Genomic DNA, 56213 nt, shown 5'->3' on the forward strand with positions numbered 1-56213 from the left:
ATCTGGCGGCTGATCGACCAGTCGTGGGTGTGGCCGGTGCCGCCGACTTGGTTGGTTGCGACGTTGATGGTGTCGAGCACTATGGCGTCGACGATGTTCACGTATTGCCTTGCTGTGGCGATTGATTGGGCGTCGATGACGTGAATTGCCTTGTAGGTCTTGATGTGTGGCAGGCGCTGCTTGATGAGTGTGGCCTTGGCCGGTGAGGTGTCGCCGTGGAGCTGGATGGTGGTGACGCCGATTGCCGTCGCGAGCGCGACGATATCGTCCGGCTCGACGAGGTGGGTCACCAGCACCGACGATGTCGCCGGCGGCAGTGCGCCGATGATTGCCGCCGCGTCGGCCGCGTCAAGGAAGTCGGGGGAGTGGTGCCTCTGGCCGACCAGGAATCCCAGCTCGTCGGCACCGTACTCGAGGGCTGCCAACGCATCGTCGAGCCGGCGGATGCCACAGATCTTGACGTGGATCATTGGGCACAACCTCCGATGGTGCGGTCGGTCAGCTTAGGGCGAACGCGGCGCTAGGGTGCACAAATCCTGGTTAGCGTGGACCATATGATCGCCACGCGCGAGGTCACCTACGACGTCGACGGACTGACGATGGTGGCCCACTTGGCACGGCCCGACGGCAACGGTCCCTGGCCGGCAGTGCTCATCGGACATGACGGAATCGGTCTCGAGGACTATCAGCGCGGCCGCGCCGACGACCTTGCCCGGCACGGCTACATCGCCCTCGCGATGGATTACCACGCTGGCCGGACGTTCTTCGGCGACCCGGACGCGATGCTGGCGCGGGTTATGCCCCTGATGGCTGACCCCACCCGCATGCACGCCATCGGCCGTGCTGCGCTCGATGTTCTCCTTGCTGTGCCCGGCGCGGACCGCGACCGGCTCGCAGCGCTCGGATACGGTGCCGGTGGCCGAATCCTGCTGGAACTTGCCAGCGCGAGAGTGCCATTCAAGGCGCTCGCCGCGATCCATCCGGGCTTGCCAGCCGCCCGCGCCGAAGATTGGAAGAACGTGGGGGGAGCCTACTTGCTATGCACAGGCTCCGAAGACCCACTCTGCACTCCCGATCAACTGTTCGCGTTCGCCAGCGCGCTTCAGGATGCCGGAGTTGATTGGCGCGTAAACGTTTACGGTGGAGCCAAGCACGCTTTTTGGGCCGCTCCGACGCATCCTGACGGCTCATTGACCGGTGGCACCACCCACGTCGTCGCCACCGTGCCCGGTGTGGGCCATCACGCTGTGCACGCGGCACGCGCGTGGCAGGCGGTGCTGGACCTGCTCGATGAGACAGTTGGAGCTTCGTCGGTTTCGATTCAGCAGCCGTGACGAGGGGCTTACTGCTCCGCGGGCCCACCACAAGATCACCGGCGCAACGCGTCGAAGATCTCCTGCCAATGCAGGTGCGCCATGAAGTGGCCACCGGGGCGGGTGTTGAGCGTGGCGCCCGGGATTCGGCGGGCGAGTTCGGCGGGCCAGCTCGGATCGAGGAACTTGTCGTCCGCGCCGCCCCAAACATCCACTGGCACAGCGAGATCCTCGGGTGCAAAACCCCACGGTTGCATCGCGGCGAGATAGTCCTCGACGTGGCCCACCGTCTGCCGAAGGGCTTCGGCAGATATTTGCGCGAAATTCGGGGATTCTTCCGCGCGGATGACGGCGCTATCGACCGGGGGAAGTTCCCGCGCGGCGATGCGGGTGAAGAGACCGGGCACGCGGCGCGCGGTGAAACCCATGACTCCCAGGCACTGTCCCGCCAGCCACGGCATGCGCCGTGACATGTGCATATAGGCCCGGTCTACTGGGGGCATCTGAGCGAATCGCCCCGGCTCGGTCAGCGGCAAACCCCCGGTGACGGCCGCCACTCGGGTCACTGAGGCGGGCAACGCGTAGCCGAGTGCGAGCGCGTACTGGCTACCCATGGACCACCCCATCGCCGCGAACGTATCGAGACTGCCGAGTTGGTCCCGCAGCTCGGCGACGTCCTCGGCCCAGTCTGCGACAGTGCGTCCCGGCTTCGGGTCGGACAGCCCGATTCCAGGGCGGTCGACGGAGATGAGTCGAATGCCGTTCTGCTGGGCGATCGTTGCGCCGGCTGCAACGTCCAGGCGGCACGAAAGGCCGCCGTGGGTGTAGACGACGGGCAAACCATCGGGCGCCCCGTATTCCGCATAACCGAGGGTGCGTCCATCGCGCAGGTGAATCGTCCGATCCTGATCGCCGTGCATGCGCGACTCCTTTTTGCGCATACAAGCACATAAGTGCCCCCGGCAGGATTCGAACCTGCGACACCGGCTTTAGGAGAGCCGTGCTCTATCCCCTGAGCTACGGGGGCGCACCGGCTGGCAGCTTACCGCCTGCCGCCCGCAACCCCGTGTGCCCAGGGCTTAGCGGTGCCCCGCCAGCAGTGCGCCCCACTCGAAGCGGGCCACCGCAGTGGCATTGCTGTCGGCTTCCGGGTTGATGTCCTGGGCCAACCGGACCAGCGCCTGGGCCACCCGCTCGCTGTCCAGGTGATGCCGCCGTGACGCCTGGGCGATCTCACCGGATGCCGCGTCCAGCGTGCACCTTTTCAATCCGACCAGCACGCCCTGTGCGCACTGCTGCATTCTCGTCTCTTCCACCATCGCTTATTCACCTCGTCGAACAAGCCATTGCCACACTGACCCGATCGCAAACCCGAGCCTCAGCGCAGTTCGGCGATGACCTTGGCGAAATACTCCGCGTGGTAGTCCTGCACGGTGAAGTAGGTGATCCCGTAGTCGTCCCGGCGCGCCCGCAGGGTGTCGGCGATATCGCGGGGGGTACCGGCCAGGACGGTGGGCAGCGCCAGCAGTTGTTCCTCGGTGGCGTCGGGGGCGTAGCCGCGGGTCAGCGCGAGATCCGGGATGCCCGAGGAATCGGTGGGCACTCCCGTTATTGCGATGTTGAGTTCCAGGTCGCCGAACCGCTCGCCGGCAGCCGTCCGAACGAAGTCGATGCGCTCGGCGAGCGGATCGTGACCCGGATAGTCGGGCACCCCACCGCCGGTGAGCCCGATGATGTCGGCGTACTGGGCCGCGATCCGCAGCACCCGATCGCCGTTGCCCGCGATCAGGATTGGAATCGACGGCGCGGTCTCCTTGAGGTACTTGGTCGTGTGCCGCAGGTGGTCGACCCGCTCCCCGGCGCTCGGATACGGCATCTCGGCCGCTTCGAACTCCTCGCGCACATACCCGGTGCCCAGCCCGAGATCGAGCCGGCCCTCGCTCAAGACGTCGACGGCAATGGCGTCGCGGGCCAGGATCGCGGGCTTGTAGAACGCCGCGTTGATGACGAAGGTGCCCACCCGCATGGTCTTGGAGTACTCGGCCGCGGCCACCATGGTGGGGAATGGCGCGGGGATCCCGAAGCGGCCGAGATGGTCCGGGACGTGCAGGACGTCGAAGCCCAAGTCTTCGAACCGTCGCACCGTATCGCGCAGCTTCTGTGCCGACTTGACTGATCGCACACCGATGCCGAAGCGAAAGTCTTTGCCCATCCCCGCATGCTAGGACCCAGCCCGGCGGGATCGACAGGGCCGGTCTCGGTATGTGGCACGGTTTGATACGTCGCCGGCGCGGGCATTCCGGTGAATCGTGAATCTCCCTAGCGTCGGTGTAGAAGAAGAATTCCTTCTCGTAGATCCCAGCACCGGGGAGCCGGTCGGCCGCAACGCCGAGGTCGCCAAGAACGCGGCGGCCCGCGGGGTTGACCTGCAACTGGAGCTGACCACGTGTCAGGTCGAGACGGCCACCGAGGTGGCGCAGACGAGTTCGCAACTGCGCCAACAGATCACCGAGTTGCGTCACGTCGTGGCCGAGTCCGCCGAGAAGGCAGGCGCGCGACTGCTGGCCGTCGGCCTGCCGCCCACTGTGCCGCACAGCTTCCCGATCACCGACAACCAGCGCTACCGCGACATCGCCAAGCAGTTCGGCATGATCGCCCACGAGCAGGGCATCAGCGGATGCCACGTCCACGTCGAGGTACCCGACCGCGATGCGGCCATTGCCGTCAGCAATCGGCTGCGGCCGTGGCTGCCGCTGCTGCTCGCGCTGACCGCGAACTCGGCGATCTATCGCAGCGCCGACAGCGGCCACGCCAGTTGGCGCAGCGTGCTGTGGGGCCGCTGGCCCAGCGCGGGACCGCCGCCGCATTTCGAGTCGGCCGAGCACTACGACGCGATCGTGGCGATGCAGCTCGCCACCGGGGTAATGCTCGACGATGGGATGGTCTATTGGGATGTCCGTCCGTCCAAGAAGTTCCCCACCGTGGAGGTCAGGGTCGCCGACATCCCGGCCACCGCTGCCGAGACCGTCCTGCACGCCACGCTGACCCGCGCCGCGGTGATGACGGCGCTGGCCGCCGAGCAGGCCGGAGCACCGGCGCCCCGGATTGACGACCACGTCCTGAGAGCCGCCTATTGGAAGGCCGCCCACGACGGTTTGGACGGTCAGGCCATTGATGTCACCGAAGGATGGACGACCGCGCCCACCTCGGCGGTGCTGGGCAAGTGGCTAGAGCTCTTGCAGCCGGCGCTGAAAGAACTCGGCGACGACGAATGGGTCCACTCGGAAGTGGACCGCCTGCTGTCCGACGGCAACGGGGCCATGCGGCAGCGGGCGGCGTGGCGGGAACGCCACGAGATCGCCGACGTTATCGCCGTCGTGGCGGAGGCGACGCTCAGCTGAGGGTGGTAAACCCCTTGGTGCGCATCAGGAAATCGGCCAGGAAGCCGTCGTGCGGCAGGCCGGTCGCCGTGTAGTAGGTCGGCACTGGGCCGCGGTACACGTTCGCGATCGTGGGCTCGTCGAGCAGGTCGCCGACCAGAGTGTCATCCTCGGTGAATACGTTGACGACCAGCGAATTACGCAGCGGCGCAATGTCATCCGCCCGCCGCCAGGGGGCGATCCACACGCACGGAAATGCCAGCTCGGTGTTGAGGGTCTCAGTGTCCAGACCGGTCAGCAGATGCACGGCCGGGCGCAGCGCCGCGCGGCCGTCGCCCAGATCGGCGCCAATCTGATCGGCGCCCAGCAGCGCGGTGGCGCCTGCGGCGCGGGCGGCGACGAAGGCGGCTAGGGCCCGCGCGGATTCGATGGGCTGGGTGGGCAGGACCGCGCGTTCGTCCTCGGGTGGCAGCGCCTCGATGGTGCGCAGCCGCTCGGCGATCGCCGAAGCCAGGGCCGCCGCATCACCTTCGATGAGCACGGCGGTGGTGTTGACGCAGGCCATGCCGCCAAGGCGGGCAATCGAATCGACGATCACGTCGAGGTGATCGCGCCAGTCCTGTTCGGCGGTCAGCAGGATCTTGGTGCGCCCTGGACCGTTGACGAATACCGCCGGGTCGCCGCCGTACTTGGCCACGACGTCGCTGCCGCCGTACACCAGAGCCAGATCGGCCGACGCGATGATCTCGTCCGCCCCGGCGTGGTCGGTAGGCAGGTACGTCACGTCCTCACCGCGAAAACCGGCCTCCTGTAACGCCGAAACCAGTCGGTGCGCGGTGAACGGTTCGCGCCGCGACGGCCGGACCGCCACCCGGTAACCCATGGCCAGCGCCTGCGGCCACAGCCCGTGCACGCCCGGTGCGTTGCCGGAGGCGTGCACACCGAACAGATCACCGCGCCGTGACCAGATCGCGGTCGCCTGTCCGGGTTGCACGGTCTGCCAATCCGGCACCGCCCCGACCGGCCGAGCCGGTTGTATCGCGTCGAACGCGGCGACGACAGCCTCGCTCACCTCCCTGGCCTGGACCCGGGTGACACCGATCGGCAATCCCGAAACCCGGCTCGCCACGCGAACATACGACTCGAAATCCAAGCCGGCGGCCGTCGACGTGGCGAACACGGCCCCGGCCTTGTGCAGCGCGGCGCGGCGCTGATCGGCGGGAAGCGGCTTGGTCTTGCGCTGCGCGGCCATGGCCCTGGCGATGTAGAGCGGCGGGGCGATGCTCAGCTCGGCCACCGGGGTGCCCGCGGAGTCGGTGATGACTTCGCGTTTGCGGGAACGATGTTCACCGTTGGGGCCTAGACCGGGGAGGTCGATCACGATCAGTACACGCCCTCGATCACCGGCTCGCCGTCGAGGATGGCGACGGGAGCGACCTCGGCCACCGAGTCGCCGATCTGGCCGTCGGGTCCGGGAAGGCGGATCGCACTGTCGCGTTCGAGGTTGTTGGGAATGAACATGCCCTTGCTGATGTGGTTCATCACCACCTGTCCGCGTTCGCCGTAACCGACCTGCTCGCCGGTGTCCGGGTCGACCACCCAGAAGACGACGTAGGGGCTACGCGGATCGAAGACGAATGTCTCACCGGCGGTTCGGGTCTGGGCCTGCGACAGGATCATTGTGCTGCCGAACACCATCGCGATGCTCGCGGCCGGAAACACGTCGCGCAGCACGTCGAGGGTGTCGGGGTCCACATGTGCGCCACTGAGCAGAATGAACCGGACCTTGTCGCCGACCAACTGCGCGAGCGTGTCGTTCCGCGCGATCGCGTCCAACAGCGGGGGAGTGGTGTGCAGGTTGACGATGTCCTGGCTGCGCAGAACGTATTCGGCCTGTTCGAGGATGTGGCTCAGATAGCCCGACATCTCGGCCGCGGCGCCGCGCGCGACGAGCTTCTTGACCCACCGGGGATCGAGGTCGACCAGATGGCAGATCGAACCCAGCCGGGCCGACACCACGCGGGAGAAGTGGCCGACACCGTGCGGGCCGCTGGGCATCAGGCACAGGAAGCCGCGCCCGCCGACGAACCCGGCCCGACGGAAGTCGTCGCTCTGCCAGTCGGCGACCTGGGCCACCCAGTCGGGCAGCTGCGCCGTCCGCTTGGGTGCGCCCGTCGTGCCACCGGACTCGAAGATCAGCGGGATCGGCGCCGGTGATCCGTAGCCGCGGGGAATCAGGTCCTCGGCCGGGGCGTCGCGCAATGCGTTGACCAGATTCGGGAACCGGCGAAGGTCGGCGAAGGTGTGGATGTCGGCCAGCGGATCGAAGTCGAGCGTCTTGGCCGTGCGCAGCCAGTACGCCGAGCCGGTGTCGGCGCCGAAGTGCCATGCCATCGCTGCACGCAGGTACGCGTGCGGGTCCGGTGGCGTCTCGCGCGGCAGATCAAGCAGGGAGAAGTCGACGTCGGCCACACGTCAGATCCTCCAGCAGCTAGCCCCGACGCGACACCAGACGGGGCTGTCGTTAACCGATTCGTCTGCAGGAGTTTGCATCCCAGACCGGTCAGACCCAGGAATCAGCCGCCGCGACCAGACCCTGCACCAGTGCGGCGGTGGCGGGCGAGAGTCCGTCGGCATTCGGCGGCTGGCTGCGTGGGCTGATGCCGCGCACCCGGGTCGGCAATTCCAGCTGCGCCCCACCGCCGCGCACCCGGTTGACCGGGTTGTCGGCGTGCAGGCCGCGCAGTTCGGCGGGGATGGCGGCGAGATCGGTGATCACCTGGTAGCCGGGCAGATCGATGGTCGCGGCCAAGTGGCGGGCCAGCGTCCGGTTGCCACCGCCGGCCAGTAGTTCGGTGCTGCGCCCGATGCGTCCGTAGCCGTGCACCGACACCGCGACGTCGACGTGGTCCAGAAATGCGGCGAGGCGGTCGGATTCGGTGGCCAGGTAGCGCGCCGACGGCAGGTGGTGCGGATAGTGCTCCGGGTGGCGCAGCAGATACAGCGACGCGCCCGCGGCGTCGGCGGCGCGTTCGGCGATGACGTCGGTCATCTGCTCGAGGCCGCCGCCGTGAATGGCGAGGAACCCGAACCGCGACCTGAGCCGGCTCACCTCGACGATCGCAGGGTCGGCAAGGAGTTCGGAAAGTGATTGTGGCCCAGAGGAGTTCGACGCCAGCGGCCGCGGCCAGTGCGCCGGGTCCCAGCGCCGCAGGAAGTCGACCCAACGCTGCGGCAGGCCGTGGTGCTGCGCGCCGTCGATGATTCGCTCCAGATAACCGGGCCGCGGCGGCCCCGGTTCGGTGCGGTGGTCGATGTAGACCCAGGCCGGCGCAGGCCCGTCAGCGGTGTGCACCGTCATCCGGTCGCGCCGATAGCGCACCGGCACCCCTTCGGCGCTGTCCAGGACGGCCAGGTCGTGGTCGGACAGCGACCACAACACGCCGTGGACGGTGCTGCCCGCGAAGGGTTCGAGAGTGGCCACCCCACGCTCGTTGATCAGCCAGTCATGGTCAGCCAGCGTCGCGGGCCGCGGGTCCGCGGCCTCGGGACAACGCCGGGCCATCTGTTGCACGCAGAGATTGGACCCGTAGGCGAAATACGGATGCCGCATCGTCAGTGCGCGAGAGTCAGGTAAATCAACACCACGTTCAGCAGCGTAATGATCACGGCAACCGTCCACCCCAGGGCGGTGGTCAGCCGGCTGTTGGCGTCCGCACCCATCAGGGCCGGATTGCTGGTCATCCGCACCAACGGCACGAGCGCGAAGGGGATGCCGAACGACAACACCACCTGGGAGATGACCAGCGCGCGGCTGGGATCGACGCCGATGGCGAGCACCACGAGCGCGGGGATCAGTGTGATCAGCCGGCGCACCAGCAGCGGGACGCGCTTGTGCAACAAACCCTGCATGATCATCGCGCCGGCGTACGACCCGACCGATGTCGACGCCAGGCCGGAGGCCAGCAGGCCGATCGCGAACAGCAGCGCCACGGTGGGGCCGAGTGTGTCGCGCACGGCGGCGTGTGCGCCTTCGATCGAGTCGGTGTCGCTGCGGCCCTGCAGGTTGGTCGCCGCGATCAGCAGCATGGCCAGGTTGACCGCACCGGCCACCAGCATGGCGATGCCGACATCCCACCGGGTGATGCGCAGCAGCCGGGTGCGCGCCACACCGGCCTCGGGGTGACCGTGGCGGTCGCGGGCGAGGCCCGAATGCAGGTAGACCGCGTGCGGCATCACGGTCGCGCCGAGCATGGCCGTGGCCAGCAGGACGCTTTCCGGGCCGTCGAATCGGGGGATCAGGCCCGCCACCACGTCCGCGGCCGGCGGCGTCCTGACGAACAGGCTGGAGAGAAATCCGATGGCAATGACCAGCAGCAGCCCGGTGATCACCCGCTCGAACACCCGCTGACCGCGCCGGTCCTGCACGACCAGCAGCAGGAGCGACACCACACCGGTGATGACGCCGCCGAGCAGCAGCGGCAGGCCGAACAGCAGCCGCAGTGCGATCGCGCCGCCCACCACCTCGGCGAGGTCGGTGGCGATCGCCACCAGCTCGGCCTGCAGCCAGTACCCGATGCGGCTGGGAGTGCGGGTGTTGTCGCGGACGGCCTCGGGCAGGGTGCGACCGGTGACCAGGCCCAGCTTGGCCGACAGGTATTGCACCAGCCCGGCCATCACGTTGGCGGTGACGATCACCCACACCAGCAGGAAGCCGAACTGTGCGCCGGCACTGATGTTGGCCGCGACGTTGCCGGGGTCGACGTAGGCGATGGACGCGACGAAGGCCGGGCCGAGTAGATACCAGCCCGCCCTGGGGGCGCGCGTCACCTCTGCCAATCGACGAGCCTTCTATCCGGACACTCAAACAAGAAAGTGAGGGTACCCGAAACTAGCCCGCCCGCGTCATATGCCGATGAAGACTCCGCCGAGACCGATGCCCCAGCCGCCGAATCCCCAGCCGGCCAGCGGATTCTGCAAGGCCGGGTTGGGCGACGTGACGATCGCCGCGTGCCCGGGGGTTTCGCAGATCGTGGTGCTGGGTCCGACGTCGGTGCATTGCGCCGGCCGTGCTGTCGCCGGGGCAGCCAGTACGACGGTCGCAACCGCGATCAGCAGTGGAGCCCCAAGAACAATCTTGGTAACCATGTTGGCCTCCTTTGTGGCCGCGATCTCGAACTCAGCGGCCTCCGCCGCCGTGGCCTCCGCCGCCACCGCCACCGGCGCGGCCGGGGTCACCGAAAATCAGTGCGGGACCGTAGAACTCGTCGCCCCATGGATAGGCAAAATCCTCGGGGACTTCTGGGGTTGCGTTGAGCTGCACATTGCCGGGGGTGGCGCATTCGGTGGTCTGGCCACCGATGACGGTGCTGCCCCCGGTGTTGACGCAGCTGGGAACTGTCGGGGTGATCAACGTCGTGTCGGCGCTTGCGGCGGGGGCAAACCCAGCCGCGGCAGCGCCGACGGCGATGACGATCGGAAACACATAGCGGAGCCTGTGCCGCATCGGCATTTCCTTCCTGGCAGATCCCTTAACCAGCAGCGTACAGCCCTTTGCCAGTTACCAGGGGTAGGTCGATCGCCGTGCAGATTCCGGCGGGCGCGGCCACCACCGACGGGATGGCGTTGACGAGACGCATCGCGGTGGCGACCAGTCCGGCGTGGTTGTGGTCGCCGTTGGGCGAGCCCAGACACACGTCCACAGCGTAGGAGGGTTCGCCGGTGATCTCGATGCGATAATTGCCGCCCTCCTGGGCGGGCTGCGGCCAATCCGGGCACAGGTCTTCACGCAGTCGGGTGACGTGTTCGAGGACGACGACGGGCGCGCCGCCGACCAATCCGATCACCTCGAACCGCAGTGCGGCGGCGGTGCCCTTGGCGATCGGGCCTGCGTCGATCTCAAAGTCCTCGGGCGCGGGTTCGCGCACGTACATCTCTTCGATGCCGTCGAGTTCGAGGCCGAGGCCGGCCGCGATCTGGCGCACGACCGAACCCCAGGCGATGCTCAGCACGCCAGGTTGTAGCAGCATCGGGAGGTCGTCGAGCGGCTTGCCGAAGCCCATCACGTCGAACATCACCGTGGCACTGTTGTAGGTGGCGTAGTCGACGATCTCCATGCAACGCACCTGCTGAACGCTCTGGCAGGTGCCGGCCAGCGCCAGCGGCAGCAGATCATTGGCGAAGCCGGGATCGATACCGTTGACGAACACGCTCGAATTACCTTGCTGGGCAGCATCTTCCAACGGCTTGATCATCTCGTCGGGGATCACCTGCCACGGCCACTGCAGGAACACCGGACCGCTGCCGACGACGTTGACCCCGGCGGCAAGGATGCGCCGGTAATCCTCGAGCGCCTCGGCCAACCGATGGTCGGCCAACGCGTTGTAGACGACGCAGTCCGGCTTGGTCGCCAGCACCTCGTCGAGATCGGTGGTGGCGAGGACGCCGGTGGCGCCGGCAAGCCCCGCCAGCTCCGCGGCGTCCTTGCCGGCCTTGGAATCCGAAGAGACCCAGACACCGGTGAGCTCGTAGTCGGGGTTGGTGATCAGCGCGGTCAACGCATGGACACCGACGTTGCCGGTGCCGATCTGTGCGACGCGGATTGCCATGGCGCTCCTTACAGGTCGGGGCTTACAGATCCGGGCTTACAGATCTGGGATGGGGAGGTCGAGGTTCGGCATGATCAGGCCGCCGTCGACCTCGATGATCTTGCCGGTGAGAAAGCTGGCGGCCGGCGACGCGAGATAAACGGCCGCTGCGGCGATGTCGAGCGGATCGCCGAGTCGCTTCATCGGCGTCGCCTTCTCCATCGGATCGCGCAGCGCGTCGTTGGAGGCCACGATCTCCAGCGCCGAGGTCAGGATGGAGCCCGGCGCGATGGCGTTCACCCGGATCTTCGGGGACAGGTCCAGCGAGGTGAGCCGGGTGTAGTGAGCCAGAGCGGCTTTGGCGGTGCTGTAGGCGGCGAATCCGCGACCGGCCAGCTTGCCCATCGTCGAGGTGATGTTGATGATGTTGCCGCCGCCGGAGTGCTCGAGCATCAGCGGCACGGCTGCCAGCGTCAGGGCATGCGCGGTGAGGACGTTGAAGGTGAACGCATCCTTCATGTCCTTGACGCTGGTGTTCAGCAGCGCGTTGGGCATCGTGCCGCCGACGTTGTTCACGACGATGTCCAGCTTGCCGAACGCCTCGACCGCCTTGCCTGCGAGTTCGGCCGTCGTGTCCGGGTGCGCGAGGTCGCCGACGACGATGTGCGCACGCCGTCCCACCGCCTCGATCTGCTTGGCGACCGACTCCAACTCGGACTGGGTGCGCGAGGCGATGACGACGTCGGCGCCGACTTCGGCGAATGCGACGGCGATCGCCGCACCGAGGCCGCGGCCGGCGCCGGTGACTACTGCAACTTGACCATCAAGTCTGAACTTGTCGAGGATCACGTGTCTCTCTTCCCTTGTCGGCGAACACCGTAACAAGATCGCTGCGGTTGATGACGCTGAATTTGGAACGTAACTGAAACACGTTCTACTTTGGTGCCGAGTTCGAAGATTGGGTGAAAATCACCCAAGAGTTCACGCCTTCTTGGCGGGTGCTTTCTTCGCGGCAGCCTTCTTGGCCGGGGCTTTCTTGGCGGCTTTCTTCGCGGGAGCCTTCTTCGGCGCCTCGTCGTCGCCACCACCGGACTCGCCGCGGCGACGTTTGACGCTGGCCTCGAGCTTGGCGAGCAGGTCGGAGACGTCCTCGGTCTCGTCCAGTTCGGCCGGCTGTTCCTCGGTGGTGAACGCCTCGCCACCTTCGAGCTTGGCCTGGACGAGTTCGAGGAGCTGTTCCTGGTAGGTGTCGCGGAACTGGTCGGGGTGGAAGTCGTCGGCCATCGACTCGACGACCTGGCTGGCCATCTTCAGCTCAGCGGGCTTGATCTCCACCTCCTTGTCGAGGATCGGGAAATCGGGGTCGCGGATCTCGTCGGGCCACAGCAGGGTGTGCACGATCATCACGTCACGTTTGGAGAAGTCCTTGACCCGAAGCGCGGCCAGCCGGGTCTTGCTGCGCAACGCAAAATGCACGATCGCCACCCGATCGGTCTCGGCGAGCGTCTTGGCCAGCAGCACATAGGACTTCGACGACTTGCCGTCCGGCTCAAGGAAGTAACTGCGGTCGTACATCAGCGGGTCGATTTCGCTGGCGGGAACGAACTGAACCACTTCGATCTCGTGGCTGCGCTCCTCGGGCAGGGTCGCGATGTCGTCGTCGGTGATGATCACGGTCTGGCCGTCGTCGGATTCGTAGGCCTTGGCGATGTCGCGGTATTCGACCACCTCACCGCACACTTCGCAGACACGCTTGTAGCGGATGCGGCCGTTGTCCTTGGCGTGCACCTGATGGAACTTCAGATCGTGGTCCTCGGTGGCGCTGTAGACCTTGACAGGCACATTCACCAGACCGAATGCGATCGAGCCTTTCCAGATGGAACGCATACGTCCAGTATGCAGGGCTTACCGGCGTTGCTGGGTCAGATGGCGGGCTGGACGCCCGGATTCACCCCGACGGGTAGATCAGGATTCGCGCCGGGCGCGCTGCCGTCGCTGGTTTCTTGATAGGGCGCAGTCCGGCAGTTGTTGTCCGTCGGGTTTTGGCCGGCCGAGCAATACGGGACGTGGTCTTCCGGCTCGGCGGCGGCCTGCGGAACGCCGATCAACGCAGGCAGCACCAGCAGGGCGGCTGCCAGCATTCTGGTCATAGTCCACGGTAGCAGCGGGTAATACCGTTGGGTGGTGAATGACGTGTGGCCGCCGGACGCGACGAAAGGACCGCGCGTCGCGCTGACCAATGCCGACAAGGTGCTCTACCCGGCCACCGGCACCACCAAGGCCGACGTGTTCGAGTACTACACCTCGATCGCCGAGGTGATGCTGCCGCACATTTCGGGCCGCCCGGTCACCCGGAAACGCTGGCCCAACGGTGTCGACGAGTCGGCCTTCTTCGAAAAGCAGCTCGCCAGTTCGGCACCGGATTGGCTCGACCGGGCGACGATCGTGCACCGCTCGGGCAGCACCACCTATCCGATCATCGAGAGCTCGACGGGCCTGGCGTGGATCGCCCAGCAGGCGTCATTGGAAGTCCATGTGCCGCAATGGCGTTTCACGTCGGGCGGAAAGCCCGGTCCGGCAACGCGATTGGTATTCGACCTCGACCCTGGCGAAGGCGTGACGATGCCGCAGCTGTGCGAGGTCGCCAACGCCGTGCGTGAGCTGATGGACGACATCGGGTTGACGGTGTATCCGCTCACCAGTGGCAGCAAGGGGCTGCACCTATATGCCCCGTTGGCCGAACCGGTCAGCAGCAGCGGGGCGGTGGTGCTAGCCCGCCGGGTGGCCCAGCAGCTTGAGCAGAGCATGCCCAAACTCGTCACCGCCACGATGACCAAGAGCCTGCGGGCGGGCAAGGTCTTTCTGGACTGGAGTCAGAACAGCGGGTCGAAGACCACGATCGCGCCGTATTCGCTGCGTGGGCGGGAGACCCCGACGGTGGCCGCGCCGCGGACGTGGGAGGAGATTGGCGATCCCAAACTGCGGCACCTGGAGTACCGCGAGGTGCTGGACCGGGTCGCCGAGCAGGGCGACCTGCTCGCCGATTTGGACGCCGACGTGCCCCGGGAAGACCGGCTGACCACCTATCGCAGCATGCGGGATTCGGCCAAGACGCCCGAGCCGGTGCCGCGCGCGCAGCCAGCTGTTGGCAACAACAACACCTTCGTCATCCAGGAGCACCACGCGACCGCACTGCACTACGACTTCCGGCTGGAACGCGACGGGGTGTTGGTGTCGTGGGCGGTCCCGAAGAACCTGCCGGATTCCCCGTCGGTCAACCGGCTGGCCGTGCACACCGAGGATCACCCGCTGGAGTACGGGACCTTCGAGGGCTCGATCCCCAAGGGCGAATACGGCGGCGGCAAGGTGATCATCTGGGACTCAGGCACCTACGAAACCGAGAAATTCCGGGACAACTCACCCGATGGTCCGGACAAGGGCGGGGAGGTGATCGTCACCCTGCACGGGTCGAAGATCTCCGGCCGCTACGCGCTGATTCAGACCGACGGCAAGAACTGGTTGGCGCACCGCACCAAAGAGCAACCGGAACCGACGTCGACCGATCTGGCACCGATGCTGGCCACCCACGGGTCGATCGCCAAATACACTGCCGCCCAATGGGCCTTCGAAGGAAAGTGGGATGGGTACCGGCTGCTGGTCGACGCTGACCACGGCGCCATCGCCTTGCGGACGCGCAGCGGACGCGATGTCACCGGCGAGTACCCGCAGCTGAAGTCGGTGGCCGCCGATCTTGCCGAGCATCATGTGCTGCTCGACGGCGAGGTGGTGGCACTAAACGAGGCGGGGGTGCCGAGCTTTGGGGAGATGCAGAACCGGGCGCGCTCCACCCGCGTCGAGTTCTGGGCGTTCGACCTGCTGTCCCTCGACGGGCGTTCGCTGCTGAAGGTGAAGTACCGTGACCGCCGTAAGCTCCTCGAAACTCTTTCTGAGGGAACAAATCTCATCGTCCCGCCGCTGCTTCCTGGTGACGGTGCCGAGGCGCTGGAGTTGTCTCAGTCCCGCCATTGGGAAGGCGTGGTGGCCAAGAAATGGGACTCCACCTATCAGCCCGGTCGGCGGTCGGCGTCGTGGATCAAGGACAAGAACTGGAACACCCAGGAGATCGTGATCGGGGGCTGGCGCAAGGGTGAAGGCGGCCGTTCCAGTGGTATCGGTGCGCTGTTGATGGGCATTCCTGGCGAGGGGGGGTTGGATTTCGTCGGGCGGGTCGGAACCGGCTTCACCGAAAAGGAACTCACCAAACTTAAGGATCTGCTCGCACCGCTGCACACCAAGGAATCACCGTTCAACACACGGCTTTCTGGAGTCGACGCCAGAGGGGTGACCTACGTGCGGCCCGAGTTGGTTGGCGAAGTCCGGTTCAGTGAATGGACTGGTGACGGCCGGCTACGGCAGCCGAGTTGGCGTGGCTTGCGGCCGGACAAGTCACCGGACGAGGTGGTGCGGGAGTAGGGACGTCAGCAGAAGCTCGAACGCGCGATCGTCCAGCGGTGCCGAGGCCCCCTGTGCTTCATGGTGCTTCTGAGTCAAGCGGGCGAGAAGTACCGACCCCCGAACAAGTTCTGACACCGCCGAGTACGTGTCGTGAGCTGTCTGCTCGTCGAGACCGGAGCCGATCATGGCGGCGATCGCCTTTTGCGTCTCCTGTTCGCCGAGCCGTTGTGCCATGGGGCCCAGTGCGCCTCGGATGAGGATCAGATCCGTCAACACCGGGTCGCCGAGGAACGTCTGGCGCACTCCGCGGGCGTGCGCCATCAGCGACGCACGCCAATCGTCTGACTCCGCGAAGGCCGGTAATCCGCTGCGGCGCAGTGCGCGATCGGTCATGGCGTCAAGAAGCTCTGACTTATTGCGAACGTGCCAGTAGATGCTGGTTACGCCTACGTCGAGCGATCTGGCGACCAGTGGAATGCTCAACGCCTCGATTGAGGAGTCGGCTGCTATTGCGAAGGCCGCCTCCACGATCGCGTCTTCGGTCAGCGAGCCTCGCGCGCGTCGCGTCATCTCAGCGACGCGTCTGACGCGTGACGACTGACGGGCCGGCCAGTGGCACGTCGATGAGTCCAGGCGGAGCGTCGATGACCGCCGGGATGGCGTTGACGGCCGCCATCGCGGTCGCCGCGACCCCGGGGTTGGTGGCGTCGTCCGGTGAGGGGTCCAGGCTGAGCGCGAGGGTCATGTTCGGGTTTCCCTCGATGCGGAACACCATGCCGCCCTGGCCGGGTTGTGCTGGGCGCGGCCAGCTCTCGGGCCACGGCGTGGAGGTCACCGCTGCGAAGTATTGGACCGAGACGACGGGGCGATCGTCGTGCATGGCGGCGAGCTGCCAGCGGTGGCCGCAGATGGTGTCCTTCGGGATCACCCCGAGTGCGGTGTCGAGGTCGTGTGGCGCGAGGATCGTCTCCCAATCCAGTGCCACCCGCTCGACGTCGACGCCGAGCGTATCGGCGATATAGCGCACGACGGGTTCCCAGTCGTTGTTGACCTTGCCGACTGCGATGCGAATGGGCACGTGGCCGTTGGGTTTTCCGAACCCCATCGACTCGTGCAGGACTTCCCAGATCGGATAGGACAGGTCGAGGTCAAGGGCGTACTCGTCCATGCGATAGGTGTCGATCTTCCCGGCGCCGGCCAGCAACGCGGTGGGCAGGTTCAGGCTCACGAAGCCGGGTTCGCAGCCCGTCGCGTAGAAGGTCGCGCTGCCCTTCTGTGCCGCTTGTTGGATCGGATCGCGCCAATTCGCCGGAGCCGCTTTGGGATACACCATGGGGATTGCGGAGATGGTGACGACGTTGATGCCGGCTTCCAGGTAGCCGACGATATCGGCGATGACCTCGTCTTCACGTCGGACGGCGGTCGCGCAGTAGGCGACGCAGTCCGGCTTGGCGGCCAGGATTGCCGCCACGTCGTCAGTCGCCGCGATACCCACATCGGGGCGGCCGCAGAGTTGACCGGCGTCGGTGCCCACCTTCGTCGACGAGGACACCTTGAGCCCGATCAGTTCCAGTGCGGGGTCGTCGATGATCGCGCGCAGGGCCACGCTGCCGGTCATGCCGGTGCCGACGTGAACTACGCGACGCTGCGCGGCGTCAGGAGATGAAGTCACACCTTACTGTACGTCAGACTAGTATGGGTGACCAGTGGTCCGCACGTGGTCGATCTCGCGCAGCAGTGGTTTCGCGGCAGCCCGGATCTCCCGAATCGTCATGGCGCGCAGAGGATGTATGGCGAGAACGAGCGCAATGCGATCGTCGGCGTCGAGTACCGGTGCGGAAATGGTGGCGACTGGATGCGCGCCGCGACTGCTGTCGTTCGGCAGCGGGTCGGCGGAAGCGAATTCCACCCGCAATTGGTCGATGACCGAACGCAGGTTCTGCGGGATCGCGTCGCCGGACAGCGTGCCTATCGCTTGGGCCGCCTGGCTCAACGCGGGTGTCATCCAGTCGACGTCGTAGCCGCGCTCGCGGGTGCGGGTCAGCACGGTGCGCAGCCGCTGGTGCAGACCGGCATCGTTGGCAGCGCCGCGTCGGATCCAGGCTTCTTGCTCGTCCGCGCTGTCCCATGCCGCGAAGGCGATGCCGAATGGCGGCGAGTAGGGGATGCGCTCGTTGGGCTGAACCACCGCGGACAGGTCGGCGGGATTCTCGAAGTCGGTGATCACCAGATAGTCGCCGGCTCGCTCCAGGACGGACGCAGCCATCCCCGTCGTATCGACCAGTCGCCGAATCGAGGCGCGGCCGAGATCGGCAAGCGGACGGCCGATATCGAGGCCGGACGCGACGAGTGTCAGCGCAGGGCCGAGCGTGAATGCCTTGGTCGCCGGGTTGCGAACAACCCAGCCGCGATCGGAGAGCGTCTTGAGGATCGCGTGCGCGGTGCCCTGAGAGAGGTCGAGTTCGCGCACGACATCCGAGAATCGAATCTCGCCACTGCCCGGCCGGCTGAGCAACTCGACGATGTCGAGCACTCGTTCGGTGGGTGCCGAACTGGTTCCACGCACCCTTGACTCCCTCCGATCGGCATCTTACGGTCAGTTCGGAAGCTAGAGAACTACTTCTCGAATAATAGAGAAGCATACGGCAGGGATGTGAATCTGGTGCGTGCAGTCGTTTTGCGAGGCGGCGAGTTGACCGTTCGAGAAACTGCCGATCCTGTTCCGGGGCAGGGCGATCTGCTGCTCAAAACGTTGAGCACGGCGATCTGCGCGTCGGATGTGCACTTCATGGACAACCCCGAGGTGGGGATCGACGATCCGACGGGGCGGTCGTTGTACGACGCCGACCGCGACATCGTCATGGGTCACGAGTTCGTCGGCGAGGTCATCGGCCACGGGCCCGGGTGCAGCGACGCCTTCCCGATCGGTACGCGGGTGACGTCGATGCCGATCCGATTGGTCGACGGTGGTGCCGGTGGCTTGCGGATCATCGGACAGCATCCAGAGGCGCAAGGGAGTTTCGGTGAGCTGCTGGTCGTCCCCGAGGCGACGGCGAAGGCCGTGGCGGGCGACGTATCCAGCGACGCCATCGCGGTCGTCGACTGCTTCGCGGTCGGCGAGTTCTATGTGCGTGCGGCCAACGTGCAGCCCGGTGAGGTACCGATCGTCATTGGGGCAGGGGCTGTCGGCTTGTCCGCTGTCGCCGCATTGTCCAGCCGTGGCATCGCGCCGATCATCGTGTCCGACTTCAATGCTGACCGACGCGAGCTGGCACGCAGCGCGTTCGGTGCGCACGTGTTGGTTGATCCGGCGCTTCAGTCGGTCTTCGACGTCTTTCGCGAAGTCCGTGCCGAACACAAGCGCGGCGGCTCGGCCGTGGTGTTCGAATGCGTTGGCGCGCCGGGGCTTATCGACCGACTCGTGGCCGAGGCAGAGTTCATGTCCCGGATCTACTGCGCGGGCGGCTGGTACACCGGCGACACGCTGAGCATCACCGAAGCAACCCGCAACGGGTTGACACTGCAGTTCGGTGGCGGCCCGTTGCCGCAGGACTGGTACGGCGTGCTCGACGCCGTCGTCGAGGGGCGGCTCGATCCGATGCCGAGTGTCGGCCGGATCATCAGCCTCGACGAGGTGCCCGATGCGATCGAGCAGGCGCGGAGAGCCGAGGGGCCGCCCCGCGTCGTTGTCCACCCGAACGGAGACGTCGCATGACAGACAGAGAAGAGATCGTCGAACTGACGGTGCGCTATGCGACCGCCATCGACAGTCTCCAATACTCGCTGTTGACACAGGTTTTCACAGATGATGCCCAGGTGGACTACGGCGTAATCGGCCAGTGGACCGGCGGCAACGAGGTAGCCGAATTCATGGCGGCGGCTCATGTGGGTGCGCAACACACCATGCACCGGATGAGCAACCAGGCCGTGAAGATCGACGGAGACACGGCGACGGTCCGCACCTACGTCGATGCGCTGATCCTGTTCGACGGCGGGGGAGCCAACCCCGTCGGCTACTACGACGATCACGCCGTACGCACCAATGACGGGTGGCGAGTCTCGCGCCGCACGTACACCTCGGTACGACTGGTAGCGGTGGCCGGTTGATGACCGCCGACGTCGCGACCAAGTACGGGCCGTGGGCGATCGTCGTCGGCGCGTCTGACGGCGTCGGGTCGCTGTTCGCCGAGCGACTCGCGAATGAAGGGGTGAACGTCGTCCTCGTCGCCCGCCGCCAACATGTGCTCGACGAAGTGGCACAAGGCATTCGCGAGCGCACCGATGCCCAGACGCGGACACTGTGCGTCGACCTGACGGATGCCGACGCATCGCAGACCATCATCGACGCCGCCGAGGACATAGAGGTCGGCATGCTGGTCTACTGCGCGGGCGGTGACCCGAATTACCAACCCTTCCTCAACAACCCGATATCAGCGGCGGAGGCCCTGCTGCAACGCAACTGCCTGGTCTTGATGCGGCTGTGCCACCACTTCGCCGGCCTCATGGTCGAACGGGGCAGGGGTGGCATCGTGAACTTCACGTCGGGGGCCGCGCTGGCCGGTGGACGCAACATGGCCACCTACGGCGGTACCAAGGCGTTCGACATGGTGTTCACCGAAGGCCTGTGGGTGGAGTTGCAGGACAAGGGCGTGGACGTGCTCGGCCTGGTACTCGGAATGACCGACACACCGGCGTTGCGGCAGTTGGAGTTCGAACGTGGGCGTCTCGCCTCGCTGGATGATGTCCCCGAGGGTGCGGTCACCGCGGCGAGTGTGGTGGATGAGGCGTTCGCCAACCTTGGCGGCGGACCGACCATCGCCACGGGCGATGACGTCCGCATGGGTCTCGAACTCTTCAAGTCCATGTCGCGCAACGAGGTGGTTCGGCTGATCATGCAAGTCAGTGCCGAGGTCATGGGTACCGACTCGCGGCAGGGGAGTTAGACCCTAGATGTTCACTCTCCGATTCGACATGCGCTCGCAGTCACCGGGACTCGCTACATCGGAGCTGTATGCCGCGGCAACGGAGATGTCGGAGTGGGCCGACACCCGTGGCTGCCTCGCGGTGGTGCTGTGCGAACACCACTGTGCCGACGACGGCTATCTCCCGTCGCCACTGATGCTCGCCGCGGCGATCGCCGCACGCACCAAGCAGGCGATGCTGAACCTGACGATTCTGCTGCCCTTCTACGACGTGGCCCGGCTCGCGGAGGACATTTCCGTGCTGGACCACATCAGCGCGGGCAGGGCCGCCTATATCTTCGGGATCGGCTACCGCGCTGAGGAATTCGACCACTTCGGGCTGTCCTTGTCCGATCGGGGCCGCATTGCCGACGAGAAGCTCCCGCTGTTGCGCCGTCTGTTGGCCGGCGAAGAGGTCGAACACGACGGCAGGCGAATGAAGGTGACGCCGCGGCCACGGACGCCGGCGGGTCCGATGCTGAATTGGGGCGGCGCCAGCCTCGCCGCGGCGCGGCGTGCGGGACGCAATGGCCTCGGCCTGCTCGCCAACGGCGGGGTGCCGGGCATGCAGGAGGCCTACGAAAAGGCCAGCCGGGACAATGGTTTCGAGCCCGGCTTCGCACTCATACCCGAACGCGACGTGGTGGCCAACCTTTTCGTGGCAGACGATGTCGACGCCGCCTGGGACCAGATCGGCCAGTACCTGCTGCACGACGCGATGGCCTACTCGGAATGGAACCCCGACAACCAGGTGTCGGCCAACATGAGCACCGCCAAGACCGTCGACGAACTTCGCCGCACGTCGTCGTCCCACGTAATCCTGTCGGTCGAGGAGGCGCGGCAGCGCGTAGCCGCCGGCGAGATGTTCAATCTCTCGCCGTTGTGTGGCGGGATTCCCCCTGACATCGCGTGGCCGTACCTCAAGAGATGCGCCGAGCTGAACTAGTGGAAAGGAGATCGATGTGACCCAAGTTCGCGTCGCACTACACGAGAAGATTGCCTTCGAAAAGTGGGAGGGCTATGCAAAGCCCATTGAACGCGGCCGCCGCGTAAATTTTGGAGAAAACTACATCATGGCACCTCCCGACGGTTGCGTGACTGATCTTCTTGCGCCTCTTAGCAACGCCCCGTTCGTATCGCGCTCTCATTGGTAGCGGTACTCACCGAGGGTCGAGAAGGTCTGATCCGTCAGTTCTCCGCGGCCCGTGTGAAGATCCTGGACGTAGCAGGTGCTGGTTGCCGTCGTCTGGGTGCTGTCGACCAAGACGTTGCCGATGAGGTGCTGGGTGGGCCGCAGTGGTCGAGGAACGAGCGCGTCGTAGCGAGACGAATCGCCTTTTGTAGCAAGACTTTCCAAGCTAGACGCCAAGGGCGTGACCTACGTGCGATCCGAACTGGTGGGTGAAGCCCGGTTCAGCGAATGGACGTCCGACAGCCGGCTACGGCAGCCAAGCTGGCGCGGCCTACGGCCCGACAAGGAGCCCGCTGACGTGGTGGTCGAGTAGTCAAGAACCAATGACGTCAGCGATCCCCGGGTAGCGCCCTGGCGCTCGTCAGGCCTGTTCTGGGTTTCCCGGGTGGGCTCCCTTGCCGCCCGTGCCGCCCTCGCCACCGAGCTTTCCGTTGGCCGGGCTGCCCGGCAGACCGCCATCGCCCAACTGGTGCCCGCCGCGACCCGTTCCGCCGGTGCCGCCCTTCCCGCCGGCACCACCCGACCCGGACGTGCTGCTTCCGCCCTTGCCGCCGTGGCCGCCATCACCACCGGCGGTCCCGCCCGCGCCGCCCTGGCCACCGTCGCCGCCCCTCCCGCCGTTGCCAGCGGTGGAGCCACCACCATTGCCGCCGGCGCCGCCGGCGCCGCCGGCGCCACCGGTGATTCCGCCCTGGCCGCCCTGGCCACCGCTGCCGGCTTGCGCGCCGTTGCCTGTGGTGGAGCCACCGCCGTCACCTCCGGCGCCGCCAGCACCACCATTACCCAGGCGGCCGCCGTCGCCCCCGTTTCCGCCCGCGACGCCTCCGCTGCCCGACCCGCTGCTGCCCGCATTGCCGCCGGAACCACCGTCGTGGAACAGCCCGCCGTTCCCGCCGTCCCCGCCCTGCCCTCCAAAGCCTTGATTGTTGCCGGTCTTGCCGACGCCCCGACCTCCGTTACCGCCGCTGCCACCGTTGCCACCGAAGACGCCGGCGTCTCCGCCGCGACCGCCGTGATTGGCTGCGTCGTCTGGCGATCCGTCGCCCCCGGTGCCACCGTTGCCACCGTTGCCTCCGAAGAGACCTCCGTTTCCGGCGCTTCCGCCGGAACCCGCGCCGGAGCTACCGACCGCGTTGCTTCCGTTCCCGCCGTTGCCACCGCTACCGATCAGCACCCCGCCGTGTCCACCGGCACCTCCTTGGACGTGGACGCCGTCCCCCTTGCCGCCGTTGCCGCCGTTTCCGAACAGTCCGGCGTTGCCTCCGTCGCTGCCATTGGCGCCGTTGCCGCCGCTACCGGAGAACCACCCGCCGTTGCCGCCCGCGCAGTGCGTGCCGCACGTCGCCGGGTCCGGGCTGTAGCCGTTGCCGATGAGCAGTCCGCCATTGGGATGCTCGGCGGTGCCGTTGCCGATGAACACACCGAGTAAGGGGTTGCCCCCCAGGGGGTTACCCGCAGCGGGGGGAACGGCGAGTCGGTAATGGCGCTCCGCTGCGATGGCAGACCCCAGCCCGCCGGGCGCAGCGAGGCACGTCGGTGCCCCCGACGTGCATGCGGTTGAAGCGCTGTCGGGTGCGGCGAACGCTGCTGGCGAGTTGACCGCCGCCAGTAGGTAGCCGGTTCCGATGATCGCCGCGCCGGCAATTCCGCCCCTCAAATATGGGAGGTGCGACGACGGCTTCCGGTGGGTGGCCATGGGTGACTTCTCCTTCATCGAGTGGTTGAACCGCCGAATTCGCCACTGGGGACCCGGTCGAACGCAGTGTCCGCTCGCCCCGGAGAAGGTGACGTGACGAGTTGGTTAGGGGTGCCGGAGCGGGTGCTGATTTGGCGCGCAACAGTTTCGGGCGGGGCTCATCGAGGTGGCCGCCCAATGACCAGCGGATGCACGATCGCCCAGCCAGAGAAACGGGTCATACAGCACGGCCATGCTCGATGACCACACCGCTTTCGTGGCCGCGGCTCGCCGTTCGGTGCCGCTGGGTGCATAGCGGTGGATCTCGGTCACCCGAAGAACTTATGAGCACCGGGGAGAGCAGCGCATCGCTCAACCCGGCCATCTTCTGCCGATGGCCGGGTTCGGCCACTCACGTCACCCGTCAAGGATTTCGCGTTCCCGAGGCAACAGCAGGACCAGGCTCGGCTGGTCCGCGTCCGCCGGCGACGGCTGATGCGGTGTCAGCGCTTGACGGCGCGCACGGACGACGGAATCGATGTCACCGTGCACCGAGAAGTCCGAGGTTCCTTGCAGCGGAACGAATGTTGCACCGGGAATCGCGGGCGCGACCTCACGCCCGGACCGATACGGGATGGATATCCAGATGTCTTCAAAGTCACCTTGGCGTTAGTGCATCGACTCCGTGGGTGACGGTCTCAGTCGTAGTGGTGGACCGCTAGTCCGCCATCTTCTGATATTGCACCTTCGCCAGTGGTTCAGGAGTATTGCAGCATGCGTGTCTTCGTCACCGGCGGCACCGGGGCTATCGGGATCTACGCGGTCCCGGCCCTCATCGCTGCCGGACATTCCGTATCGGCATTGGCCCGTAGCGAATCCAAGGCCCGTGACCTCGAGAAACATGGCGCCACAGCGGCTTTGGTGTCACTCTTCGATCGTGACGGCCTGACCGCCGCATTCGCCGGTCATGACGCCGTGGTCAACCTCGCGTCCGCATTGCCCCCGACCACGTCCTTCCTGCGACGGTCAGCCTGGGAATCGTGCGAGCGGGTGCGGATTGACGGATCGGCCGCCGTTGTCGATGCGGCCCAAGCAGCCGGCGTGCCCCGGCTGGTCCAGGAGTCAGTCGTGATGCTTTACGCCGACGGGGCCGGCGAGTGGATCGATGAGGACCATTCCGTCGATCACTACCCGATCACCACTGGCAACCACGGCGCCGAAGCCAACGCTCGCCGTTTCGCCGAAAGTGGTGGTACGGCGACTGTTCTGCGGTTCGGTGTGTTCTACGGTCGCGGTGCCGCCCATAGTGAACTCATCCTCAATCTCGCGCGGCGCCACATCGGTTTCGCGCCCGGTCGGGCGGACTCCTTCATCTCGTCGATCTATATGTGCGACGCTGCGACCGCTGTCGTCGCGGCGCTGAATGGACCCGGTGGCGTATTCAACATCGTCGACGACGTGCCCGTCACCAAACGCGATTACAAGCACGCCTGTTCCGACGCAACCGGAGCGCGGGCATGGATCAGCGGGCCCGGACGATTGGGGCTTCTGCTCGGCGATCGGCTCACCTCGCTGACCCGGTCACTCCGGGTCAGCAACGCGCGGTTCAAGGCCGCAACCGGCTGGCAGCCCCAATTTCCCAGCGTCCGCGAGGGATACCTCGCGATGGCGAAGAGGAGTTAGGCCGCGCCTGCATCGTCGGCCGGTGGATCGCTGTCGTTCTCCAACAACCGCTCTGGGTGGTGGTAGTCGTTGACGCCGCCCTTGAGCATGGGCAGGCCTGGTGGTGGGATCCATTCGGTTTGGCCGTTGGGCAAGATGCGGGTGTCCCAACCGCCGGTTTCGACGAGCTGGTTATCGGGAGGGCAGGCCAGGGCGAGGTCGTTGATGTCGGTGTTGCCGCCAGCTTTCCAATCTTTGGCGGCGTGGTGGACCACGCTGTGGTAGCCGGGTGCGTCACAGCCGGGTCTGGTGCAGCCACGGTCCCTGGCGTGCAGGATGATTCGCTGGTCGGCGGTGGCGATACGTTTGGTGCGGCCCAGCCACAACGCCCGCCCGTTCACGCCGTCGAAGAGGGCCAAATGGTGGTAGGCGTGGGCGCCCACGCGGATGACGTCCGAGATCGGCATCACCACTCCGCTGGCGGTGACGCCGTAGCCGGTTTTGTTCTGGAGGTCTTGCAGGGTGGCCGTCACGATCACGGTCACCGGTAATCCGTTGTGTTGACCGAACTTTGGGTCCCCGAGTTGTCCGCGCACCAGAGCCTTGATCGCATCATGCTGACGCTGGCCACAGCTGCGCAGATCCCGCTCAGCCACCTCGTCGGAGGGGTTGACGGTCGGGTTTTCGTCGGCCGGGTTGCACATGCCCGGGGCGGCGAATTTGGCCATCCAGGCGTCGAGCTCTGAGCGCAACTCGGGGTCGGCGATCAGCTTCCCGACGCTCATGCCATCGACCTGTTGGCCGCCACACCAGACGAATCCCCGCTTGCGGGCGCGGTCTTCATCGGAGAACGTCCCATCGGGATTGAGGTGCAGTGCCAATCGGTAGGCGACCTTCGCCAACTGATCCGGACGCAGATTCACCGCATGCCCCGCCAGCGAGCGTTCGGCCTTCTCGACCTCGGCTGGGGGCACGTGGTCGGGCAGGTCGTGGAAGAACTTCTGGATCACCCGCAGGTGCTCGCCATCAAGGTCGCCGCGGTGCCAGGCCGCCGACGTCTCGGGCAGCACCGGCGGCAGCGGTTCACCGGTCAGCGTGGTCCGCGGTGCCAAGTGTTCGGCGTCGCGGATCCGGCGTCGTGCTTCGGGCGGGCTGATCCGCAACACATCGGCCAACGCAATCCCGACAGGTGGGCAGCCCTCGAATTGCTCCAACCGGGAAACCAGAGCGTGGGACACCGCTGTCTGGCGACGCTGGGCTGTTTCCAGCCGCTCCAAGACCGCGAACCGCTTCGGCGGCTCCAGCGTCAAGAGATCGATCGCGGCTAGCTCCCCGACGGCATCGTCGAGAGCATCTAACACAGAGTCGATCGAACTCATGTTCGAAAGACTACGCCGGCCCCCCGACAGAAATCGCAACCGCTTCCTCTAGACCGCGCGTCGCCAACTGGTCGGCCAGTTCGTTGTCGGCGACACCCGAATGGCCCTTCACCCAGAACCACTCGACTTCGTGTTGCGCGCACGCGGCCTGCAGTCGCTGCCATAGGTCGACATTTTTCACCGGCTGCTTCGCGGACGTCAGCCAGCCATTGCGTTCCCAACCGAGGACCCACTTGGTGATCCCATTGCGGACGTAGGTGCTGTCGGTATAGAGGTGCACCACGACAGGCCGGGTGAGCGCCTCCAACGCCATGATCGGAGCGGTCAGCTCCATCCGATTGTTGCTCGTCTCGCTCGGCTCGCCGCCGCACATCTCACGGATGTGATGGCGCATGCGCAGCACCGCTCCCCAGCCGCCAGGCCCCGGGTTGGGTCGGCAGCCGCCGTCGGTGTGGATGACGACGACATCGGCGGCGGGCTCGATCATCCGCCGAGAATATGCGGCGAGATCATCGCCGTCCGGACCGACATGCCCAGATCGCGATGCCGCAGCGTGGTGATCCGGCGCCCGGGCTGCACGGCGTCCTTGACCGGCAACGTGCGCTCGCCGAAAAATGACGCCGTGGCGCCGATGTCGGCAACGACGTACGTGATGCCCCACAACGAAGACGGGCCGTCGCCGGCCACGTCAGGGGCACCGACGACCTCGAGGATCACCGAGCCCAGCCGGAAGAAGATCTGCCGCATCGGCTGGCCGCCGAGTTCGGCGTCGCGTTCCCGGCGCGGCTGCAACTCGACAGCGGCCAGCGACTCGACCGTCCGGTTCAGGTTGGGGGACAGCAGCACGACATGGTCGATCGACGTCACGCCGTTCGCGTGCGTGGCAGGCGCCGCGGGATCGGTGTCGGACCGGATGGTCGGGATGCCGTCGACTGCACTGTCGCACGACAGACCCCGCAGCGACCAGCCGAGAATGCCAGTGCCGCGTGAGCGTCCGAGCAGCCGCACTCGAACGTCGCCGATGCGGCAGATATCGTCGGCGTCCACGCTGAAACCCGCTGCCCGCCAGGCGTCGGCAGGGTCAGCGATCTGAAATTCGTCGACCGTGACGGTCATGGCCGAAGTATCGGCCGCAGCGTGTCCAACACCGCCGGGTCCTCGATGGTCGACGGCATCGGCTCATCCTTGCCGTGCGCGATACCGCGCATGGTCTTGCGCAGGATTTTGCCGGAACGGGTCTTGGGCAGGGCCGGCACCACATCGACCAGGCGGAAGGAGGCAAGCGCGCCGATCTCGTCACGCACCGCGGCCACCAGTTCCTCGGCGAGGCGGTCGGCCGAGGCTCCGGCCTTGAGCACCACGAAGCCGCGCGGCACCTGGCCCTTGATCTCGTCGGCCACGCCGATCACCGCACACTCGGCTACGGCCGGATGGGCGGCCAGCACCGCCTCGATCGATCCCGTCGACAACCGGTGTCCCGCAACGTTGATCACGTCGTCGATCCGGCCCATCACGAACAGATAGCCGTCCTCGTCGAGGTAACCACCGTCGCCGGTCAGGTAAAAGCCGGGATGCTCGCGCAGATACGACGCCTCGTACCGGGCGTCGTCGCCCCACAGGGTCGGCAGCGTTCCCGGCGGCAGCGGCAGGCTGATGCAGATGTCGCCCTCCTCGCCCGGTGCGCACGGCGAGCCGTCGACCCGCAAGATCTGCACGTCGTAGCCCGGCATCGGCACGGTGGGGGAGCCGGGTTTCAGCGGAAGGTGTTGCACGCCCATCGGATTGGCCGCGATCGCCCACCCGGTCTCGGTCTGCCACCAGTGGTCGACGACCGGGACGCCGAGCTTCGCCGTAGCCCAAGCGTAGGTATCCGGGTCCAGCCGCTCGCCCGCCTGGAACAGATACTTCAGGCACGACAAGTCGTAGCGGTCGAGGTGTGAGGCGTCCGGATCCTCCTTGCGGATCGCCCGGATGGCCGTCGGCGCGGTGAACAACGCCTTCACGCCGTGTTCGGCGACCACCCGCCAGAACGCGCCGGGATCCGGTGTGCCGATGGGCTTTCCCTCGTAGAGCACCGTCGTGGCCCCGGCCAGCAGCGGCCCGTAAACGATGTAGGAGTGGCCCACCACCCACCCGACGTCGGAGGCCGCCCAGAACACGTCGCCGGGGTCGATGTCATAGATGTGGCGCATGCTCCACAGCAGAGCCACCGCGTGGCCGCCGTTGTCGCGGACGATGCCCTTGGGCTTACCCGTCGTCCCGGATGTGTAGAGCACGTACAACGGATCGGTCGCGGCCACCGGCACCGGGTCGACGGCCGTTGCCGTGGCCATCGCGTCGGCCCAGTCCACATCGCGACCGTCGACCAGATCGCAGCCGTGCCGGTCACGCTGGACCATCACGCACGCCGCCGGCTGGTGGGTGGCCAGCTCCAGTGCGCGGTCGAGCATCGGCTTGTACTCGATCACCCGGGTCGGCTCAATGCCGCAGGACGCCGAGACGATCACCACCGGCTGTGCGTCGTCGATGCGGGTGGCCAGCTCGTGGGCAGCGAACCCGCCGAACACCACCGAGTGCACCGCGCCCAGCCTGGCGCAGGCCAGCATCGCGATCACCGCCTCGGGGATCATCGGCATGTACAGCACCACGCGGTCGCCCTTGCCCACACCCAATTCGCGTAGCACGCCAGCGAAACGTGCTGTCTCGTGCAGCAATTCGCGGTACGTCAAACTCCGTTTGGTCCCGGTGACGGGGGAGTCGTAGATCAGCGCGACCTGGTCGCCACGTTCATCGATATGCCGGTCCAGCGCGTTGGCGCAGGTATTCAGCTCGGCGTCGGGGAACCACCGGTAGAACGGCGGGTTGGTGTCGTCGAGGATCCGCCGCGGAGGGCGCGTCCACGACACCGCACGCGCGGCCTGCGCCCAGAACCCCGCTGCGTCGGCGACGCTGGCGTCGAACAGCTCGCGGTATCCGCCCATCCGAGCACGGTAGCGCGGTGAAGTGATCTAGACGTCACCTATCAAGCCAGCGCAGCCAGCTTCGTCACGGATTTGCGAACATCGGACTCGAGGACGCGCGCGACCAATCGGCCGATCGGACCGTTGAGGACGCCTCCGGACAGATCGGCGATCAGGTGAAAGCTCGTCTGTTCATGCTCATCGACGACCTTCATGGTGATGGATATCTTGATGGCGGGCCAGCCGGTGCCGGTCAGCTCGATGGAGTGCGGCTCGTCATAACCGGTCACCCGCCAGCGGATGGTGTTGCGGAACCCCTTGACCTTGATCAACGACGAAACCTCGGTGCCCTCGGAGATCGTCTCCGGCACGGGTCCGCGCCAGCCGGCGAAGATCGTCATCCACTCGCCGAAGCGGCTCAGATCCGACGCCAGCTTCCAGGCTTGCTGTGGCGACACATCGGAGGGCACGGTTACGTCAACAGTAGCCATGGGCGGCCTATACCCGATGCCGGCGCAACGCTAACGTGCAGCGCATGGCTGCTGTGGAATTCGAAGAGCTCGAAGACGGGATCGCCGGTATCACCCTGAACCGGCCGGAGTTGCTCAACGCGATCGACGGAAACCTGATCGACGGCCTCGACGCCGTGTTCGACGAGCTGAGCTCGTGGAAGTACCGGGTCGCGGTCCTCACCGGAGCGGGACGGGGGTTCTGCGCGGGCGCTGATCTCAGCGGCACCGGCAAGGCGTGGACCGAACCGGCGAGTGCGCCGTTCAAGACCATGTACGACAGCCAGATCCGGCTGGCCGACCAGCTGACCCGGCTCTACGAACTGCCCATCCCGGTGGTCGCGGCGGTCAACGGGGTGGCCGTCGGGGGCGGCCTCGCTTACGCACTGCACTGCGACATCCGGATCGCATCGGAGACCGCGCGCTTCGGATCGGTGTTCATCAAGGCAGGCTTCTCCTCGCTCGACATGGGGACGAGTTACCTGCTGCCCAAGATCGTCGGTGCGGGCGCCGCACGGGAAATGATGCTGACCGGGCGGATCATCGACGCCGACGAGGCCTACCGGATCGGGCTGGTGCACGAGGTGGTGCCCGCGGACAAACTCGCCGATGCCGCGCTCGGGATGGCGCGCAGCATCGCCGCCAACAATGCCTTCGGCGTCTGGCAGACCAAGACCGGGCTGAACGCCGCCCTGGACGCACCAAGCCTGCGGCACGCCAAGGAGATCGAGAACCGGACACAGATCCTGACCGGGTTCACCAACAACCCGCGCGAGGCCGCGATGGCCCACCGCGAGAAGCGAGCCGCCAAGTGGGATCCGCTGTAAGGGTTAAACCTTGGCGATGACGTTCTCCGCGAACCATTCCAGGTTGCGGATCTTGGCGTCCAGCGGCTCGGTGTCGGGGCCCTTGACGTAGGGAACCCGGAAGCCGACGATCACGTCGGTGACGCCCTTGTCCTCGAGGCGCTTGACCCCGTCGACGGTGAACGCGTCGAGTGAGATGACATGGATTTGAAAAGGCCGAGCAGTCGTCCCTTCCTCCTCCCGGAAGCGGTTCAGCTTGGCCAGCAGCTCGTCGAGATCCTCGGTGCCCCCGCCATGCATCCAGCCGTCGTTGCGTGCGGCCCGGCGCAGCGCGGCATCGGCGTGTCCGCCGATCAGGATCGGGATGGGTTCGGACGGCGCGGGCGTCATCTTCGTCTTGGGAAAGTCGTAGAACTCGCCGTGGAACTCGAAGTAGTCACCGCTCGTCAGACCCTTGATGATCGCGATGCACTCGTCCATTCGCTTGCCGCGCCTGGCGAAAGGCACGCCCATCACCTCGTAGTCCTCCGGCCACGGGCTGGTGCCGACGCCGAGGCCGAGGCGGTTGCCGATCAGTGCCGCCAGAGATCCGGCCTGCTTGGCCACCAGGGCGGGCGGCCGGATCGGCAGCTTGAGGACGAACAGGTTGAAGTGCAGTGTCGTGGTGACCGCACCCAACGCACCCATCAACACGAATGATTCGATAAATGCCTTGCCGTCCAAGAACTCCCGGTTGCCGTCCGGCGTGTAGGGGTACGTGGAGTCCGACTCGAACGGGTAGGCGACGCTGTCCGGAATCGTCATCGCGTGATAGCCGGCGGCCTCGACGGCCTGAGCGAGCGGGATATAGAACGACGGGTCGGTCATGGCCTCGGCGTAGGTGAATCGCATGCCGCGATGCTAGGTAGTTTTCGCCTTTGCTGGTGGCAGCTGTCGCATCAGGTGGGATTGGCGCGTCAGGTGGGATTGGCCGCGATCTGGCCCCAGGTGGCCTTCGCGCCGGAGTCGCCGATGCGGTACACCTGCACGATTGTCGCGACGCCCGCCACCACCACGAAGACGGCGACGATGATCGACAGAGCCGACGGCAGCGATTGTCCGCGGCCGCCGAGTTGGTGCACGACTGCCAGCAGCACCGCCGCGACGAGCAACGCCAGTGAGAAATAGAGCATCGTGTCACCGAGCTCGGTGTGCGCCTGCATTAGCGGCGAACGCCCCACCCGGTCCTCGAGCCACTCGCCGGCCTCGGTGGTCAACGGTGTCAGCACCGCAACGACCAACGACAGTGCCAGCACCAGCCACACCAGGCGCTGGCGGGCGGCGGGCCACACCGCACACAGGATCGCCAGGACGGCCGTCAACGGTGCGAGGACCACGATGAAGTGAACCAACAGAACATGGGCGGGTAGTCCGTTGAAGGTTGACACTGAGCGAATGCTACCGAGGCGGTGAAAGATAGTTGGCACAAATGGCTTCTTGGCTGACCCGCAACGTGCGGGTGCTCGCCGCGGTGTCGTTCTTTCAGGACGCGGCCAGCGAACTGCTGTATCCGCTGCTGCCCATCTATCTCACCGCCGTGCTGGGAGCGCCGCCCGCAGTGGTCGGCGCCATCGAAGGCGCCGCCGAGGGAGCGGCATCACTGACCAAGCTCGCCGTCGGCCCACTGGGTGACCGCTTCGCCAAACGTCCTTTGATCGCAACGGGATACGGGATGGCCGCACTGGGCAAGGTCATCGTCGCCATTGCGGTGGGCTGGCCCGGTGTGCTGGCGGGCCGTGTGGTCGACCGGCTCGGCAAGGGCATTCGGGGCGCGCCACGCGACGCGCTACTTGTTGAAGGAATCGATAAATCGATGCGCGGCAAGGTGTTCGGATTCCACCGCGCGATGGATACTCTGGGGGCCGTGGTCGGTCCACTGCTCGGGCTGGCCGGCTACGAACTGCTGGATCACCAGATACCCCCGCTGCTGTACATCGCGATCATCCCCGCGGTGCTGTCGGTGCTACTCGTCGTGCTGGTCCGTGAGCCACGGACGGCGGGACCGCGGGGTCGCGAACGGCAGCCGATATTTCGCGGTCTCCGCGAACTGCCGCGGCGATACTGGCAAGTGACCGCGGTGCTGGTCGCCTTTGGTGTTGTCAATTTTCCTGATGCGTTACTGCTGTTGCGGCTTAACGAGATCGGCTTCGGCGTCGTCGAGGTGATCCTCGCCTACGTCGGTTACAACCTGGTGTATGCGCTGGCGAGTTTTCCGGCCGGGGTGCTGGCCGACAAGCTACCCCGCCCAGCGGTGTTCGGGTTCGGGCTGGTCTTCTTCGCCGTCTGCTACCTCGGGCTCGGGTTGACCACCGATCCCGTTGCGGCGTGGGTGTTGATCGCGGCCTACGGGATGTTCACCGCGTGCACCGACGGTGTCGGGAAGGCGTGGATTTCCACACTCGCCGGCGCCGACCAACAGGCGAGCGCGCAGGGAGTGTTCCAGGGCGCCAGTGGTTTCGCGGTGCTGGCCGCCGGCCTGTGGGCCGGGCTGCTGTGGGGGAGCGACGGGCGGCTCCCGCTGCTGATCTCCGGCGTGGTCGGGGCGTGCTTCGCGGTCGCGCTCCTGGTGCCGATGGCCTTCCGGCGCTTTCGTTAGGCTCTCGGGGTGCGCACCATCCACGTCATCGGCATCGGGGCCGGCGATCCCGACTACGTGACCTCGCAGGCGATCCGTGCGCTCAACGACACCGACGTGTTCTTCGCGATGGACAAGGGAGAGGCCAAGAGCGACCTCGTCGCGTTGCGCCGGGAGATTTGCCAGCGGTTCATCACCGAGCCGCGCTACCGCTTCGTCGAACTGCCCGATCCGAAACGCGCGGCCGACGGCGACTACACGCAGGCCGTCGCCGACTGGCACCTGGCTCGCGCCCGGCTGTGGGCTCAGGCCATCGAGACCGAGCTCGGGCCCGACGGCGTCGGAGCCTTTCTGGCCTGGGGCGATCCGTCGCTGTACGACAGCACCCTGCGAATCCTCGACGAGGTCGCCCGCCACGTCGACTTCGACTACGACGTCATCCCCGGGATCACCGCGGTGCAGGCGCTGACGGCGCGCCATCGCATCCCGCTCAACGACGTCGGCGAACCCGTACTGATCACCACCGGGCGGCAGCTGCGCAACACCGGCCTGGCCGGCTCGGCGGCCGTGATGCTCGACGGGGACTGCTCATTTCTGAGTTGTCCACCGCAGACCCGGATTTGGTGGGGCGCCTACCTCGGCACGCCCGACGAGGTGCTGATGTCGGGCACCGTCGGCGAGATCGGCGAGCGTATTGCGGCCCTTCGAGCCGACGCCCGTGCCCGACACGGCTGGATCATGGACATCTATCTCTTACGGACGTAGCCGCCGCTCCTTCTGAGAAGATCACCGCATGGGACAGTTTCTCCTTCGCGCCGCAGTCACCGGACTGGCGCTATGGGTCGTCGCACTGGTCGTGCCCGGCATCAGTTTCGTCGGCGGCGACACCGGCCTCCAGCGGATCGGCATCGTCCTGGTGGTCGCGGTGATCTTCGGCCTGGTGAACGCGATCATCAAACCGCTCGTGCAGTTCTTGTCGATACCGCTGTACATCCTGACGCTCGGGCTGGTTCACGTCGTCATCAACGCGCTGATGTTGTGGATCACCGCGGGGATCACCGAACACACCACCCATTGGGGATTGCAGATCAACCAGTTCTGGTGGACCGCGGTCTGGGCCGCGATCGTGTTGTCGATTGTCAGCTGGCTGTTCTCGTTGCCGTTCAAAGACGCAGAACGGCACTAGGGCTCCTGACAATGCCCGCCCCCGAGGTCGACAGCGAACCAACCGCCAAGGCCAACGCAACGTCTCGGGCGATGCTGTGGGTCGTCTTCGTGCTGTTGTTCGTGTTCTCCTACAGCGAGGAGATCATCGGTCTGCTCTTCGATCTCGCAGGCTTCGGAAAGCACAACGACTGGCGGACCCATGTCGGCTGGCGGCTGGGACTTCTCGCGGTCGAAATCGTGGCGTTGGCCGTTGTCGGTCTGAAGAAACGCAGCATCGAACGGGTGGACGGCGATGGGCCGCGCCTGTGGCGACTGTGGTGGTCCGGGGCCGCGGTCCTGATCGTGGTGGACGCCGTGCTCTCCGAATTACCGTTCCGGCCGTCCGTCTGGCTCCTGGTCGTGGCAGCGGTCGTCATCGCCGCCGCCATGGGTGTGCTCATGACCACCTCCCTCAACGCGGATCCGCGCACGTTGATGAGCGCCGCGCGCCGGGCGGCGCAACCGACCGACTGGCAGCGCACCCGGGCGGTGGTTCCGCTGATGGTGGGCACGTTCGCGACCTACATCGCGGCGATCGCCTACACCAGGCTCATCGACACCGATACCGTGCGCACCCTGCCCGCCGACATCGCTGAACAGGCCGCGGCCCTGCCACTGGCAGAACGCCTCTCGGTGCTGCAGCAAGTCTGCGAGAACGCGATCAGTCCGGTGTATTTCCAGCATGTCGTCGAGGTCATTCCACTGCTGCTGCTCACGCTGGGGCTCGAATTCAACTACTTCCGAAGGAATCTGCGGGATCCCGCGCATCGGGTGACCACCGCGGCGACCGTGGCCTTGATGTCGGCGGCCTTGGTGTTCGCGATGTCCACGCTGCCGTACGACGGCGTCGGCTGCTACGACGTTCTCACCGACTGGCATGAGTACTTGGCCTTCGTCATCAGTGTGCAGGGCATTTTCGTCGGATTGGCAACCCTGGTGTGGCTGCTGGTGGCCAGCACACCCGACGACGGGTGAGCTGGAGACCGCTAGCCTGGATCCATGCCTGAACTGCCCGAAGTCGAGGCCCTGGCTGATCATCTGCGCCGGCACGCGGTCGGCAAGACGATAGTGCGCGTCGACGTCGCGGCTCTGTCGGTGCTGAAGACCTTCGACCCACCGCCGACAGCGCTGCACGGGCGAACGGTGACGGGCGCGGCGCGCTGGGCCAAGTACCTCGGTCTGCAGGTTGGGGATCTGTGGCTGATCACTCACCTCTCGCGGGCTGGGTGGCTGAAGTGGAGCGACAAGCTCGCCGCGACGCCGCTCAAACCGGGCAAGGGCCCGATCGCGCTGCGGGTGCACCTCGATGACAGCGTGGGATTCGACCTCACCGAGGCGGGCACCCAGAAGCGGCTGGCCGTCTGGATCGTCGACGACCCCGCCAAGGTCCCCGGCATTGCGGGGCTGGGTCCCGACGCGCTGGAGATCAGCCCCGAACAGCTCGCCGAGATCCTCAAACCCCATGGCGGCCGGATCAAGACGGTGATCACCGACCAGAAGGTCATCGCCGGGATCGGCAACGCCTACAGCGACGAGATCCTGCATGTCGCGAAGCTTTCGCCGTTCGCGACGGCCAACAAGCTCACCGCCGCGCAACTCGGCGCGCTGCACGACGCGATGATCTCGGTGCTGACCGACGCGGTGCAACGCTCGGTCGGCCAGCAGGCGGCAACCCTGAAGGGGGAGAAGCGATCTGGGCTCCGTGTGCACGCCCGCACCGGACTGCCGTGCCCGGTGTGCGGTGACACCGTTCGCGAGGTCTCCTTCGTCGACAAGTCGTTCCAGTACTGTCCGACCTGCCAAACCGGGGGCAAGGTCCTGGCCGACCGACGGATGTCGAAGCTGCTGAAGTAGCGTCCCACCCGTGACCCGCCAGAAGATCCTCATCACCGGTGCCAGCTCCGGTCTCGGGGCCGGCATGGCCCGCGCCTTCGCCGCCAAGGGCCGCGATCTGGCCCTGTGCGCGCGACGCGTCGACCGCCTCGAGGAACTGAAGGCCGAACTGAGCCAGCGCCACCCGAGCATCGCCGTCGCCGTCGCCGCCCTTGACGTCAACGACCACGACCGGGTGCCAGAAGTGTTCACCGAACTCTCCGACCAGCTCGGCGGCATCGACCGGATCATCGTCAACGCCGGCATCGGCAAGGGCGCCCCGCTCGGGTCGGGCAAGCTGTGGGCCAACAAGGCCACCATCGAGACCAACCTCGTCGCGGCGCTGGTGCAGACCGAAACGGCGCTGGCGATGTTCAAGACGGCCGGCTCGGGACACCTGGTGCTGATCTCGAGTGTGCTTGGCAACAAGGGTGTTCCCGGCGTCAAGGCCGCCTACGCCGCGAGCAAGGCCGGGGTCACCTCGCTGGGCGAGTCGCTGCGCGCCGAATATGCCTCCGGCCCAATCAAAGTCACGGTCATCGAGCCCGGCTACATCGAGTCGGAGATGACCGGCAAGTCGAACACCACCATGCTGATGGTGGACAACGACACCGGCGTGCGCCACATGGTCAACGCCATCGAACGCGAGAGCGGCCGCGCGATTGTGCCCGGCTGGCCATGGATTCCGCTGGTGGCCCTGCTGCGGATCCTGCCGCCGCGGTTCACCAAGCCGTTCGCCTAGCGAGTTCGGCCGCGCTCCTCGCGGTAGCGGCGCACCAGCTCGTCGGTCGAGCTGTCGGTCTGCTTGGCCGGTGAGCCGTCGCTGGTGATCACTCCGAGCAGTGCCTTGGCCTGAGTCTTACCCAGCTCGACACCCCACTGGTCGAACGAGTCGATGCCCCAGATCACGCCCTCGGTGAAGACCTGATGCTCATACAGCGCGATCAGCTGGCCCACCACCGACGGGGTCAGCCGATTCGCCAGGATCGAGGTACTCGGCCGGTTACCCGGCATCACCTTGTGCGGCACCACGTTCGCCGGTGTGCCCTCCGCGGCGATCTCGGCCGCGGTCTTACCGAAGGCCAGCACCTGGGTCTGGGCGAAGAAATTGCTCATCAGCAAGTCGTGCATGCTGCCCGACCCGTCGGCAGTGGGTAGGTCGTCGGTGGGCTCGCTGAAGCCGATGAAGTCGGCGGGTACCAGCCGGGTGCCCTGGTGCAGCAATTGATAGAACGCATGCTGCCCATTGGTTCCCGGTTCGCCCCAGAAGATTTCGCCGGTCTCGGTTGTTACAGCGGTCCCATCCGATTTGACCGACTTGCCGTTGGACTCCATCGTCAGCTGCTGCAGATAGGCAGCGAAACGGGACAGGTCGTTGGAGTACGGCAGCACGGCACGGGTCTCGGCGCCGAAGAAGCCGGAGTACCACAGCCCGATCAGGCCCAGTAGCGCCGGCGCATTGGATTCCAGTGGCGCAGTGGCGAAGTGTCGGTCCACGAGGTGGAATCCGGACAGGAAATCGGCGAATGCCTCGCGGCCGATCACCGCCATCACCGAAAGCCCGATCGCCGAGTCCACCGAATAGCGGCCGCCCACCCAGTCCCAGAAGCCGAACATGTTGTCGGTGTTGATGCCGAACTCGTCGACGAGTTTCTTGTTCGTCGACACGGCCACGAAGTGCTTCGACACCGCGGCATCGCCAAGGGTGTCGGTGAGCCAGCGCCGCGCAGCGGTTGCGTTGGTCAGCGTCTCCAGCGTCGAGAACGTCTTGGACGCGATGATGAAAAGCGTTGTGGCAGGCTCAAGTCCGTCCAGCTTGGCCACCAGATCGGCCGGGTCGACGTTGGAGACGAACCGTGCCGAGATGCCGGCGTCGGCGTAGTGGCGCAGCGCCTGGTACACCATGACCGGGCCGAGATCCGAGCCGCCGATGCCGATGTTGACGACGGTCTTGATCCGCTCGCCGGTGGCGCCGAGCCAGTCACCGTTGCGCAGCCGGTCGGTGAAGTCGCCCATCGCGTCGAGCACCTCGTGCACGTCGGCGACCACATTCTGACCGTCAACGACCAGCTCGGCGTCCCGTGGCAGCCGCAGCGCGGTGTGCAGCACCGCGCGGTCCTCAGAGGTGTTGATGTGCTCGCCGGCGAGCATCGCGTCGCGACGTTGTTCGAGGTGCGCGGCACGGGCGAGGTCGACCAACAGCGACAGCGTTTCCCGCGTGACGCGGTGCTTGCTGTAGTCGATGTAGAGGTCACCGACGGTGAGGGTGAGCTCGCTGCCACGGTCGGGGTCTTCGGCGAAAAGCTCTCGGAGGTGCTTCCCGGCGATCTGGTCGTGTTCGCGACGCAGCGCGTTCCATTCGGGGGTAGCGGAAATGTCGCCTGTCATTCGTTCGACCCTAGCGTGACGAGGTGTCCAAAGGTGTACATGATGGAGGTATGAGCACCCAAGACATTGAACGGCTGCTGTCGTCGGTTCCCACCGGACTGTGGATCGGCGGCGAAGAGCGGCCCGGCTCCTCGACCTTCGAGGTCAATGACCCGTCGAACGACACCGTCCTCACCACTGTGGCCGACGCGACCGCCGCCGACGCCGTTGCCGCCCTTGATGCCGCCTGCGCCGTGCAGGCCGAGTGGGCGGCCACCCCCGCCCGCGATCGCGGCGAGATCCTGCGCTCGGTCTTCGAGACAATCATCGCCCGCGCAGACGATCTCGCGACGCTCATGACGTTGGAGATGGGCAAGGTCGTCGCCGAGAGCATGGGCGAGGTCAAGTACGGCGCCGAATTCTTCCGCTGGTTCGCCGAGGAGGCGGTGCGGATCGGCGGGCGGTACGCGACGTCGCCGGCAGGCACCGGGCGCATCATCGTCACCAAGCAGCCCGTCGGACCCTGCTACGCCATCACCCCGTGGAACTTCCCGCTGGCCATGGGGACTCGCAAGATCGGGCCCGCCTTCGCGGCCGGCTGCACCATGATCGTCAAGCCGGCGCAGGAGACCCCGCTGACCATGCTGCTGCTGGCCAAGCTGATGGGCGAGGCCGGTCTGCCCAAGGGCGTGCTGTCGGTACTGCCCACCAGCAAGCCCGGCGATGTCACCAAGGCCCTGATCGACGACGGCCGGCTGCGCAAGCTGACGTTCACCGGCTCCACCGGCGTCGGCAAGGCGCTGGTGGCCCAGTCGGCCGACAAGCTGCTGCGCACCTCAATGGAACTCGGCGGCAACGCGCCGTTCGTGGTCTTCGACGACGCCGACGTCGACGCCGCGGTCGATGGCGCGATGCTCGCCAAGATGCGCAACGGCGGTGAGGCCTGCACGGCCGCCAACCGCATCCACGTCGCCAACGCCGTCATCGAGGAATTCACCGACAAGTTCGTCAAGCGGATGGGCGAGGTCAACCTGGGCAACGGGCTCGACCCGTCGGCCAAGCTCGGCCCGCTGGTCAACACCAAGCAGCTCGCCAAGGTTCAGGAGCTGGTCGACGACGCGGTGGACAAGGGGGCGAAGGTCGCGCTCGGCGGTCAGGCGCCCGGCGGCCCCGGCAACTTCTACCCGGCCACCGTGCTGACCGACATCCCGCCGAACGCCCGCATCCTCACCGAAGAGGTCTTCGGTCCCGTCGCGCCGATCATCGGCTTCGACACCGAGGACGACGGCGTCGCCGCGGCCAACGCCACCGAATTCGGTCTGGCGGCCTACATCTACACCGAGTCGCTGGACCGGGCACTGCGGGTGGCCGAGGCCATCGAGTCCGGCATGGTCGGGGTCAACCGGGGCGTCATCTCCGATCCGGCCGCGCCGTTCGGCGGGGTCAAGGAATCCGGGTTCGGCCGTGAGGGTGGCTTCGAAGGCATCGAGGAATACCTCGATACCAAGTACATCGCGCTGACGAAATAGGTCGCCGCTCAGCCGACCGAGCGGTCCGAGCCCGTCCAGTACTTCGCCCGCAACTCGCGTTTGAGCACCTTGCCTGCCGCCGACAGCGGCAGCTCATCGACGACCTCGAAGCTGCGGGGGATCTTGTAGCCGCCGATGAGCGACTTGCAGAACTCCCGCAGCTCGTCTGCCACATCAAGACCGTCGGCCGCCTGCTGCGCACTCGCCAGCACCACCACGGCGTGCACCCGCTCGCCCCACCGTTCGTCCGGTACCCCGATGACCGCACACGTGGCCACCGCGGGGTGGCGGGCCAGCGCGTTCTCCACCTCGACGGAGTACACGTTCTCCCCGCCGGACACGATCATGTCCTTGATCCGGTCGACGACGAAGACGTAGCCGTTCTCATCCAGGTGGCCGGCGTCGCCGGTGTGCATCCAGCCGTCCCGCAGCGCGGCCGCGGTCTCCTCGGGTTTGCCCCAGTAGCCGGCCATCACATGCCCGCCGCGCACCACGATCTCGCCGACTTCGCCCCGGGGCAGTTCGGCGTCGTCGTCGCCGACGATGCGGACCTCCGAGTGCGGTGCGGCCCGCCCACCGGACGTGCGCAGCACCGGATTGTGGTGGTCCTGCGGCGACAGCAGGGTGGCGACGGGTGACAGCTCAGTCATGCCGTAGGCCTGCACGAACGACGCGGTGGGCAACCGCTCCGCCGCCCGTTCCAGCAGGGCTGCCGAGATCGGCGAGCCGCCGTACACGACCGCCGCCGTGCTGCTGGTGTCGTAGTCGGGAAGCGACGGATGGTCGACGACCATCTGCACCATGGTCGGCACCAGCAGCAGATCGGTGACTCGGTGCTGTTGCACCGCCTCGAGCACCCAGTCTGGCCGGAACGCGGGGATGAACACGTGGATGCCCCCGCGGATCACCTGCGCCAGCCAGAGCCCCAGGTCGGCCAGGTGGAACATCGGCGCGGCGTGCAGCAGCGGGCCTCCCGAGTTCAGGAAGTATCCCGTTGCCATGCTGCCCAGCGCCGACGTCATCAGGCTGTCGTGGGTCAGCATGACGCCCTTGGGATGTCCGCTGGTGCCGCCGGTGTAGAAAACGCCGGCCAGGTCGGAGCCATTGCGGTGCGCATCGGGAACTGGGGTGCTGTCCGCTACCAGCTGCTCGTAAGCCAGAGTGCCCTGCGGCGTCGCGCCGTCGCCGCAATGGATGACGGTAGCCAAATCGCCGAATTGCGAGCGTAATTCGGGCAGCAGTGGGGCGAAGGTGTCGTCGATCAGCAACATTCGGGTGTCGGAATCGCGCAGGCTGTAGGCGATCTCGGCGGCGCTCCACCGGATATTGATCGGATTGACCACGGCCCCGGCCCACGGGGTCGCGAGCAGGTACTCCGAGTAGCGATCGGAGTTCAGCGACAGCATCGCGATGCGGTCACCCTCGCGGGCGCCAAGGGACTGGAATGCGCCGGCCAGCCGGGCCACCCGGTCGGCGACCTCGGCGCAGGTACGGACGCGTTGACCGCAGATCGTCATCGTGGCATGCGGGGTCGCACGCGAGGCCCTGTGCAGGCCCTGCGTCAGATACATGCCAGGGGTCACCGTCACTCTGATCGCAGTGTAGGGCGTCGACTGCGTTGGCCGGTCGGATATTTGACGCCGAGGACCGCGCGCCTGCGCCGATCGGCCGTCGTTGGGCTCTAGATTTCACTGGACGAGAAATCAGGAGGATATGGGTGTGACGGCGCGCTCATTCGCGCAAAGCCCATGGGTTGATCCCGCCTCGCAGCCGAGCCCGCGACGCGGGCCGAAGCCTCGTGGCGCAGGCGTTCCCGCGTTGAACGGCATCCGCGGGGTCGCCGTCGCTCTCGTACTGGTCGGCCACAGTGGAATTCCCGGTGTCACAGGCGGATTCATCGGCGTCGACGTCTTCTTCGTGCTCAGCGGATTTCTGATCACGTCCTTGCTGCTCGACGAGATCGGCCGGACCGGGAAGCTCGACCTCGGCTCGTTCTGGGTCCGTCGCGCCCGCCGGCTGCTGCCGGCCCTGCTGATCATGGTGCTGGCGGTGATCGCCGCGCGGATGGTGTTCCCGCCCGACGCCGTCAGTGACCTGCGCAATGACGCGACCGCCGCATTCCTGTGGGTGGCGAACTGGGCTTTCGTATCGCATGAGACCGACTACTTCAGCCAGGGCGCGCCGCCGTCGCCGCTGCAACACACCTGGTCACTGGGCGTCGAGGAGCAGTACTACCTGATCTGGCCGGTGCTGATCGCCGCGGTGGCGGTGTTGCTGGCCATGATCGCCCGGCGGCGCCAGAAGACGCCGACCATCGGCGCGGTTCGGCGCGCGGTGCTGGTCCTGGCCGTATTGGGCACGGTCGGATCGGCGGCCGAGGCGATTCTGATGGCCTCGGACGACTCGCTGAACCGGGTGTACTTCGGCACCGACACCCGCGCCCAGGCGCTGCTCATCGGCGCCGCGGCGGCCGCGCTGCTGGTCCGCGACTGGCCGGCGATCATGGCGGGCGTGCCGCTGATCCACTCGCGCTGGGTCCGCTGGCTGGCCTGGGGTGTCCCCGCGGCTGGCGTGGCAGTGCTGGCCGCGATCACCCACGTCGCGACCGGTAGCGCCACCGAGTTCCACAACGGTCTGTTCATCGTCGTCGCCGTCGCCGCGGTCGCGGTGATCGCGCCGGTGGCACTCGAGCAGAACGGGCCGGTGGCGTGGGTGCTGTCCACCCCACCGCTGGTGGCGCTTGGCGTCATCTCCTACGGCGTCTACCTCTGGCACTGGCCCGTTTTCCTGGTACTCAACGGCGAGCGCACCGACTGGTCGGGTCTGCCGCTGTTCGCCGCGCGCTGCGCGGTGACGCTGATCCTGGCGGTGGGTTCGTGGTGGCTGATCGAGCGCCCGGTGCGACGCTGGCGTCCGACGCATGTCCCGCAACTGCGGCTGGCCGCCGCGACGATGGCCACGGCCGTCGCCGTCGCGGTCGTCGTCGTACCGGTGGGAACCCGCATCGATCCGTCGAGCCCCGACATCACCCAGGCCGCGCTGATCTCACCGGTCGAAACGGTGCGGCTGGCCGCGCCGTCGCACACGGGCCCCCGCGAGCACACCGTCTCGGTGTTCGGTGACTCGATCGGCTGGACGATGATGCGTTATCTTCCGCCCACTCCGGGGATCAGCTTCCTGGACCGCACCACGATCGGGTGCGGCCTGGTACGCGGCGGCCCGTACAAGTACTCGGGGCAGAGCCTGGAGCAGAAGCCAGAGTGCGACGCCTGGCCGGAGCGCTGGGCGCAGCGGATCGCCTATGACCGGCCCGATGTGGTGCTGATGGTCGTCGGGCGCTGGGAGACGGTCGACCGCAAGTGGAACGGCAATTGGGCGCACATCGGCCAGCCCGATTACGACAGATATCTGGCGAGCGAGCTGCACCACGCGCTGGACATCCTGAGCTCCACCGGGGCGCTGGTGGTGGTGACCACCGAGCCGTACAACCGGCACGGCGAACAGACGAACGGCAGCTTGTATCCCGAGGATCAGCCGAGCCGCGTCGACCAGTGGAACACGTTGCTGCGCAAGGTAGTCGGCGACCACAAGAACGTCACGGTGCTCGACCTGAACAAGAAACTCGCGCCGAATGGTGGCTATACCAACAAGATCAACGGCGTGCAGGTCCGCATCGACGGGGTGCACCCCACCCCGAACGCGGTGAAGTGGATGACCCCGTGGCTACTGGACGCAGTGCGGTAGCTGCTGAACGCAGTGCGCTAGGAGTGCCCGAGCCGACCGCGGCCCATGCGCAGTAACAGCATCGCCAGATCCTTGCCGTCCTGGCCGAGCTCGCTGTAGCGCGCGATCACCTTCATCTCGCGGCTGTGCACCAGTCGGGTGCCGCCGGAGGCCATCCTCGCCCGGCCGATCGCCTGGGACACCTCGGTGCGGCGTTTGACCGCAGCCAGGATCGTCGCATCGAGCTGATCGATCTCGCCGCGCAGGCTGTCGATGTCGTGTTCGGCGTCAGGAACCATTTCCAGAGTCATCGCTTCGTTCTCCTCATGTGTGGATCTGGTCTCAATCGATCCCGGGCCTCACACAAGAGACAAGCCCCGGGTCCGATGCGGACCGCGGGGCTCTCGGGTTGAGCAGCTAGATACCCACGGGCCCGGCGGACCGGTACCCGTAGAAAAATCGACGCTGCCATGAAAGCACGTTCTCAAGTGTGCCACTCCGAAGGGCGGCTTCGCAAAAAAACTGTCGCCATACAGCGGTAAGTTGGGTCAGACATGAGTGTGCACGTGACTGACTACAAGCCTCCGGCCGACGCGGCCGAACTCCTCGAGGGCCTCAACCCCCAGCAGCGCCAGGCCGTGCTGCACGAAGGCCCTCCGCTACTGATCGTGGCCGGCGCCGGGTCGGGTAAGACCGCGGTGCTGACCCGGCGGATCGCCTACCTGCTGGCGGCGCGCGACGTCGGGCCGGGCCAGGTGCTGGCCATCACCTTCACCAACAAGGCCGCCGCCGAGATGCGCGAGCGGGTGGTTGCCCTCGTTGGTCCCCGCGCCCGCAACATGTGGGTGTCGACGTTCCACTCCACCTGCGTGCGGATCCTGCGCAATCAAGCGTCGCTGGTGCCCGGGCTGAACTCGAACTTCTCGATCTATGACGCCGACGACTCTCGTCGGCTGCTGCTGATGATCGGCAAGGACATGGGGCTCGACACCAAGCGGTACACACCGCGGCTGCTGGCCAACTCCATCTCCAACCTCAAGAACGAGCTCATCGTCCCAGAGGATGCGGTGGCCGCGCTGTGCGTTTCGCCTCCCGGGGGGGAACCGGAATCCGACGATCTGGCCCGCACGGTCGCCAGCGTCTACGGCGAATACCAGCGGCGGCTGCGCACCGCCAACGCACTGGACTTCGACGACCTCATCGGCGAGACCGTGGCGGTCTTGCAGCACTACCCGCAGATCGCCCAGTACTACCGCAGGCGATTCCGGCACATCCTCGTCGACGAATATCAGGACACCAACCACGCCCAGTACTCGCTGGTGCGCGAGCTCGTCGGCGTCACGGCTCCCGACACCGACACCGTGCCGCCGAGCGAGCTGTGCGTCGTCGGTGACGCCGACCAGTCGATCTACGCGTTCCGCGGCGCGACAATCCGCAATATCGAGGATTTCGAACGCGACTTCCCCAACGCCACCACGATCCTGCTCGAGCAGAACTACCGGTCGACCCAGAACATCCTGAACGCCGCCAACGCCGTCATCTCGCGCAATGCCAACCGGCGCGAGAAGCGCCTGTGGACCGACGAGGGAGACGGCGAGCTGATCGTCGGCTACGTCGCCGACAACGAGCACGATGAGGCCAGATTCGTCGCGGGGGAGATCGACGCGCTCGCCGACCGCGGCGACATCACCTATAACGATGTCGCGGTGTTCTACCGCACCAACAACTCGTCGCGCGCGCTGGAAGAGGTGTTCATCCGCGCCGGCATCCCGTACAAGGTGGTCGGCGGCGTTCGGTTCTACGAGCGCAAGGAGATTCGCGACATCGTCGCGTATCTGCGGGTGCTGGACAACCCCGGGGACGCCGTCAGCCTGCGCCGCATTCTCAACACACCGCGCCGGGGCATCGGCGACCGGGCCGAGGCCTGCGTGGCGGTATACGCCGAAAACACCGGCGGCACCTTCGCCGACGCGCTGACGGCTGCGGCCGCGGGCAAGGTGGCGATGCTGAACACCCGCTCGGAGAAGGCGATCGCGAGTTTCGTCAACCTGCTCGACGATTTGCGCGGCAAGCTCGACGACGAGCTCGGCGACCTGGTCGAGGCCGTGCTGGACCGCACGGGTTATCGCAACGACCTGGAGGCCTCCAGCGACCCGCAAGACCTGGCCCGGCTGGACAACCTGAACGAATTGGTCAGTGTTGCACACGAATTCAGCATCGACCGAGCCAATGCGGCCGCGCTTGAGGATGGCACGGACGACGACGAGGACGTGCCGCAGACCGGCATCCTCGCGGAGTTCCTGGAGCGGGTGTCACTGGTCGCCGACTCCGACGAACTGCCCGAGCACGGCGCCGGTGTGGTCACGCTGATGACGCTGCACACCGCCAAGGGCCTGGAATTCCCGGTGGTTTTTGTCACCGGATGGGAGGACGGCATGTTCCCGCACATGCGCGCCCTGGGTGACCCCACCGAGTTGTCCGAGGAACGCCGGCTGGCCTACGTCGGCATAACCCGTGCACGCCAACGGCTTTACCTCACCCGCGCGAAGATCCGCTCGTCGTGGGGGCAGCCGATGCTCAATCCGGAATCCCGCTTCCTACGCGAGATCCCGGAGCATCTCCTCGACTGGCGCCGCACCGACACCGCACCGTCGTTGAGTGCGCCGGTGAGCGGGGCGGGCCGGTTCGGCACTCCGCGGCCGTCTCCGATGCGGCAGTCGGGCGGCAGCAAGCGCCCGATGCTGACCCTCGAACCCGGCGACCGGGTCAACCACGACAAGTACGGTCTCGGTCGCGTCGAGGAAGTGTCCGGGATGGGGGAGTCGGCGATGTCACTGATCGACTTCGGCAGCGCCGGGCGGGTCAAGCTGATGCACAACCACGCGCCGTTGCAGAAGCTCTAACTGCGTAGCCGGCACCATCGGCGCGTCGATGGGTGCAGCGCCAGGATCAGGCTCGCGACCGGCAGCACCGGAATCAGGTAGACCAGCAAGGGGATTCGGGCTCCGGCGACAAACACACTGCCGAACGTCAGTAGCGCGATCACCGAACTGAAGGCGATCAGGTAGCGGCCGGCCGAGCGGCGCAACAGCAGCGCGATCACCCCGGCAATGGAGCTGACCGCGAACAGCAGGGTGAGGAATCCGACCGCCAGGCAGAACAGCCGATCGGTGTGCCACCATCCGGTGATCAGGTCGGTGGCCACCACGGCCGTCGTCCATCCGCTGACGATGCTGACGGCGCTGGCCGCGATCGCGGTTCGCCCGGTCGAGACATCCACCACCGCACCCGGCCTGGCCGGCACCGCGACCGGGGTGGCTCGGCGGATCAGTCCGGTCGGAGCATCCTCGATGGGCGGCCGCGGAATGTTCGTGGTGCGCGAATCGGGTTCGGGCCCAGCAGGAATGGGCCCAGCAGGAATGGGCCCAGCAGGAATGGGCCCAGCAGGAATGGGCGCCGCCGGAATGGGCCCGGTCGGCGCCCGGCGGATGATGCCTGTGCGGGGCTCTTCGGATTGGGGAATCGGTCCGGACGGCTGGCGCCGGATGATCCGGGTGTGCGGCTCGTCCGGCTCTGACACCGTGTCAGCCGACGTAGGGGCCGACGGACAGCCCCCGCTGCGCGAGCCACGGTGCCGGATCGATCCGGTTGGTGCCGCCCAGCAGAACTTCGAAGTGCAGATGCGGGCCGGTCGAATTGCCGCGGTTGCCGACGGTGGCGATCTGGTCGCCGGCGAAGACCCGCTGGCCGATCTGGACCGTCCAGGTGTTGACGTGGCCGTACAGCGTCACCGTGCCGTCGGAATGGCGGATCTTGACCCACGCGCCGTAGCCGGCCGTCGGTCCGGCGTCGACGACGACACCGTCGGACGCGGCGACGATGGGGGTCCCGATCGGAGCCGCCAGGTCGACGCCGCCGTGCAGGGCGCCCCAGCGGTAACCGAAGCCGGAGGTGTAGATGCCCTTGGTGGGCATGACGAACAGCGGCCGCTGCAGCCGTGCTTCACGCTCGGCGCGCTCCTGGGCGAATGCCTGACCGTTGGCCAGTTCCTCGCCGTGCACGGAGGCGTCGGCGACTGGCTTGACGGAGATCAGCTGCATGCCGCGGGGCGTGGTCACGCTGCCGTCCATCGGCGTATTGCTGGCGGCAAGCACGGTCTGGGTGGTGGTCTCAGTGGCCGGCTTGACCGCGGTGTAGGCGGCGGCTGCGGCGGCGCCGGCGGCCATCGCAGCGATCATCACGCGGCCCTTGGCGGCACTTGTCGGCTGCCGACGGTGCTGCGGTGTGCGCGGCAGGATGTCGGTGTTCTCGCTGTTGCTGAAGCGCGGTACCTCGGCGTGCCGATCGCCGCGGGCCGCGAACTCGGCGGGCACGGCCAGCCGCAGCGGCTGCGGGTCGTCCGCGTCGTGCAGGTCGTCGAGTTCGGGGCAGCGCGCCACCTGAAGAGAGTCGAAGGCAGAGTTTTCGCGGAAGTCGATGTCGCAGAGATCGCCGAACTCGTTGAACGGAATGATGTCCGTGACGTCCAGCCGCTCGGGATCCAGGACTCGGCTCGATGGTGCATGCCGATCAAAAGCCCTGGTCAGTGCGTGCGAGGCCGAAGAGTCACCGAGAGAAGTCGGGGTCGGCCGATGCTGCGTCAAAACTCAAAGTCCCTTTAGTCGTGACCAAAGCGTTATCTGGACCCGGACGACGTTAACGAAGATCTAACGGAGGTGGCAACCCATGGGCTTATTCCACGGGCGATTGTGAGTTGAATCACTTCGGCCTCGCGGTGAGATGGACCACATGAGTGGTGGGCGAGGACGGCGTCCCGTGGCCGTCTAGATACAGTTCCCCCCGGAGCGACTTCCCTAATCAAACGTCATCTGAAAAACAGTCAGCGCCGACCAGACAGTGAGCCAATGGATCTTTTCGAGTATCAGGCGAAGGAACTGTTCGCCAAGCACAACGTTCCCACCACCCCGGGCCGGGTCACCGACTCCGCGGAGGACGCCAAAGCCATCGCCGAGGAAATCGGTAAGCCCGTGATGGTCAAGGCACAGGTCAAGGTGGGTGGCCGCGGTAAGGCCGGTGGCGTCAAGTACGCCGCGACCCCCGAGGACGCCTACACCCACGCCAAGAACATCCTCGGCCTGGACATCAAGGGCCACATCGTGAAGAAGTTGCTGGTCGCCGAGGCCAGTGACATCGCCGAGGAGTACTACATCTCCTTCCTGCTCGACCGCTCCAACCGCACGTACCTGGCGATGTGCTCGGTCGAGGGCGGCATGGAGATCGAAGAGGTCGCCGCCACCAAGCCCGAGCGGCTGGCCAAGGTGCCCGTCGACGCGGTCAAGGGTGTGGATCTGGCCTTCGCCCGCTCGATCGCCGAGCAGGGCCACCTGCCCGCCGAGGTGCTCGACGCCGCAGCCGTGACCATCCAGAAGCTGTGGGAGGTCTTCGTTGGCGAGGACGCCACCCTGGTCGAGGTCAACCCGCTGGTGCGCACGCCCGACGATCAGATCCTGGCGCTGGACGGCAAGGTCACCCTGGACGCGAACGCCGACTTCCGCCAGCCCGGCCACGCCGAGTTCGAGGACAAGGACGCCACCGACCCGCTCGAGCTCAAGGCCAAGGAGAACGACCTCAACTACGTCAAGCTCGACGGTGAGGTCGGCATCATCGGCAACGGCGCGGGCCTGGTCATGTCGACCCTGGACGTCGTCGCCTACGCAGGCGAGAAGCACGGCGGCGTGAAGCCCGCCAACTTCCTCGACATCGGCGGCGGTGCATCGGCTGAGGTGATGGCCAACGGTCTGGACGTCATCCTGGGCGACAGCCAGGTCAAGAGCGTGTTCGTCAACGTCTTCGGCGGCATCACCGCGTGCGACGCGGTCGCCAACGGCATCGTCGGCGCGCTGAAGAAGCTCGGCGACAGCGCCAACAAGCCGCTGGTCGTCCGCCTAGACGGCAACAACGTCGAAGAGGGTCGCCGCATCCTCAACGAAGCCAACCATCCCCTGGTCATCCAGGCCGACACCATGGACTCCGGGGCCGACAAGGCCGCCGAGCTGGCGAATAAGTAAGGGACGCTTGAAATGTCGATCTTTTTGAACAAGGACAACAAGGTCATCGTCCAGGGCATCACCGGCGGCGAGGGCACCAAGCACACCGCGCTGATGCTGAAGGCGGGCACCCAGGTGGTCGGCGGCGTCAACGCGCGCAAGGCCGGCACCACCGTGTCGCACAAGGATAAAGACGGTAACGACGTCGAGCTCCCTGTCTTCGGCTCGGTGGCCGAGGCCATGAAGGAGACCGGCGCCGACGTGTCGATCGCGTTTGTGCCGCCGGCGTTCTCGAAGGACGCCATCATCGAGGCCATCGACGCCGAGATCCCGCTGCTGGTCGTCATCACCGAGGGAATCCCGGTGCAGGACAGCGCGTATGCGTGGGCCTACAACCTGGAAAAGGGCGAGAAGACCCGCATCATCGGGCCGAACTGCCCCGGCATCATCACCCCCGGTGAGTCACTGGTCGGCATCACGCCGAACAACATCACCGGCAAGGGCCCCATCGGCTTGGTGTCGAAGTCCGGCACGCTGACCTACCAGATGATGTACGAACTGCGCGATCTCGGCTTCTCCACCGCCATCGGTATCGGCGGCGACCCCGTCATCGGCACCACCCACATCGACGCCATCGAGGCGTTCGAGAAGGATCCCGAGACCAAGATCATCGTGATGATCGGCGAGATCGGCGGCGACGCAGAGGAGAAGGCCGGCGCCTACATTCAGGCAAACGTCTCCAAGCCGGTCGTCGGCTATGTCGCGGGCTTCACCGCGCCGGAGGGCAAGACCATGGGCCACGCCGGCGCCATCGTCTCTGACGGTGCCGGTACCGCTCAGGGCAAGAAGGAGGCCCTCGAGGCCGCCGGGGTCAAGGTCGGCAAGACGCCGTCGGAGACCGCCGCCCTGGCCAGGGAGATCCTCGCAAGCCTGTAGTTCTTGCATCGAGTGTGCGGTCAGATCGCGAATCCGTCGAGGTTCACGATCTGGCCGCACTTTCGTTTGTGATTGGAACACGTTCTAGTTTTCGGTTAGCCTGACGAAGTAACACTTGCCTGGAGGTCTGTAATGCCTGTCGATCCGCGCACCCCCGTCATCGTCGGCGTCGGGCAGTTCACCGAGCGCATCGACGATCCGGACTACCGCGGCATGTCAGCCGTCGAGCTGGCCACCGAGGCGGTTCGAGCCGCGCTCGCCGACACCGGGGCAGACGTCGCCACCGTCGCCAAGGCTATTGAGGTGTTCGCCGGGTTGCGGCAGTTCGAGATCTGCACACCGTTCGCCAGCGCGCCCCTGGGGTGCTCGGACAACTACATCCGCTCGGTCGCCAAGCGCGTCGGCGCCGACCCCGAGCGCGCGGTGCTCGAGCCGATCGGCGGCAACGGCCCGCAGAAGCTGGTCTCGGAGTTCGGCGGCGCGATCGCGGCCGGCGAGATCGAGGTGGCGTTGATCCTCGGGTCGGAGAACGGCTCGACGCTGAAGACGTTCGCGGGTCGGGACGATAAGCCCGACCACAGCGAGACTGTCGGCGGCCAGTTGGATGACCGCGGCTACGGCTTCGAGCAGTACATGAGCGAATACACCGCTAAGCACGGACTGACCGGTGCGCCCGTGCAGTACGGGCTGCTGGACAACGCCCGCCGCAAGCGACTGGGGCTGAGCGTCGATGAGTACCGGTTGCAGATGGCTGAACTGTTCGCACCGTTCTCGAGAGTGTCTGCCAAGAACCCGTTTTCGTCCTCACCGGTCGAGCGCTCGGTGGAGGAATTGACCACGGTCACCGCTGAGAACCGGATGATCTGCGACCCCTACCCTCGGCTGATGGTGGCCCGCGACACGGTCAACCAAGGCGCCGCTGCCCTGATCATGTCGGTAGACGCGGCCCGCAAACTCGGTGTGGCCGAAGAGAAGTGGGTCTACCTGCACGGTCACGCCGATCAGCGGGAGCAGGACCTACTGGACCGCGAAGACGTCAGTGTCAGCTATTCGTCGAAACAAGCTGTGGCGGAGGCGCTTCGGGGGACCGGGATCGGCATCGACGACGTTTCCACCTTCGACCTCTACAGCTGCTTCCCGTTCCCGGTCTTTGTGGTGTGTGACGATTTCGGGCTGGCCGCCGACGATCCGCGAGGACTTACCCTCACCGGTGGGCTGCCGTACTTCGGTGGACCGGGCAATAGCTATTCGCTGCACGGCATCGCCGAGACCGTCGCCGCGATGCGGGACAAGCCGGGCGCGTTCGGGCTGGTGGGCGCCAACGGCGGTGTGATGAGCAAGTATTCGGTGGGCGTGTATTCGACAACCCCGACCGAGTGGGTGGCCGACCGCAGCACGGAGTTGCAGCAGTACATTACTGACGCGCTGCCGAAGGTGGCCGTCACCCGCAATGCCAACGGCGCAGGCGTGATCGAGACCTACTCGGTGCGCTACGACTGGCCGGAACGCACCGGCGTGATCATTGGGCGCCTCGACGCCGATGACAGCCACTTCATGGCGATCAGCACCGACAACGACCTGCTGACGCTGATGACCGACGGCGACCCGCTGGGGGCCGCGATCACGGTCACCGCCGGCGAGGACGGCGTCAACCGCGCGGTTCTTGCCTGACCCTGCATTCCAAAGCCAGCGCGTTGTTCGTTGCGCTGACCCCGGCGTCGCCGATCACGCTGCGGAGCCGTTCGCGTAGCGCGTCCTGAATATCGGGTTCGAGGATGATGTGGTTGGAGTGGGTGAACACCAGGTTCAACCAGTCCTCGCCTCCGTACTGCAGGTCTTCACTGACCTCGATGCGTTCGACCGCGAAATCCGAAGTGCGCAGCAGCGTCTGCAGAGCGGTCTCGGCGTTGTTCGCGGAGTTCGCGGCCGGCGTGGCGGCGCCGAATTCTGCCGAGACGTTCTCGATTTCTTGGCGCAGCGGTTCGGCCGGTTTGATGCGGTTCCACGTCAGAACCAACCGGCCACCGGGGTTCAGCAGCGACGCGAGCTTGGGCAGCGCCACCGCTGGATCCACCCAGTGGAACGACTGCCCGAAGGTGATCAGGTCGAACGTGCGCCCGGCTGCCTGCCAGTCCTCGAATGTGCTGCGCTCGTAAAGAATTCCCTTGGCACTGCCCACCGCGGCCATCTGCTCATCGGGCTCGACCGCCAGCACGTCGGCGCCCGCGCCGGCCAGCTGAGCTGACAGGATTCCGGTACCTGCCCCCACATCGAGAACGCGCAAGCCGGGGCGAGTTGCCAGTCGAGAGATCAGCGCCTGCGGGTAGCGGGGTCGATAGCGGTCGTAATTGTCCGCGACCGAACCGAAGGATTCGGCGCGGCGGCGATCGGTGAAAACCCGGTTCAGCTCTGGCATACATCCAGCATGCCCGCCGTACCTTAGAGGTCCATGGCAGCGAGCTTGCCCGCCAAGCGCTCCACGTAGGCGGCCACCTCGGACTCGGACTTGTCCGGCAATCCGAAAAGCACCTCGGTGACGCCGATGTCGCGCCAGTGCGCCAATTTCTCGGGCACCGGCTTGAAGTCGAGCGCCACGATCTGCGGGGTTCCGTCGCGATCAGCTGCCGCCCAGGTGTCCTGCAGCAGCTTCACCGGCTCGTCGATGTCGAAATCGCGCGGCGTGGTGATCCACCCGTCCGCGCTGCGGGCGATCCACTTGAAGTTCTTTTCGGTACCCGCGGCGCCGACGAGCACCGGGATGTGAGCCTGGACCGGCTTCGGGTAGGCCCAACTCGGCCCGAACTTCACGAACTCGCCGTCGTATTCGGCTTCCTCTTGCGTCCACAGCGCGCGCATCGCTTCCAGATACTCGCGCAGGCAGGTGCGACGTCGCCCGGCCGGCACGCCGTGGTCGGCCAGTTCATCGGTGTTCCAGCCGAAGCCGACACCGAGGCTGACCCTGCCGCCGGACAGATGATCAAGGGTCGCAATCGATTTCGCCAGCGTGATGGGATCGTGCTCGACGGGCAGCGCCACCGCGGTGGACAGCCGCACCTTCGAGGTCACCGCGCACGCGGTGCCCAGGCTGACCCACGGATCCAGGGTGCGCATGTAGCGGTCGTCGGGCAGTGACTCGTCGCCGGTGGTGGGGTGGGCGGCCTCGCGCTTGACCGGGATGTGCGTGTGCTCGGGCACATAGAAGGTCGTGAAGCCGTGGTCGTCGGCGAGTTTGGCCGCCGCCGCCGGGGCGATGCCGCGGTCACTGGTGAACAGTACGAGCCCGTAATCCATGGGCTGAATTAGAACGGGTTGCCTACCCACGGGCAAGGTGGCGTCCCGGTGGTCGACATCTGCACTCTCGGCGAGTTACCTCTCCACTCTCGGCGAGTAAAAGGGGTGACCCTGGCGAACGCCCTAACGACCATGGGCGAACATGACGACCGAACGCATCGCCGACCAAGTGAAATTTGCTTACTGGGTCCCCAACGTCAGTGGCGGTCTGGTGACCAGCACCATCGAGCAGCGCACGGACTGGAACTACGACTACAACGTCAAGCTTGCGCAGACCGCCGAGAACAACGGCTTCGAGTACGCACTGTCCCAGGTCCGCTACGAGGCCAGCTACGGCGCCGAGTTCCAGCACGAGTCCACCAGCTTCTCGCTGGCACTACTGCTGGCCACCCAGCGCCTCAAACTCATCGCGGCCGTCCACCCGGGCTTGTGGCAGCCCGGGGTCCTGGCCAAGCTCGGCGCCACCGCCGACCACCTTTCCGGCGGCCGCTTCGCCGTCAACGTGGTCTCCGGCTGGTTCAAAGACGAGTTCACCCACCTGGGGGAACCGTGGCTCGAGCACGACGAGCGCTATCGGCGCACCGCCGAATTCCTGCAGGTGCTGCGCAAGATCTGGACCGAGGACGACGTGGATTTCCGCGGCGACTTCTATCGCATTCACGACTTCACCCTCAAGCCCAAGCCGTTGAACACACCGCAGCGGCCCAACCCGGAGATCTTCCAGGGCGGCAACTCCACCGCCGCGCGGCGCAACGGCGGCCGTTACGCCGACTGGTACTTCTCCAACGGCAAGGATTTCGACGGGGTCACCGAACAGCTCGTCGAGGTTCGCGACCACGCCCGTGACGCGGGCCGGGAAGTCAACTTCGGGCTCAACGGGTTCATCATCGCCAGGGACACAGAGAAAGAAGCGAAAGAAGTCCTCAAAGAAATCATCGCCAAGGCCAATCGGCCCGCGGTCGAGGGCTTCCACGCCGCGGTGCAACAGGCCGGCAGTTCCACCGGCGACAAGCGCGGCATGTGGGCCGACTCGACGTTTGAGGATCTGGTCCAGTACAACGACGGATTCCGAACTCAGCTGATCGGCACACCCGAGCAGATCGCCGAGCGCATCTCGGCCTACCGCAAACGCGGTGTGGACCTCATCCTCGGCGGCTTCCTGCACTTTCAAGAGGAGATCGAGTACTTCGGTGCCCGCGTGCTGCCGCTCGTGCGCGAAATCGAAGCTGGCGAAAGCGATTCGATCGGGGCGCCGCTTCAGGCATCCGCCTGACTCGTGACGGCCCGTTGCCAACTGCCTGTGTGACACGCCGATGGTCGCGGTCGCCACGGCGGCGTGCGCTAGCGTGGTGGGCGAACCGGGCCTGCGGGTCCGTTCGCGAGCCACAACCGACGCAGCGCCGCGGGGGACGCGCCGGCGTGACAAGGCTGAAGGAGAGGCAATGACTTACCCGCCCACCAACCCGGGCTATCCACCGTCGCAGCAGCCACCCGGTCCTTACGGTGCGCCCGCGCCGTCGTTCGCACCTGCTGACGCTGGACCGAGCAAGCTGCCGCAGTACCTGAACGTCGCCGTTGTCGTGCTGGGCCTGGCGGCCTACTTGGCCAGCTTCGGGCCGATTCTCACGATCAAGGCCGAGCTTGGCCCCTTCGGCGGTGCCGAGCTCAGTGGCGGTGGTGGCGGCTACCCGGTCCTCGCGACACTCGTCGCGGCGCTTTTGGCGGCGGCCGCCCTGCTGCCCAAGGCCA

At 66.4% G+C, this 56213-nt stretch carries 55 protein-coding genes, 1 tRNA gene and 4 pseudogenes (2 of these 60 cut by a window edge); 25 read left to right on the top strand and 35 right to left on the bottom strand.

Translation table 11 applies throughout. The annotated features are described in order from the left end of the window. Positions 1-470, bottom strand: the 5' portion of a protein-coding gene (locus SLQ31_RS05565; RefSeq protein ID WP_319430381.1) for a phosphoribosylanthranilate isomerase. 178 nt of this gene lie to the left of the window's left edge; the window shows 470 of its 648 coding nt (coding positions 1-470); the start codon lies at positions 468-470; the stop codon falls past the left edge of the window. Positions 471-554: 84 nt separating this feature from the next. Here SLQ31_RS05565 and SLQ31_RS05570 point away from each other — a divergent pair, with 84 nt between their 5' ends. After that, entirely contained in the window at positions 555-1334 is a 780-nt protein-coding gene (locus SLQ31_RS05570; RefSeq protein WP_319430382.1) for a dienelactone hydrolase family protein, read from the top strand. Positions 1335-1369: 35 nt separating this feature from the next. Here the strand turns inward: SLQ31_RS05570 and SLQ31_RS05575 are convergent, their stop codons facing one another. The 4 genes from SLQ31_RS05575 to SLQ31_RS05590 form a co-directional block, all read right to left on the bottom strand. Further along, a complete protein-coding gene (locus SLQ31_RS05575; RefSeq protein ID WP_319430383.1) occupies positions 1370-2233 on the bottom strand; it encodes an alpha/beta hydrolase in 864 nt (287 codons plus the stop codon). A 34-nt stretch (positions 2234-2267) separates the two neighbouring features. After that, positions 2268-2340: transfer RNA gene (locus tag SLQ31_RS05580), tRNA-Arg, on the bottom strand. 52 nt (positions 2341-2392) lie between these two features. Next, on the bottom strand, positions 2393-2629 hold the full coding sequence (locus SLQ31_RS05585; RefSeq protein ID WP_319430384.1) for a transcription antitermination regulator: 237 nt from the start codon (positions 2627-2629) through the stop codon (positions 2393-2395). Between the two features lie 62 nt (positions 2630-2691). Continuing rightward, positions 2692-3525 carry an LLM class F420-dependent oxidoreductase gene (locus SLQ31_RS05590; protein ID WP_319430385.1) on the bottom strand — a complete coding sequence of 278 codons (834 nt, stop codon included), beginning with the start codon at positions 3523-3525 and terminating at the stop codon, positions 2692-2694. Positions 3526-3619: 94 nt separating this feature from the next. Between SLQ31_RS05590 and SLQ31_RS05595 the strand changes: the two genes are divergently transcribed. Next, on the top strand, positions 3620-4714 hold the full coding sequence (locus tag SLQ31_RS05595; RefSeq protein ID WP_319432856.1) for a glutamate--cysteine ligase: 1095 nt from the start codon (positions 3620-3622) through the stop codon (positions 4712-4714). Here the strand turns inward: SLQ31_RS05595 and SLQ31_RS05600 are convergent. The 10 genes from SLQ31_RS05600 to SLQ31_RS05645 all read right to left on the bottom strand — a co-directional run bounded on the left by SLQ31_RS05600 (position 4707) and on the right by SLQ31_RS05645 (position 13430). Beyond that, a complete protein-coding gene (locus SLQ31_RS05600; protein ID WP_319430386.1) occupies positions 4707-6074 on the bottom strand; it encodes an aldehyde dehydrogenase family protein in 1368 nt (455 codons plus the stop codon). The two genes, SLQ31_RS05595 and SLQ31_RS05600, sit on opposite strands and share 8 nt — an antisense overlap. A gap of 2 nt (positions 6075-6076) precedes the next feature. Beyond that, entirely contained in the window at positions 6077-7165 is a 1089-nt protein-coding gene (locus SLQ31_RS05605; protein ID WP_319430387.1) for a phenazine antibiotic biosynthesis protein, read from the bottom strand. 91 nt (positions 7166-7256) lie between these two features. Continuing rightward, positions 7257-8306, bottom strand: coding sequence for a poly-gamma-glutamate hydrolase family protein (locus tag SLQ31_RS05610; protein ID WP_319430388.1), 1050 nt, complete (start codon positions 8304-8306; stop codon positions 7257-7259). Positions 8307-8308: 2 nt separating this feature from the next. Continuing rightward, complete coding sequence (locus SLQ31_RS05615; protein WP_319430389.1) at positions 8309-9532, bottom strand: Nramp family divalent metal transporter; 1224 nt, start codon at positions 9530-9532, stop codon at positions 8309-8311. Positions 9533-9598: 66 nt separating this feature from the next. Beyond that, positions 9599-9841 carry a hypothetical protein gene (locus SLQ31_RS05620; RefSeq protein WP_319430390.1) on the bottom strand — a complete coding sequence of 81 codons (243 nt, stop codon included), beginning with the start codon at positions 9839-9841 and terminating at the stop codon, positions 9599-9601. Between the two features lie 31 nt (positions 9842-9872). Next, entirely contained in the window at positions 9873-10199 is a 327-nt protein-coding gene (locus SLQ31_RS05625) for a hypothetical protein (RefSeq protein WP_319430391.1), read from the bottom strand. A 25-nt stretch (positions 10200-10224) separates the two neighbouring features. Further along, the gene (locus SLQ31_RS05630; RefSeq protein WP_319430392.1) at positions 10225-11301 is read right to left on the bottom strand and encodes a diacylglycerol kinase; all 1077 of its coding nucleotides are present in this window, start codon (positions 11299-11301) and stop codon (positions 10225-10227) included. A 36-nt stretch (positions 11302-11337) separates the two neighbouring features. Next, positions 11338-12129 (bottom strand): SDR family oxidoreductase, encoded by a 792-nt coding sequence (locus SLQ31_RS05635; RefSeq protein ID WP_319430393.1) that lies wholly within the window; start codon positions 12127-12129, stop codon positions 11338-11340. A 132-nt stretch (positions 12130-12261) separates the two neighbouring features. Next, positions 12262-13167 (bottom strand): Ku protein, encoded by a 906-nt coding sequence (locus tag SLQ31_RS05640; RefSeq protein WP_319430394.1) that lies wholly within the window; start codon positions 13165-13167, stop codon positions 12262-12264. Positions 13168-13202: 35 nt separating this feature from the next. After that, positions 13203-13430 carry a hypothetical protein gene (locus tag SLQ31_RS05645; protein WP_319430395.1) on the bottom strand — a complete coding sequence of 76 codons (228 nt, stop codon included), beginning with the start codon at positions 13428-13430 and terminating at the stop codon, positions 13203-13205. Positions 13431-13464: 34 nt separating this feature from the next. Here SLQ31_RS05645 and SLQ31_RS05650 point away from each other — a divergent pair, with 34 nt between their 5' ends. After that, a complete protein-coding gene (locus SLQ31_RS05650; RefSeq protein ID WP_319430396.1) occupies positions 13465-15753 on the top strand; it encodes an ATP-dependent DNA ligase in 2289 nt (762 codons plus the stop codon). Here SLQ31_RS05650 and SLQ31_RS05655 read toward each other — a convergent pair. The 4 genes and pseudogenes from SLQ31_RS05655 to SLQ31_RS05665 form a co-directional block, all read right to left on the bottom strand. Continuing rightward, positions 15727-16128 carry a TetR/AcrR family transcriptional regulator C-terminal domain-containing protein gene (locus SLQ31_RS05655; protein WP_319430397.1) on the bottom strand — a complete coding sequence of 134 codons (402 nt, stop codon included), beginning with the start codon at positions 16126-16128 and terminating at the stop codon, positions 15727-15729. The two genes, SLQ31_RS05650 and SLQ31_RS05655, sit on opposite strands and share 27 nt — an antisense overlap. Positions 16129-16137: 9 nt before the next feature. Beyond that, positions 16138-16305: pseudogene (locus SLQ31_RS29460) on the bottom strand (TetR family transcriptional regulator); the annotation flags it as partial. A gap of 1 nt (position 16306) precedes the next feature. Continuing rightward, positions 16307-17224 carry a dihydrodipicolinate reductase gene (locus SLQ31_RS05660; protein ID WP_319432858.1) on the bottom strand — a complete coding sequence of 306 codons (918 nt, stop codon included), beginning with the start codon at positions 17222-17224 and terminating at the stop codon, positions 16307-16309. Positions 17225-17425: 201 nt separating this feature from the next. After that, positions 17426-18301, bottom strand: a complete 876-nt coding sequence (locus SLQ31_RS05665) for an IclR family transcriptional regulator (protein ID WP_319430398.1) — start codon at positions 18299-18301, stop codon at positions 17426-17428. 96 nt (positions 18302-18397) lie between these two features. Here SLQ31_RS05665 and SLQ31_RS05670 point away from each other — a divergent pair, with 96 nt between their 5' ends. From SLQ31_RS05670 to SLQ31_RS05685, 4 genes are read left to right on the top strand one after another with little or no spacing between them, the layout of a single operon-like run. Next, positions 18398-19450 carry a zinc-binding dehydrogenase gene (locus SLQ31_RS05670; RefSeq protein ID WP_319430400.1) on the top strand — a complete coding sequence of 351 codons (1053 nt, stop codon included), beginning with the start codon at positions 18398-18400 and terminating at the stop codon, positions 19448-19450. Beyond that, positions 19447-19842, top strand: coding sequence for a nuclear transport factor 2 family protein (locus SLQ31_RS05675; protein ID WP_319430402.1), 396 nt, complete (start codon positions 19447-19449; stop codon positions 19840-19842). The genes SLQ31_RS05670 and SLQ31_RS05675 overlap by 4 nt, the downstream gene beginning before the upstream one ends. Next, positions 19842-20678, top strand: coding sequence for an SDR family NAD(P)-dependent oxidoreductase (locus tag SLQ31_RS05680; RefSeq protein WP_319430404.1), 837 nt, complete (start codon positions 19842-19844; stop codon positions 20676-20678). The genes SLQ31_RS05675 and SLQ31_RS05680 overlap by 1 nt, the downstream gene beginning before the upstream one ends. 7 nt (positions 20679-20685) lie before the next feature. After that, complete coding sequence (locus SLQ31_RS05685; RefSeq protein WP_319430405.1) at positions 20686-21642, top strand: LLM class flavin-dependent oxidoreductase; 957 nt, start codon at positions 20686-20688, stop codon at positions 21640-21642. Between the two features lie 198 nt (positions 21643-21840). On the opposite strand, the gene SLQ31_RS05690 is transcribed toward SLQ31_RS05685, so the two are convergent. Further along, positions 21841-22065: a nuclear transport factor 2 family protein gene (locus tag SLQ31_RS05690; RefSeq protein WP_319430407.1), complete on the bottom strand. Its 225-nt coding sequence runs from the start codon at positions 22063-22065 to the stop codon at positions 21841-21843. On the opposite strand from SLQ31_RS05690, the pseudogene SLQ31_RS05695 reads away from it, so the two are divergent. Continuing rightward, positions 22022-22201: pseudogene (locus tag SLQ31_RS05695) on the top strand (hypothetical protein); the annotation flags it as partial. The gene SLQ31_RS05690 and the pseudogene SLQ31_RS05695 sit on opposite strands and share 44 nt — an antisense overlap. Positions 22202-22249: 48 nt before the next feature. On the opposite strand, the gene SLQ31_RS05700 reads toward SLQ31_RS05695, so the two are convergent. After that, positions 22250-23584: a hypothetical protein gene (locus SLQ31_RS05700; RefSeq protein WP_319430409.1), complete on the bottom strand. Its 1335-nt coding sequence runs from the start codon at positions 23582-23584 to the stop codon at positions 22250-22252. A 753-nt stretch (positions 23585-24337) separates the two neighbouring features. Here SLQ31_RS05700 and SLQ31_RS05705 point away from each other — a divergent pair. After that, a complete protein-coding gene (locus tag SLQ31_RS05705) occupies positions 24338-25246 on the top strand; it encodes an NAD(P)-dependent oxidoreductase (protein WP_319430411.1) in 909 nt (302 codons plus the stop codon). On the opposite strand, the gene SLQ31_RS05710 is transcribed toward SLQ31_RS05705, so the two are convergent. From SLQ31_RS05710 to SLQ31_RS05730, 5 genes are read right to left on the bottom strand one after another with little or no spacing between them, the layout of a single operon-like run. After that, a complete protein-coding gene (locus SLQ31_RS05710) occupies positions 25243-26604 on the bottom strand; it encodes an HNH endonuclease signature motif containing protein (RefSeq protein WP_319430412.1) in 1362 nt (453 codons plus the stop codon). The two genes, SLQ31_RS05705 and SLQ31_RS05710, sit on opposite strands and share 4 nt — an antisense overlap. A gap of 10 nt (positions 26605-26614) precedes the next feature. Beyond that, positions 26615-27091 (bottom strand): ribonuclease HI, encoded by a 477-nt coding sequence (gene rnhA, locus SLQ31_RS05715; RefSeq protein WP_319430413.1) that lies wholly within the window; start codon positions 27089-27091, stop codon positions 26615-26617. Next, on the bottom strand, positions 27088-27720 hold the full coding sequence (locus SLQ31_RS05720) for a glyoxalase (RefSeq protein WP_319430415.1): 633 nt from the start codon (positions 27718-27720) through the stop codon (positions 27088-27090). Before SLQ31_RS05720 ends, rnhA begins: the two co-directional genes overlap by 4 nt. Then, the gene (locus tag SLQ31_RS05725; protein ID WP_319430417.1) at positions 27717-29585 is read right to left on the bottom strand and encodes a propionyl-CoA synthetase; all 1869 of its coding nucleotides are present in this window, start codon (positions 29583-29585) and stop codon (positions 27717-27719) included. The genes SLQ31_RS05720 and SLQ31_RS05725 overlap by 4 nt, the downstream gene beginning before the upstream one ends. 41 nt (positions 29586-29626) lie before the next feature. Next, on the bottom strand, positions 29627-30055 hold the full coding sequence (locus tag SLQ31_RS05730) for an SRPBCC family protein (RefSeq protein ID WP_319430419.1): 429 nt from the start codon (positions 30053-30055) through the stop codon (positions 29627-29629). A gap of 53 nt (positions 30056-30108) precedes the next feature. Between SLQ31_RS05730 and SLQ31_RS05735 the strand changes: the two genes are divergently transcribed. After that, a complete protein-coding gene (locus SLQ31_RS05735; protein ID WP_319432860.1) occupies positions 30109-30900 on the top strand; it encodes an enoyl-CoA hydratase/isomerase family protein in 792 nt (263 codons plus the stop codon). Between the two features lie 3 nt (positions 30901-30903). Here SLQ31_RS05735 and SLQ31_RS05740 read toward each other — a convergent pair whose 3' ends face one another. Both SLQ31_RS05740 and SLQ31_RS05745 read right to left on the bottom strand, forming a co-directional pair. Then, a complete protein-coding gene (locus tag SLQ31_RS05740; RefSeq protein WP_319430420.1) occupies positions 30904-31770 on the bottom strand; it encodes a TIGR03619 family F420-dependent LLM class oxidoreductase in 867 nt (288 codons plus the stop codon). A 65-nt stretch (positions 31771-31835) separates the two neighbouring features. Further along, positions 31836-32306, bottom strand: a complete 471-nt coding sequence (locus tag SLQ31_RS05745; RefSeq protein WP_319430421.1) for a DUF2231 domain-containing protein — start codon at positions 32304-32306, stop codon at positions 31836-31838. A gap of 41 nt (positions 32307-32347) precedes the next feature. On the opposite strand from SLQ31_RS05745, the gene SLQ31_RS05750 reads away from it, so the two are divergent. The 7 genes and pseudogenes from SLQ31_RS05750 (at position 32348) to SLQ31_RS05780 (ending at position 37313) form a co-directional block, all read left to right on the top strand. After that, the gene (locus SLQ31_RS05750) at positions 32348-33514 is read left to right on the top strand and encodes an MFS transporter (protein ID WP_319430423.1); all 1167 of its coding nucleotides are present in this window, start codon (positions 32348-32350) and stop codon (positions 33512-33514) included. Between the two features lie 9 nt (positions 33515-33523). Continuing rightward, the gene (gene cobF / locus SLQ31_RS05755) at positions 33524-34258 is read left to right on the top strand and encodes a precorrin-6A synthase (deacetylating) (RefSeq protein WP_319430424.1); all 735 of its coding nucleotides are present in this window, start codon (positions 33524-33526) and stop codon (positions 34256-34258) included. 28 nt (positions 34259-34286) lie between these two features. Then, the gene (locus tag SLQ31_RS05760) at positions 34287-34679 is read left to right on the top strand and encodes a phage holin family protein (RefSeq protein WP_319430426.1); all 393 of its coding nucleotides are present in this window, start codon (positions 34287-34289) and stop codon (positions 34677-34679) included. A gap of 11 nt (positions 34680-34690) precedes the next feature. After that, positions 34691-35674 carry a hypothetical protein gene (locus SLQ31_RS05765; protein ID WP_319430428.1) on the top strand — a complete coding sequence of 328 codons (984 nt, stop codon included), beginning with the start codon at positions 34691-34693 and terminating at the stop codon, positions 35672-35674. Between the two features lie 24 nt (positions 35675-35698). After that, positions 35699-35995 (top strand): annotated as a pseudogene (locus SLQ31_RS05770) (DNA-formamidopyrimidine glycosylase family protein); the annotation flags it as partial. 99 nt (positions 35996-36094) lie between these two features. After that, on the top strand, positions 36095-36553 hold the full coding sequence (locus tag SLQ31_RS05775) for a zinc finger domain-containing protein (RefSeq protein ID WP_319432862.1): 459 nt from the start codon (positions 36095-36097) through the stop codon (positions 36551-36553). 10 nt (positions 36554-36563) lie between these two features. Continuing rightward, on the top strand, positions 36564-37313 hold the full coding sequence (locus SLQ31_RS05780; RefSeq protein WP_319430430.1) for an SDR family oxidoreductase: 750 nt from the start codon (positions 36564-36566) through the stop codon (positions 37311-37313). Here the strand turns inward: SLQ31_RS05780 and pgi are convergent. After that, positions 37310-38959, bottom strand: a complete 1650-nt coding sequence (gene pgi, locus SLQ31_RS05785; protein WP_319430432.1) for a glucose-6-phosphate isomerase — start codon at positions 38957-38959, stop codon at positions 37310-37312. The two genes, SLQ31_RS05780 and pgi, sit on opposite strands and share 4 nt — an antisense overlap. A 50-nt stretch (positions 38960-39009) precedes the next feature. On the opposite strand from pgi, the gene SLQ31_RS05790 reads away from it, so the two are divergent. Then, positions 39010-40467 carry an NAD-dependent succinate-semialdehyde dehydrogenase gene (locus SLQ31_RS05790; RefSeq protein WP_319430434.1) on the top strand — a complete coding sequence of 486 codons (1458 nt, stop codon included), beginning with the start codon at positions 39010-39012 and terminating at the stop codon, positions 40465-40467. Between the two features lie 8 nt (positions 40468-40475). Here the strand turns inward: SLQ31_RS05790 and SLQ31_RS05795 are convergent, their stop codons facing one another. Beyond that, a complete protein-coding gene (locus SLQ31_RS05795; protein ID WP_319432863.1) occupies positions 40476-42038 on the bottom strand; it encodes a long-chain fatty acid--CoA ligase in 1563 nt (520 codons plus the stop codon). A 142-nt stretch (positions 42039-42180) separates the two neighbouring features. Between SLQ31_RS05795 and SLQ31_RS05800 the strand changes: the two genes are divergently transcribed. After that, complete coding sequence (locus SLQ31_RS05800) at positions 42181-44211, top strand: acyltransferase family protein (RefSeq protein ID WP_319430436.1); 2031 nt, start codon at positions 42181-42183, stop codon at positions 44209-44211. Between the two features lie 17 nt (positions 44212-44228). Here SLQ31_RS05800 and SLQ31_RS05805 read toward each other — a convergent pair. Beyond that, positions 44229-44536, bottom strand: a pseudogene (locus tag SLQ31_RS05805) (chorismate mutase). 208 nt (positions 44537-44744) lie between these two features. Here SLQ31_RS05805 and pcrA point away from each other — a divergent pair. Beyond that, on the top strand, positions 44745-47093 hold the full coding sequence (gene pcrA, locus SLQ31_RS05810; RefSeq protein ID WP_319430438.1) for a DNA helicase PcrA: 2349 nt from the start codon (positions 44745-44747) through the stop codon (positions 47091-47093). Here pcrA and SLQ31_RS05815 read toward each other — a convergent pair. Both SLQ31_RS05815 and SLQ31_RS05820 read right to left on the bottom strand, forming a co-directional pair. Then, entirely contained in the window at positions 47090-47770 is a 681-nt protein-coding gene (locus SLQ31_RS05815; protein ID WP_319430439.1) for a hypothetical protein, read from the bottom strand. The genes pcrA and SLQ31_RS05815 overlap by 4 nt on opposite strands. A 4-nt stretch (positions 47771-47774) precedes the next feature. After that, positions 47775-48833 carry a M23 family metallopeptidase gene (locus SLQ31_RS05820; RefSeq protein WP_319430441.1) on the bottom strand — a complete coding sequence of 353 codons (1059 nt, stop codon included), beginning with the start codon at positions 48831-48833 and terminating at the stop codon, positions 47775-47777. A gap of 261 nt (positions 48834-49094) precedes the next feature. Between SLQ31_RS05820 and sucC the strand changes: the two genes are divergently transcribed. The 3 genes from sucC to SLQ31_RS05835 all read left to right on the top strand — a co-directional run bounded on the left by sucC (position 49095) and on the right by SLQ31_RS05835 (position 52844). Next, positions 49095-50258: an ADP-forming succinate--CoA ligase subunit beta gene (gene sucC, locus SLQ31_RS05825; RefSeq protein WP_319430443.1), complete on the top strand. Its 1164-nt coding sequence runs from the start codon at positions 49095-49097 to the stop codon at positions 50256-50258. Between the two features lie 12 nt (positions 50259-50270). Further along, entirely contained in the window at positions 50271-51173 is a 903-nt protein-coding gene (gene sucD, locus SLQ31_RS05830) for a succinate--CoA ligase subunit alpha (protein WP_319430445.1), read from the top strand. Positions 51174-51305: 132 nt separating this feature from the next. Next, positions 51306-52844 (top strand): acetyl-CoA acetyltransferase, encoded by a 1539-nt coding sequence (locus SLQ31_RS05835; protein WP_319430447.1) that lies wholly within the window; start codon positions 51306-51308, stop codon positions 52842-52844. Here the strand turns inward: SLQ31_RS05835 and SLQ31_RS05840 are convergent. Further along, positions 52822-53589: a class I SAM-dependent methyltransferase gene (locus tag SLQ31_RS05840; protein WP_319430449.1), complete on the bottom strand. Its 768-nt coding sequence runs from the start codon at positions 53587-53589 to the stop codon at positions 52822-52824. The genes SLQ31_RS05835 and SLQ31_RS05840 overlap by 23 nt on opposite strands. Positions 53590-53612: 23 nt before the next feature. Then, complete coding sequence (locus SLQ31_RS05845; protein ID WP_319430451.1) at positions 53613-54464, bottom strand: LLM class F420-dependent oxidoreductase; 852 nt, start codon at positions 54462-54464, stop codon at positions 53613-53615. Positions 54465-54606: 142 nt separating this feature from the next. Between SLQ31_RS05845 and sfnG the strand changes: the two genes are divergently transcribed. Continuing rightward, positions 54607-55737 carry a dimethylsulfone monooxygenase SfnG gene (gene sfnG, locus SLQ31_RS05850; RefSeq protein WP_319430453.1) on the top strand — a complete coding sequence of 377 codons (1131 nt, stop codon included), beginning with the start codon at positions 54607-54609 and terminating at the stop codon, positions 55735-55737. A gap of 169 nt (positions 55738-55906) precedes the next feature. Next, positions 55907-56213: the beginning of a DUF5336 domain-containing protein gene (locus SLQ31_RS05855; RefSeq protein ID WP_319430455.1), read on the top strand. 506 nt of this gene lie beyond the right edge of the window; only the first 307 of its 813 coding nucleotides appear in the window; its start codon is at positions 55907-55909; the stop codon falls past the right edge of the window.

This window comes from Mycobacterium sp. RTGN5 (assembly GCF_033804465.1).
In the GTDB taxonomy this organism is placed as follows: domain Bacteria; phylum Actinomycetota; class Actinomycetes; order Mycobacteriales; family Mycobacteriaceae; genus Mycobacterium.

What these genes read in the sequence shown, in the direction of transcription:
- SLQ31_RS05710 (WP_319430412.1), bottom strand. Translation starts at nt 26,604, where the DNA reads ATGAGTTCGATCGACTCTGTGTTAGATGCTCTCGACGATGCCGTCGGG.
- SLQ31_RS05640 (WP_319430394.1), bottom strand. Translation starts at nt 13,167, where the DNA reads ATGCGTTCCATCTGGAAAGGCTCGATCGCATTCGGTCTGGTGAATGTG.
- SLQ31_RS05845 (WP_319430451.1), bottom strand. Translation starts at nt 54,464, where the DNA reads ATGGATTACGGGCTCGTACTGTTCACCAGTGACCGCGGCATCGCCCCG.
- SLQ31_RS05625 (WP_319430391.1), bottom strand. Translation starts at nt 10,199, where the DNA reads ATGCGGCACAGGCTCCGCTATGTGTTTCCGATCGTCATCGCCGTCGGC.
- SLQ31_RS05630 (WP_319430392.1), bottom strand. Translation starts at nt 11,301, where the DNA reads ATGGCAATCCGCGTCGCACAGATCGGCACCGGCAACGTCGGTGTCCAT.
- SLQ31_RS05765 (WP_319430428.1), top strand. Translation starts at nt 34,691, where the DNA reads ATGCCCGCCCCCGAGGTCGACAGCGAACCAACCGCCAAGGCCAACGCA.
- SLQ31_RS05790 (WP_319430434.1), top strand. Translation starts at nt 39,010, where the DNA reads ATGAGCACCCAAGACATTGAACGGCTGCTGTCGTCGGTTCCCACCGGA.
- SLQ31_RS05575 (WP_319430383.1), bottom strand. Translation starts at nt 2,233, where the DNA reads ATGCACGGCGATCAGGATCGGACGATTCACCTGCGCGATGGACGCACC.
- SLQ31_RS05655 (WP_319430397.1), bottom strand. Translation starts at nt 16,128, where the DNA reads ATGACCGATCGCGCACTGCGCCGCAGCGGATTACCGGCCTTCGCGGAG.
- SLQ31_RS05750 (WP_319430423.1), top strand. Translation starts at nt 32,348, where the DNA reads ATGGCTTCTTGGCTGACCCGCAACGTGCGGGTGCTCGCCGCGGTGTCG.
- SLQ31_RS05680 (WP_319430404.1), top strand. Translation starts at nt 19,842, where the DNA reads ATGACCGCCGACGTCGCGACCAAGTACGGGCCGTGGGCGATCGTCGTC.
- SLQ31_RS05840 (WP_319430449.1), bottom strand. Translation starts at nt 53,589, where the DNA reads ATGCCAGAGCTGAACCGGGTTTTCACCGATCGCCGCCGCGCCGAATCC.
- rnhA (WP_319430413.1), bottom strand. Translation starts at nt 27,091, where the DNA reads ATGATCGAGCCCGCCGCCGATGTCGTCGTCATCCACACCGACGGCGGC.
- sucC (WP_319430443.1), top strand. Translation starts at nt 49,095, where the DNA reads ATGGATCTTTTCGAGTATCAGGCGAAGGAACTGTTCGCCAAGCACAAC.
- SLQ31_RS05645 (WP_319430395.1), bottom strand. Translation starts at nt 13,430, where the DNA reads ATGACCAGAATGCTGGCAGCCGCCCTGCTGGTGCTGCCTGCGTTGATC.
- SLQ31_RS05570 (WP_319430382.1), top strand. Translation starts at nt 555, where the DNA reads ATGATCGCCACGCGCGAGGTCACCTACGACGTCGACGGACTGACGATG.
- SLQ31_RS05760 (WP_319430426.1), top strand. Translation starts at nt 34,287, where the DNA reads ATGGGACAGTTTCTCCTTCGCGCCGCAGTCACCGGACTGGCGCTATGG.
- sucD (WP_319430445.1), top strand. Translation starts at nt 50,271, where the DNA reads ATGTCGATCTTTTTGAACAAGGACAACAAGGTCATCGTCCAGGGCATC.
- SLQ31_RS05795 (WP_319432863.1), bottom strand. Translation starts at nt 42,038, where the DNA reads ATGTATCTGACGCAGGGCCTGCACAGGGCCTCGCGTGCGACCCCGCAT.
- SLQ31_RS05705 (WP_319430411.1), top strand. Translation starts at nt 24,338, where the DNA reads ATGCGTGTCTTCGTCACCGGCGGCACCGGGGCTATCGGGATCTACGCG.
- SLQ31_RS05725 (WP_319430417.1), bottom strand. Translation starts at nt 29,585, where the DNA reads ATGGGCGGATACCGCGAGCTGTTCGACGCCAGCGTCGCCGACGCAGCG.
- SLQ31_RS05835 (WP_319430447.1), top strand. Translation starts at nt 51,306, where the DNA reads ATGCCTGTCGATCCGCGCACCCCCGTCATCGTCGGCGTCGGGCAGTTC.
- SLQ31_RS05675 (WP_319430402.1), top strand. Translation starts at nt 19,447, where the DNA reads ATGACAGACAGAGAAGAGATCGTCGAACTGACGGTGCGCTATGCGACC.
- SLQ31_RS05685 (WP_319430405.1), top strand. Translation starts at nt 20,686, where the DNA reads ATGTTCACTCTCCGATTCGACATGCGCTCGCAGTCACCGGGACTCGCT.
- pcrA (WP_319430438.1), top strand. Translation starts at nt 44,745, where the DNA reads ATGAGTGTGCACGTGACTGACTACAAGCCTCCGGCCGACGCGGCCGAA.
- SLQ31_RS05610 (WP_319430388.1), bottom strand. Translation starts at nt 8,306, where the DNA reads ATGCGGCATCCGTATTTCGCCTACGGGTCCAATCTCTGCGTGCAACAG.
- SLQ31_RS05590 (WP_319430385.1), bottom strand. Translation starts at nt 3,525, where the DNA reads ATGGGCAAAGACTTTCGCTTCGGCATCGGTGTGCGATCAGTCAAGTCG.
- pgi (WP_319430432.1), bottom strand. Translation starts at nt 38,959, where the DNA reads ATGACAGGCGACATTTCCGCTACCCCCGAATGGAACGCGCTGCGTCGC.
- SLQ31_RS05720 (WP_319430415.1), bottom strand. Translation starts at nt 27,720, where the DNA reads ATGACCGTCACGGTCGACGAATTTCAGATCGCTGACCCTGCCGACGCC.
- SLQ31_RS05730 (WP_319430419.1), bottom strand. Translation starts at nt 30,055, where the DNA reads ATGGCTACTGTTGACGTAACCGTGCCCTCCGATGTGTCGCCACAGCAA.
- SLQ31_RS05700 (WP_319430409.1), bottom strand. Translation starts at nt 23,584, where the DNA reads ATGGCCACCCACCGGAAGCCGTCGTCGCACCTCCCATATTTGAGGGGC.
- SLQ31_RS05800 (WP_319430436.1), top strand. Translation starts at nt 42,181, where the DNA reads ATGGGTGTGACGGCGCGCTCATTCGCGCAAAGCCCATGGGTTGATCCC.
- SLQ31_RS05740 (WP_319430420.1), bottom strand. Translation starts at nt 31,770, where the DNA reads ATGCGATTCACCTACGCCGAGGCCATGACCGACCCGTCGTTCTATATC.
- sfnG (WP_319430453.1), top strand. Translation starts at nt 54,607, where the DNA reads ATGACGACCGAACGCATCGCCGACCAAGTGAAATTTGCTTACTGGGTC.
- SLQ31_RS05620 (WP_319430390.1), bottom strand. Translation starts at nt 9,841, where the DNA reads ATGGTTACCAAGATTGTTCTTGGGGCTCCACTGCTGATCGCGGTTGCG.